General features: G+C 39.6%; 36 protein-coding genes and 1 pseudogene (1 of these 37 running past the window's edge). 33 read left to right on the forward strand and 4 right to left on the reverse strand.

The features are described from left to right. Positions 1–200: 200 nt before the first annotated feature. Entirely contained in the window at positions 201–11,840 is an 11,640-nt protein-coding gene (locus AC3II9_RS13140; RefSeq protein ID WP_489156098.1) for an S-layer homology domain-containing protein, read from the reverse strand. A 181-nt stretch (positions 11,841–12,021) separates the two neighbouring features. Here AC3II9_RS13140 and AC3II9_RS13145 point away from each other — a divergent pair, with 181 nt between their 5' ends. The 10 genes from AC3II9_RS13145 to prfB all read left to right on the forward strand — a co-directional run bounded on the left by AC3II9_RS13145 (position 12,022) and on the right by prfB (position 23,033). Next, positions 12,022–12,426, forward strand: coding sequence for a flagellar protein FlaG (locus AC3II9_RS13145; RefSeq protein ID WP_489156100.1), 405 nt, complete (start codon positions 12,022–12,024; stop codon positions 12,424–12,426). Positions 12,427–12,451: 25 nt separating this feature from the next. Continuing rightward, a complete protein-coding gene (locus AC3II9_RS13150; RefSeq protein ID WP_489156102.1) occupies positions 12,452–14,065 on the forward strand; it encodes a flagellar hook-associated protein 2 in 1,614 nt (537 codons plus the stop codon). Between the two features lie 18 nt (positions 14,066–14,083). Then, positions 14,084–14,443, forward strand: coding sequence for a flagellar protein FliT (gene fliT, locus AC3II9_RS13155; RefSeq protein WP_489156103.1), 360 nt, complete (start codon positions 14,084–14,086; stop codon positions 14,441–14,443). Between the two features lie 28 nt (positions 14,444–14,471). Continuing rightward, positions 14,472–14,876 carry a flagellar export chaperone FliS gene (fliS, locus tag AC3II9_RS13160; protein ID WP_489156105.1) on the forward strand — a complete coding sequence of 135 codons (405 nt, stop codon included), beginning with the start codon at positions 14,472–14,474 and terminating at the stop codon, positions 14,874–14,876. Positions 14,877–15,008: 132 nt separating this feature from the next. Then, complete coding sequence (locus AC3II9_RS13165) at positions 15,009–16,649, forward strand: phospho-sugar mutase (RefSeq protein WP_489156107.1); 1,641 nt, start codon at positions 15,009–15,011, stop codon at positions 16,647–16,649. 656 nt (positions 16,650–17,305) lie between these two features. Then, positions 17,306–17,881: a competence protein ComK gene (locus AC3II9_RS13170; RefSeq protein ID WP_489156108.1), complete on the forward strand. Its 576-nt coding sequence runs from the start codon at positions 17,306–17,308 to the stop codon at positions 17,879–17,881. A 232-nt stretch (positions 17,882–18,113) separates the two neighbouring features. Beyond that, positions 18,114–18,503, forward strand: coding sequence for a PilZ domain-containing protein (locus AC3II9_RS13175; RefSeq protein WP_489156110.1), 390 nt, complete (start codon positions 18,114–18,116; stop codon positions 18,501–18,503). A gap of 85 nt (positions 18,504–18,588) precedes the next feature. Continuing rightward, on the forward strand, positions 18,589–19,140 hold the full coding sequence (gene hpf, locus AC3II9_RS13180) for a ribosome hibernation-promoting factor, HPF/YfiA family (RefSeq protein ID WP_489156112.1): 552 nt from the start codon (positions 18,589–18,591) through the stop codon (positions 19,138–19,140). Positions 19,141–19,259: 119 nt separating this feature from the next. Then, a complete protein-coding gene (secA, locus tag AC3II9_RS13185; RefSeq protein WP_489156114.1) occupies positions 19,260–21,770 on the forward strand; it encodes a preprotein translocase subunit SecA in 2,511 nt (836 codons plus the stop codon). 158 nt (positions 21,771–21,928) lie between these two features. Then, positions 21,929–23,033 (forward strand): peptide chain release factor 2 gene (gene prfB, locus AC3II9_RS13190; protein ID WP_489156239.1). Its coding sequence is split into 2 segments (ribosomal slippage): positions 21,929–22,000 and positions 22,002–23,033, totalling 1,104 coding nucleotides; the frame shifts between segments, so codons are not numbered across the junction. A 237-nt stretch (positions 23,034–23,270) separates the two neighbouring features. Here prfB and AC3II9_RS13195 read toward each other — a convergent pair. Continuing rightward, positions 23,271–23,774, reverse strand: a complete 504-nt coding sequence (locus AC3II9_RS13195; protein WP_489156116.1) for a competence protein ComK — start codon at positions 23,772–23,774, stop codon at positions 23,271–23,273. A 167-nt stretch (positions 23,775–23,941) separates the two neighbouring features. Between AC3II9_RS13195 and AC3II9_RS13200 the strand changes: the two genes are divergently transcribed. From AC3II9_RS13200 to AC3II9_RS13245, 10 genes are all read left to right on the forward strand, one after another. Beyond that, entirely contained in the window at positions 23,942–24,187 is a 246-nt protein-coding gene (locus AC3II9_RS13200) for an IDEAL domain-containing protein (RefSeq protein WP_391375627.1), read from the forward strand. 162 nt (positions 24,188–24,349) lie between these two features. Next, positions 24,350–26,332: an excinuclease ABC subunit UvrB gene (gene uvrB, locus AC3II9_RS13205; protein WP_489156118.1), complete on the forward strand. Its 1,983-nt coding sequence runs from the start codon at positions 24,350–24,352 to the stop codon at positions 26,330–26,332. Between the two features lie 6 nt (positions 26,333–26,338). Then, positions 26,339–29,206, forward strand: coding sequence for an excinuclease ABC subunit UvrA (gene uvrA, locus AC3II9_RS13210; RefSeq protein ID WP_489156119.1), 2,868 nt, complete (start codon positions 26,339–26,341; stop codon positions 29,204–29,206). A gap of 128 nt (positions 29,207–29,334) precedes the next feature. Continuing rightward, positions 29,335–30,534: a DUF4097 family beta strand repeat-containing protein gene (locus AC3II9_RS13215; RefSeq protein WP_489156121.1), complete on the forward strand. Its 1,200-nt coding sequence runs from the start codon at positions 29,335–29,337 to the stop codon at positions 30,532–30,534. A gap of 281 nt (positions 30,535–30,815) precedes the next feature. Next, complete coding sequence (gene ftsE / locus AC3II9_RS13220; protein ID WP_489156123.1) at positions 30,816–31,502, forward strand: cell division ATP-binding protein FtsE; 687 nt, start codon at positions 30,816–30,818, stop codon at positions 31,500–31,502. Further along, positions 31,492–32,388: a permease-like cell division protein FtsX gene (ftsX, locus tag AC3II9_RS13225; RefSeq protein ID WP_489156125.1), complete on the forward strand. Its 897-nt coding sequence runs from the start codon at positions 31,492–31,494 to the stop codon at positions 32,386–32,388. Before ftsE ends, ftsX begins: the two co-directional genes overlap by 11 nt. Before the next feature lie 25 nt (positions 32,389–32,413). Next, positions 32,414–33,679: a murein hydrolase activator EnvC family protein gene (locus AC3II9_RS13230; protein ID WP_489156127.1), complete on the forward strand. Its 1,266-nt coding sequence runs from the start codon at positions 32,414–32,416 to the stop codon at positions 33,677–33,679. A 180-nt stretch (positions 33,680–33,859) separates the two neighbouring features. Next, on the forward strand, positions 33,860–34,426 hold the full coding sequence (locus tag AC3II9_RS13235; RefSeq protein WP_489156129.1) for a TlpA family protein disulfide reductase: 567 nt from the start codon (positions 33,860–33,862) through the stop codon (positions 34,424–34,426). Positions 34,427–34,488: 62 nt separating this feature from the next. Further along, entirely contained in the window at positions 34,489–35,925 is a 1,437-nt protein-coding gene (locus AC3II9_RS13240) for a S41 family peptidase (protein WP_489156130.1), read from the forward strand. A gap of 34 nt (positions 35,926–35,959) precedes the next feature. Continuing rightward, positions 35,960–37,162, forward strand: a complete 1,203-nt coding sequence (locus tag AC3II9_RS13245; RefSeq protein WP_489156132.1) for a PDZ domain-containing protein — start codon at positions 35,960–35,962, stop codon at positions 37,160–37,162. Positions 37,163–37,327: 165 nt separating this feature from the next. Here the strand turns inward: AC3II9_RS13245 and AC3II9_RS13250 are convergent, their stop codons facing one another. Together AC3II9_RS13250 and AC3II9_RS13255 are read right to left on the reverse strand one after the other, a co-directional pair. Then, positions 37,328–37,993 carry an AzlC family ABC transporter permease gene (locus AC3II9_RS13250; RefSeq protein ID WP_489156241.1) on the reverse strand — a complete coding sequence of 222 codons (666 nt, stop codon included), beginning with the start codon at positions 37,991–37,993 and terminating at the stop codon, positions 37,328–37,330. A gap of 57 nt (positions 37,994–38,050) precedes the next feature. Continuing rightward, positions 38,051–38,362 carry an AzlD domain-containing protein gene (locus AC3II9_RS13255; protein WP_489156134.1) on the reverse strand — a complete coding sequence of 104 codons (312 nt, stop codon included), beginning with the start codon at positions 38,360–38,362 and terminating at the stop codon, positions 38,051–38,053. A 314-nt stretch (positions 38,363–38,676) separates the two neighbouring features. Between AC3II9_RS13255 and AC3II9_RS13260 the strand changes: the two genes are divergently transcribed. From AC3II9_RS13260 to AC3II9_RS13320, 13 genes and pseudogenes are all read left to right on the forward strand, one after another. Continuing rightward, positions 38,677–39,306, forward strand: coding sequence for a TVP38/TMEM64 family protein (locus AC3II9_RS13260; protein WP_489156135.1), 630 nt, complete (start codon positions 38,677–38,679; stop codon positions 39,304–39,306). 211 nt (positions 39,307–39,517) lie between these two features. Beyond that, positions 39,518–43,063: a helicase-exonuclease AddAB subunit AddB gene (gene addB, locus AC3II9_RS13265; RefSeq protein ID WP_489156137.1), complete on the forward strand. Its 3,546-nt coding sequence runs from the start codon at positions 39,518–39,520 to the stop codon at positions 43,061–43,063. Continuing rightward, the gene (locus tag AC3II9_RS13270) at positions 43,041–44,315 is read left to right on the forward strand and encodes a UvrD-helicase domain-containing protein (RefSeq protein WP_489156139.1); all 1,275 of its coding nucleotides are present in this window, start codon (positions 43,041–43,043) and stop codon (positions 44,313–44,315) included. The genes addB and AC3II9_RS13270 overlap by 23 nt, the downstream gene beginning before the upstream one ends. Before the next feature lie 883 nt (positions 44,316–45,198). Continuing rightward, positions 45,199–47,655 (forward strand): annotated as a pseudogene (addA, locus tag AC3II9_RS13275) (helicase-exonuclease AddAB subunit AddA); the annotation flags it as partial. A 444-nt stretch (positions 47,656–48,099) separates the two neighbouring features. Continuing rightward, positions 48,100–49,272 carry a DUF418 domain-containing protein gene (locus tag AC3II9_RS13280; protein WP_489156141.1) on the forward strand — a complete coding sequence of 391 codons (1,173 nt, stop codon included), beginning with the start codon at positions 48,100–48,102 and terminating at the stop codon, positions 49,270–49,272. Between the two features lie 57 nt (positions 49,273–49,329). Then, positions 49,330–50,232 carry a fumarylacetoacetate hydrolase family protein gene (locus AC3II9_RS13285; protein ID WP_489156143.1) on the forward strand — a complete coding sequence of 301 codons (903 nt, stop codon included), beginning with the start codon at positions 49,330–49,332 and terminating at the stop codon, positions 50,230–50,232. Between the two features lie 337 nt (positions 50,233–50,569). Beyond that, positions 50,570–50,953 carry a YisL family protein gene (locus tag AC3II9_RS13290; RefSeq protein WP_489156144.1) on the forward strand — a complete coding sequence of 128 codons (384 nt, stop codon included), beginning with the start codon at positions 50,570–50,572 and terminating at the stop codon, positions 50,951–50,953. 148 nt (positions 50,954–51,101) lie between these two features. Further along, positions 51,102–52,541, forward strand: coding sequence for an alpha-amylase family glycosyl hydrolase (locus AC3II9_RS13295; RefSeq protein WP_489156146.1), 1,440 nt, complete (start codon positions 51,102–51,104; stop codon positions 52,539–52,541). An 894-nt stretch (positions 52,542–53,435) separates the two neighbouring features. Further along, positions 53,436–54,449 (forward strand): ABC transporter ATP-binding protein, encoded by a 1,014-nt coding sequence (locus tag AC3II9_RS13300; RefSeq protein WP_489156148.1) that lies wholly within the window; start codon positions 53,436–53,438, stop codon positions 54,447–54,449. Further along, positions 54,446–55,402, forward strand: a complete 957-nt coding sequence (locus tag AC3II9_RS13305; protein ID WP_489156150.1) for an ATP-binding cassette domain-containing protein — start codon at positions 54,446–54,448, stop codon at positions 55,400–55,402. The genes AC3II9_RS13300 and AC3II9_RS13305 overlap by 4 nt, the downstream gene beginning before the upstream one ends. A 1-nt stretch (position 55,403) precedes the next feature. Beyond that, entirely contained in the window at positions 55,404–56,366 is a 963-nt protein-coding gene (gene opp4B / locus AC3II9_RS13310; protein WP_489156152.1) for an oligopeptide ABC transporter permease, read from the forward strand. A 9-nt stretch (positions 56,367–56,375) separates the two neighbouring features. Continuing rightward, on the forward strand, positions 56,376–57,296 hold the full coding sequence (locus AC3II9_RS13315) for an ABC transporter permease (RefSeq protein WP_489156154.1): 921 nt from the start codon (positions 56,376–56,378) through the stop codon (positions 57,294–57,296). Positions 57,297–57,500: 204 nt separating this feature from the next. Then, positions 57,501–57,671 carry the 5' end (the start) of an oligopeptide ABC transporter substrate-binding protein gene (locus AC3II9_RS13320; RefSeq protein ID WP_489156156.1) on the forward strand. The gene runs 1,623 nt beyond the window's last position, so the window shows 171 of its 1,794 coding nt (coding positions 1–171); the start codon lies at positions 57,501–57,503; its stop codon lies off the right edge, out of view.

Raw genomic sequence — 57,671 nt, forward strand, 5'->3', positions numbered from 1 at the left:
TTCCTTCACTTCTACTATAAAAAAATAGTAGCACAAACCATGGCCGTGGTTTGTACTACTAATGTTAGTATGTTTGCGCCGAGGATGGTGGAAATTTTATTTCTACCACCGCAGAAGCACCGCCTGCAGCGGATATTTAACACAGGAACGAAGCACTGTCCGTAAAAGTAACACTTTTCGGACAGCTGCTTGCTATTGTTTTAGTTGGTTTTATGGATAAACACAAATGTATTGGTACTTGGATCAAATGTAAATCCAGTAGAATCAATGATAACTTTAGCATCTTTAGGAATTGAATCATATTCTGGTAAAGATACTGAGAATGAAACAGTTGTAGCAGTTTCGAACGTCGATGGTGTGATAATGATTGTGTTTGCATTAGGTATACTGAACCCTGTTGTACCACCACCAGATTCGAAATAAGGTCCAAATGCTCCATTACCATTTTCATCTACATTTAAGTCAAATGTTAAATGTAATTCTTCTGTATCCCCATTAGGTATACTTTGTAGCGTATAGTAAAGTACATCTTTTCCAATGTTCTCAGTTACTGCATAATTACTATCAACCGTATATTGAATTGATTTCGATAATCCTGTAGTCGTCGATGTGTACGTAATCGTCGTTTCACCTGCACGTAAGAAGTATACTTTGCCGTCTTTAATACGTGCAATCGATGGGTCAGAGATTGACGTTGTGTAAGGAGTGCTTGCGTTCCAACCAAGTGCTGTTATAATATCGCTTTCCATCGGTGCTAGTGTGTAGCTGATGACATGGGTGTCAGCGTCCTGCTCAATCACACCTTTGTACAATGTAATACGACCATCACCATCAAGCGTTGAGACAACAATTGATTGACCTACACTTGCCGCTTTGCCTCCAAATACCGTTGTACCATCTACTTTCACGCCTTCAGGGGCTTTTAAAATAGCTGCACTTGCTACTGTCGCAGGTAGTGCAAATGACGGTACATCGTTGACTGTTGCTGTATAGTGCTTTGTTGCGCTATCCACTGCGACAATAACTTCTTTGTAGCCGTTGTCTGTTGCATAAACGGCTGTGCCAGATTTAGCTGCTACATAGGTAGAAGCATCTGCTTTAATATTTTGCTCCCCGTCCACTAAACGAGCGTTTACGAGGTTGACTGCTACAGTAGTTGGTGCAGCGTTGAACTCGAAAATACCTGAACCGTTTGCTGTGACTTCACTGTTGTAAAGAACACCGTTGTTCTCGTACGAAATAGTACCTGCTGCTGTTGCATAAAGGACCGAAATTGAACCATCGTTGATTGCTTTAATTGGTCCATGCTGCTCTTTTGAAATCGCATCTAGTTTTAATGTATTGTGCACTTTATAGCCTGTTGTATAGTCACTAGAGCCATTGGCTGTTGCTTGAACGGTAATTGCTTTATACGTGCTACCTTCACCTTTTACGATTACATGGGATACAGTTGTATCTTTTAAAGTAATTTCTAACACTTCTACGCCATTTTTCGTTTTAACAGAGGCTGTAGCTGTTCCATCAATAGTTAAAATAGTTGGATTGATGGCTAGTTCACTTAATGGAATATTTACATGCAATGCTTCAACCTTGGATCCTGTAGCTGTTGAGCCATTTAATGTAACACCTGCTGCATCGATTGCTAGGCTGTAAATCGCTTGTGTATTACCAGCACCAGTAACTGTGAAGAAGCTCTTCGAATTAACTGTTGTACCTGGATAAATATGAACGCTACTGCCGACGATTTTTACGATGCCGTTTGTTGGCTGTGTCACACTAGTAGGTGCAAAGCCAAGAGCTGTTGTTTCAATTGTGTGCTTAATGAGCTCATAGGCGATTGAATACGTGCCGTCTGTTTCGGTTACAGATACTTTGACTAACACTGTATTAGCACCGTCTTGTACTTGCATAATTTCTGTGCCGGCTTTTGTTGCCGTTACGTTTAATGTTGTACCCGCGCTACCATCAATTTTTAATAATGTCGATGCAGGTGTGCCGTCGATCTTTGTGATCGCTTCGCCTAGCTCAATCGTTGTGACAGCAAGCATTTCAAGCTTGATTTCACCTTGTGCATCAACCGTTACACGGTATGTGTTGCCAGCATGTGTAAATGTTTCTGTGCCTACTGCTTGGGCGATGAGCTTGCCAGTTGCTGTACCCCGCACGACTGTGTTATCGACTGCTGATGCGTCGCCTGCAATCGTTGTTTCGATTGGCGCGTAAGTAACTGTTAGTTTGTTGTTTGTACGAGTCGCAATCACTTTGTATAGCGTGTTTAACGAGCCTGTCGTACCTGTTACTAAGCTGATTCCTTCAGCTAAACCGTATACTGCTTGACCTTCTATACGAACTTTAGGGTCTGCTGATGCCAATGAATCTTCGCTTGTTATTTCTGTTTTTGCAATAGTTTTAGCTAATGTTAATACATTGTTTGTTGCTGTTACACCAATGTGTACAAGCGTTTGACCAGCTACATTTAGCTCCACTTCACCTGTGCCTTTTGCATAGACATATAAATCCGTGCCGATGACTTGTGTTTCAACAATATTTGTACCTGTGATTGCACGTAAGTCAACATTTGTTGCAGGTGAAAGTGTTAAGCCTAACTCTGCTGCACTAATTTTAATTTGAGATAGTGCATCTTTTACTTCGATTTTATATGTGCCATCTGTATTGGCGATGACCTCTATATCACGTACTTTTCCGTCGACCTCTACTTGTGCTTTGCCGACTGCTTTGGCGTAAATTTTAGTGCCGCTAATTGTGACAAAGTTTGTAGCATTGCCGATAGCTGTAACAGCCTGACCAAAGTCATGTTCAATACGTGTTAGCTTGAATTTGAATTCATTTGAAGCCACATCGCGTGTTACTTCTGCTGTGACGAATGTGCCATCGACTTGAATTGTTGATGTTTTAGCACCTAAGGCATACAGCTTATTACCGCGCACTTGAATCCATTCATTGCCTGTAAATGTACCCGTGATGGCTGGTGTAGCAGTTGCTGGGTTGTAAGCAACAACATTAGCTGTTACTGTACCATTCATATGTGCATGCACGACAGCTTTATTGGCACCGTTTGTTACTAAAATATCTGTGCTACCTGTAGATTTACCAATCATATACAGCGCGTTATTGGCTACGTAACCCTCTACAATATTTGAGTTTGTAACGTTTAACGTTGTAGCGGCATCTAATGTTACGTCTAAATTCGCCGCTGTTTTTGCCATTGCAAAGGTTGCTGGTGTCATTGAATATAGGTTCGTTTCGGCATTTTTCGTAATACGGTATTGATGTGCCTCTGTGCCAGCGTCGTATAAAACGGTTCCTTCTGCTACGGCGTACAATGTAGAAGCTTCGTTACGTACCGCGTTTGCATTGCCTGTAATGAACGTTGATAAGCCTGTTGCATCTACTTTTACAATTTCTGCAATGGCAGTAGGGCGACCTGCTGTATTTGGTGCAACACGTACATTGACAAGTGCTTTTGTTACGCCGCTTTGCACGACTTTAAAGCTTGTTGTGCCATTTGTAATCGCTGCTAAGCTAATACCTGTTGCTGTCACAGTAGGGTTGACATAGGCACCATTGTGATCTGTGACCGTAATATCTGAACCATCAACAGTTGTAATACCTAAGTTTTCAAATGTCACAGCATCTGCTTGGCCAGCTACTTCATGTGTAATCATTCCATTTTCTGCATGTGTCACGAAAATCGTCATTTGCTTGCCACTGTCATCCACAGCCTTAATGGTTGTTGTGCCTGGAGTTGTACCTGCATAAACAATTAATTTATTGTCAGCCGTCATTTCAGCTTTTGCCACAGTTTCATTTTCAGATGTTAATGTAATCGGTGTACCTGTCGCATGCGTTAAACCAAATTGTGTGTAATTTACATTGTTCATATGACGCTCTTGTACTGTCATTGTATAAACATCATCATTTAAGTCTGTTGATGCTGCGATACGGTAATTTGCTGTGTAGTACACTTTTGGCGTTGTTTGAACTGCTAGTGCACGTACTGTTGATGTAGCTGCACCGTCTGAAGAGAAGGCTGTGTCACCAGTTAGTTCTAATTTTTCTTTTAATTGCTTCTGCAATACAGTCTGTGTTGCATGCAAATACTTTGTTGTGTCGTTGCGTGAAATCTTCACATTGACAAGACCATTTGTACCTTTTAAAGCTACATTACCTGTTTCAAGTAGGTGAAGATTTGTACCATAAATTTGTGCCTTTGTTGAAGCCGGATTGGCTAATTCTAGGTCTGCTACGTCTGTTGTTAAAGCTTCCACAGCTGTTTTTACAGGGCTTGTAATTTCACCGTTTGCTACTTGGATATGGTGTATTGTTTTTTGACCAGCACTAGTAATGAGAAGGTCTGTCGAACCATTTCCAGCTGTTGTGTAAATGATGAGTACATCATCCGATTTGTCTGCTGCTGTGCCTTTGTCGTCTGTCACTACTGCTACCGCGTTTGTGTTTGTGATATCTGCGACTGTGTATGTGCCGTCCGCAATCGGAATTTCTATAAAGTTGACAGTGGAGCCGACTGTTAATGTGTACGAGTTGCCATCTTGTGCAACGATTACATTGACGATTTGGTTATTTAGTTTTACTTGGGTTGTACCAATACCGACAGCATAAACGAAATCTCCACTAATCCTTACGACATCTTTGTTTGTCATGTTGCCTGGTAGAGCTGTCACAGCTGTTGCGCCGACTGCTAATTCATTAGCTTGTTTACGAATTGGTGTCGTAGTAGCGGTTAAAATACCACCTGTTTTAGCTACTGTAATAGTAGCAAGTGCTTTATTGCCATTGCCGTCAGCCACTGTTGCGAATGTTGTGCCTTGCTTGAATAAATATAGATCGTCTTCATTATCGTGCATTTCAGCAATTGTTAAATCTTGAATTGTGATGTTTGTAATAGCTGTTAAACCAAAATCTGTTGCTGTAAATGGTGCGGCTTTTTTCGCAATTGTCGCTGTAAATTCAGGTGTACCCGTTGTTTGTGAAGTGAAATGGATCAATGTTGATTGGTTTTTGCCATCTCTCACTTTTACATCTGTAGAGCCGTTTCCTTTTTGATAAGCAACAAATTGTGAGCCAACCATGCCTGCGTATAACACATCTGCATTGTACGAAGCGTCGACTGTTAAGGCACTTTCAAGCCCTAAATCTACGGCACTATATACTTGGCTTGCTAATGTCGTCGGTGTGTTCATTGTATAGTCTGTACCTAGTTTTGTAATGACTAATTGTTTAACGGTTGTAACACCAGCATCTGTTTCTAAATATTCGAACGTTCCTTCTTTTAGTGGATAAATAGTATGACCATCAATACGTGCAATTGCGCTATCCGCTGCATGAATCTGTGTCAATGTAGCAGTTGCTGATGCTTCATGTTTTAGTACTGTAACGTCCATAACACCAGCAGTAATTGTTACTTCTGCTAATACGGATTTTGTGCCATCTGACACTAAAGCAGAAGTTACCCCGTCTTGTGCCTGACCGTAGAATGTTACTTTATTACCTGTAGCGACAGCTGTAGCGATGTTTGTATCAATACCTGTTACTGTTAGATTGCCTGTTAACTGAAGCTCGGTATCTGTTTTAGTTAGACCATTTGCGATTGGATCATCTACTAACGTATAGACACCATCTGTCATTGTAACGGTGTACTTGACAAGCTTGTCATCTGCTAGGCGGACGATTGTTTCGCCTTCAGCAATCGCATAAGCTTGTTGGTTACCGTTGATATCTGTGTGTAAGCGAATAGATTGTCCTGAAAGTATCGTCCCGGTAGTAGCTGCGTTCGTACTTTGATCTACTACGGCTGTATGCAGTAGCTCCGGAATAATTTCACGATGACCAGCTACGTTTGTTGTAACAGGTAGGTTAATAATCGCTTTTTTACCACTGCTATCTGATACCGTATAAGCTGTTTTGCCAGATTGCACAACAAAGAAATCTAATACTGTTCCAGTTTCAAATGAACGGACAATATCTGTATTTGACCAAATTTTATTTTGGATGTTTGTTAAGCCAGCTGCTGCTACATCTACCGTAGCTGTTGCTTTTTCAATTTCAGCAGTTAACATATTGCCTACTTTTTCAATATAAACGAATGTTTGACCATTTGGACCTGTTACTGTAATACGACCTGTAGCGTCTTTTGTTTGGGTTGTTAATGTAATTTTAGCTGAATCTTTTTCAACAGTTGCAATAGTTTCATCCGATGAAGAAGCTTCTGTAATCGCTGTTAATCCTAATTCGGTTGCTGTAAAGACATGTTTTGATACAAGTGTGCCAGCTGTAAATGAGTATTGACCTGTCACGTCATCTTTCATAACAGTCACACGATAGAATAATTTTGGCTGGTCTTTAATTGCGAGATCGACTGTCCCTTCTTTTAAGGCGTAAAGTGTATTGCCTTCGATGCGGACAATGGCGCCACCAGAAGCATCAGCAGCAAATGTATCCGTTGCTGTTAAACCAATTGTTGTAAAGTCCATTTCTTTCTTTGCTACGTTGGCATCAATTGTAAATTTGTTGTTAGCATCGCGAGAAACCGTCACATTAACTAAAGCCGCTTTATTATCTGCTCCAGTTACTTTAAATGTTGTATGTCCGATTTCTGTACCAAAGAATTTGATTGTTGTTTCATCAGCTTTCATACCACGTGCAACAGCAAGCTTATCTTCAATAGATATAATACTGTTTACACCAAGGTCTGTAGCGGTTACTGTATCTGTCACAACATGATATTTTGGTGTATTTAATGTTCCGTTCGTTACATCCACATATACAATCGCTTTTTTACCATCTGTATCTGTTACGACTAATTCTGTAGAACCTGTCATATTCGCTACTGGTGTAATGGAAATACGCGCATTTTCTATGTTTACAGCAGTTGCGGCGGAGCCGGTAGATACAATTGAAGCAATATTTTGTAGACCTAGTACGGCTGGCTCAATGATGGCGATATCTGTTACTGGTGTTACAGCCATTGTGTATTGATTGCTAGCACGTGTGATCGAAACGTTATATTGATTGCCATCCGTTAATGACAATCGCTGTGTACCAGTACCTGTTGCATAAATTGTGTTGCCGTCGATCCGAACTACGGATTCATTAACAGTACCGTCAGGGTTTTTAGGCGCAATAATACCTGTACCTGCATTGAGTGTTAATGTTTCTTTGACAATGTTAGTCTTTGCTGGGTCAAATACAATGGCACCAGCATCTGTTTTTGTTGCTGCATTAATAAGCGTTATTTTATTGTCCAGTGATTTGACAATGAAGCTTGCTTTGTCATTAGCTTGAGAAGCAAATATTTTCACATCATCTGTATTAAATAAATCCGCATGCATGCTTGAAGATGTCGGATTGACAGTAATTTCAGCGAATGAGTTGAGATGTAAATCGGCTAACGAGAATGTTGCTTCTGCGATCACTGCTTCTAAAGTAGTGCCTGTCTTTTTAATAGCAACGGCCGTTTTCTTTCCACCCATCGAAATCGTATATTGCTCTATCGCATTGTTCGAGCCGATTGGGTAGAAGTATAGACTGTTATCTGTTGTAACAAAGCCTGTCGCTGTTTTAGTTGTACGCTCTAAAGTGCCGTTTAAGTTTAGCGCGGCCTTTGTTACTTCTAATGGTGTAATCGTTTGTAATACATAGTCGTTATTCGCATCTGTAATCGCTGATTCGATTGTACCAACTGTCGCTGTATTGCCACTTGGTGTGTAGATCACAGTTGTTGTACCAACTGATGCTGGGATTAGATGTGTACCGTCTACATCTGTTACAAGACGTGCATCACCTGTTAAAATTTCAGCGTTTGCATTAACTGTATCTTTAATCAACTCAGTTGTGATTGAGCCGCTTGCAACAGTTACTTTTAATAAAGAAACAGCCCCTGTTGCATCTTGGAATTTTACAATATCAGTACCGTTTTTAATACTTTCGATTAATAAATTAGAGCCTTCAATTGTAACATTTGCATGCGTACCGTCACCACTCACTTTTGTAATACCCGCTCCTAATTTTAAAACATGAGTAGGCACTATTTCTTCGAATGGTGTACTTGTAATTAAGTTGTTGATAGCGGTTGTTACTTCATCTAATGTTGTAAAATCATTGGCAATCAAAGTATCCATAATTGAATGCAAGAAAATACTGTCATATGGTTGATCTTCAATTGCATGAACCATTGTTAAATACTCATACAGTAACTCTGGGTTATTTTGATTTTTTGCTAATTGCGCTAATTGTTTTAATACAATCGCACGTGCGTCTTTATTGGCAGTTGAAATACCATCACGGATATATTCTCCTGTAATAACAACTAAGTTAGCTAATGAAGAAACATTTGCTACTGTGACATAAAATTGATTTGGTGCATTTGTTTGCGCTGTAAATGTAAATGTATCTGTACCAAATGTGTCTAAGTCAATGAATTTTTCTGCCACAGCATAGCCAGCATCGGTTATACCGTAGCTATAAACGATTACATGGTCGATTGCTTCTTTTAGTTCCGTTAAGTTTGTCGCTGTTGTATTGAAAATTAAACGTTTTGCACTTGTATTTAATGTGTTGATATTGACAACCGCACGTGTTGCAGGATCCGTATTAATCGTTCCTAGATGTGCCCCAGTTGAATCGAAAATAGCGATTTTTGCTGTTGTGGCATTCACAAGGAAGCTTCGTGTATAGGCTTTTGCTGTACCTGGCTTTGTCGATGGTACGGTTTGTGTTGCTTTGTATTGTGCATAATAAGCACCTTGTGGTAATCCTGTTAGTGTATACATACCTAAGGTTGCTGTAGGTACTAGCTCGTATGGTGATGCCACTGCTGGTGTATCGATAGCACCGGCATTGTTCGTTATTGTATAGGTAACGTTTTCACCAAGCTTTACCTTTAAGCCACCCGTTGTTGCAATATTTAAGTTTGCAATGTTTGCGTAACCTAAAATTTCCATAGGTTGCTCTACTGTTAAGTTGAGTTCTTTAATTGCAACGGTTTTGTCGGCTGTTCCTAAAAATAGTTGTGTGACATTACCAGCTACACGTACATTTGCGATTTCGTTGGCAACGATTGTCGTGTTGCTTGCGTTGACAGATACGTTAGAAATGGTGTTGTTGTTACGTGTATCAATCACTACGTCTTTTCGGTTAATTGTTAAATCTGTCGCTGTTGAATCTGTTAATGTAATCGCAATGGTTGATGTTGCCGCAAAAGGTGTTAGGCTTGCGATTGCTCTAAATAAACGGTTACCAGCTAAAGATTGATCACTAATAACAAGTTCATTGGTTGTGACGCCCGATAAGTCAATATTTGCTGACGTATGAATTGTTACTTTTTGTGTCGCCTTTAAGCTTTCAATGACTGAAACATTGGAAACGACAGCATTTGTGATTGTGGAACTTGCATCGAATGTAACAGTATCGGTATTGGAAATAGTGATGTTTTCAACTTGGATACCGTTAATGGCAGAAACACCACTTAATGTAGCCGTTTGAATCATGTTAGATCCTGCAAATGAAAGAGTTGTCACATTGCTGACTGAAATGGTTTGGATTGATGAATGTTCATCAAATGCCACTTGGTTTGTATCAGAAATTGTAACATTGTTCGCTTTAATACCTTCAATAGAAGAAATACCTGTTAATGTCGCAGTATTTAAGTTTGTCTCACCTACGAATGTTAACGACTCAACGTTAGAAATAATGACGTTGTTAGTATTCGTTAAGTTTGCAATTGTTTCGATATTACCGCTCAGAGTGACTGTTGCTGTTGAAGGAATATTAGCTAAGTCAACAGTTATTGCTGGCGCATCAGTTGCTGCTTGTATAGTAACAGCACTAATACTGAATGTAGAGTCTTCGTTCTTTACAAATTTAACAGCTACATTTTCCTTGATAGGTTGCAAATCTTCCAAAGCTTGAATATCTTGTTCATTTATCTCGTAAGTATTGCCTTCTACGATAATCTTTTTATCTTCTGAGATTGAAGAAAGTGATGTTTCAAATTCAGTTTGTCCAGGTGTTTCATTTTCCCCCGGAGTTTCATTTCCTCCTGGAGTTTCATTTTCTCCCGGTGTTTCATTTTCTCCCGGAGTTTCATTTTCTCCCGGAGTTTCATTTTCTCCCGGAGTTTCATTTTCTCCCGGAGTTTCATTTTCTCCTGGAGTTTCATTTTCCCCCGGTGTTTCATTTTCCCCCGGTGTTTCATTTTCTCCCGGAGTTTCATTTTCTCCCGGAGTTTCATTTTCTCCCGGAGTTTCATTTTCTCCTGGTGTTTCATTTTCTCCCGGAGTTTCATTTTCTCCCGGAGTTTCATTTTCTCCTGGTGTTTCATTTTCCCCCGGAGTTTCATTTCCTCCTGGAGTTTCATTTTCTCCCGGAGTTTCATTTCCTCCTGGAGTTTCAGTTTGTGAATTATTGTTGCTATTAGAACCAGAATTGTTGGATGAATTACCTAAAGAAATACCTGGGATTTGAGCAAATACTTCTGAAGTATAAATTTTCCCGTTAATTTCAAATCTATTAGCTGTAAGAGTAGGGGCCACTGTACCCGTAGGACTTGAACTCAAATCATTAATAATGATTGCATTAAGTAAACCGCTACCCAGAATTGAAAACCCAGATTTAACTGCTACATCATTATATGAACCGTTTAAATAAATAAGTTTAGCTGTTAGGTTAACCAAGTCTACGGTAGATGAATAGTTATTTAATGTTAAACCTTCTAAATCTACTTGAAGATGGTCTACGTCTGAGTTTGTTAAATTGACGGTCTTCTTTGTAGGACCGATTTCCGATAGAGAGGCCACTCTTGTCTGTTCATTTGGAAGATGTAAATTAGCTGTTTTAACGTTTGTAACGGTTAGTATCTCACTTAAGTTATTAAATATAATGTTCTTGGCCGTAATATTGTTGAACGTCTCAATTTTAGAAGACACAATAATATCCCCAGCAATTGAGCTGTTTTGTCCATCAAATGAAGTTGCTTTTTCAGATAAAGTCAACTTATCGATAGCAACGAGTGTTCCATTTTGCAATTTTGCAGTCATTGAACCGTTCACTAAAGCGGATTTATTTTTATTTAAACCTAGGAAAGCAAAGGAATCGTCAATTTTAATTTTTTGACCATTAATTGTAATAGTATTTTTTGTGATTGCGTTAATCGTGCCAGAAATATCAACGTAAGCATCTACAGCTTTTTCAGCACGAATAACAAATGAAGCGAGTTGCCCTCGTGTAACAAAATCAGATATACCAAAATGGTTGGCTGTTTTTCCAGTTGTGATACCGTAGGCTGCTAAAGCGCTAATATAAGAAGCATACTGATGATTTGTACTTACATCTTTAAAGGAATGTTTTTGATCTGTTGATAAATCAAAAGCACGAGCAATGATTTTAGCCATTTGCCCACGTGTAATGTTTCCTTGAGGGTTAAACTTCCCGTTTGAGCCATGTATAATATCTGCCTGTGCTAGAGCTGCTATGTAAGGATAGTAAGAGCTAGAAGGACTTACATCAGAAAAACCTGGATTCTGTACATTTTCTAAATCAAGCTTTAAAATATTTGCGATGATTTTAGCAGCCTGAGCGCGTGTTACAAAGTTTTGTGATTTAAAAGTGCCATCAGGATAGCCACTAATAGCACCACGATTTAGAAGCTCCATAATATTTTCATAATGTACATGATCTTTAGATATGTCTGTAAAGCTACTTGCACCTGCTAAGGGTGCAAACATTGAAAGTGAACTAGCAACTAAAGCTGTACTCATCGAAACTTTAGTTAACTTATCACCTAATTTTTTTGTTTTTGACATTGTCAATCCTCCAACAGAAATATAGTCATAATTTCTATATCGGTATAAAATAGGGAAAATGTAATAGTATAAAAAGGAAAAAACAACTCATTTTTCTTGAATTTCTAAAATAACTAGTCAAAGTTAAAAATTAAATACCGATACTATCTATACAAAGCAACTATTTATCGGGGGGATTGACATGCGAATTAGCGCACAAAGTAATATAGACATAGCTTTACAGCAAAATAAAGTTAACAGTGCGTCAGTACCTAAATCCATTGATTTAGTTAATGAGAATATACAAACACAAGTGGAAAAAAGTGGTGAATTAGTAGAGGCTAATCATACAGTCTCGTCAAATCAAAAAGAACGAGAGTTTTCGAAAGAACAATTACAGCAAGCTGTAGACACAATAAACGAGTTTGTAGATATCACAAAAAAAGCATCGAAGTTTGTGTTACATGATGGGTTAAATAAATATTACGTACGTTTAGTAGATGCAGAAACAGAAGAGGTCATTAAAGAAATTCCACCAGAGCGATTATTAGATGCATTTTATGAAATGCAAAAGCTAGCTGGTATGATTATTGATGAGAAAATATAAGTATGGATATTAGGAGGAAGAGAACATGAGTGGAATGCGAATTGGGGGCTTAGCCTCAGGGATGGATATTGAGTCGATTGTTGCGAAATTAATGTCGGCAGAAAAAGCACCATTAACAAAATTGCAACAAAAGAAACAAACATATGAGTGGCAAAAAGATGCATATCGTGCTATTAACACAAACTTAAAAAAATTCGACAATTATTTAACGGACAATATGACAAGACAGTCAAGTTTAATTAAAAAGACTGTTACTTCTAGTAACCCTGCTGTTTCTGCGACGGCCAATGCAGATGCTTCAGGTACACTTTCAATTAGTAAAGTAAGTCTACTTGCAACTTCATCTACAATTAAAAGTTCAGGTACCATTCCGGCAGGAACAGCTTCAAGCACAAAGTTAGTTGATGCTGGTATTGGTTTCACTGGAACGGAACCAATGGAAGTAAAGATGAAGGTTATGAAAGACAACGGAAAAATGGAAGATGTCACAATGACATTCACTGCTGACGATACGATTTCGACCATGGTATCAAAAATGAATGCTTCTTCAACGGGTTTAAATGCTTATTATGATGAAAAATCGGGTAATTTATCTATTTCGACCCGTGCAACAGGTTTAGGTGTTGTATATGAAAAAACAGATAGTGTTACAGGCATTACGTCCTCTTCTTTAGTAAGTGGTGACGATACAGTAGCTGTTAATACTAGTATGTATGTAGACAAAGGGAATGATTTCTTTGGCATGTTAGGCTTTAGCGATCGTGCTAACCTAACAGATAATGATGATACGAATCCATATAAGAATACTGTAGTATCTGCAGGTCAAAATGCATTAATTACTTACAATGGCCTTGAGCTAGAACGTACATCAAATACATTTACGATTAACGGGTATCAAATTACGTTAAATAATACCTATAATGAAGAGCAACCGATTACATTAAAATCTTCAACAGATGTGGATCACTTTATTAAACAAGTTGAGGACTTTGTTAATAAATATAATGAATTTATTACCACAACGAATGGTGCGATTAAAGAAGAAAAGTATCGTAATTATGCACCGTTAACAGATGAGCAAAAAAAAGAAATGTCTGAAGATGAAATTAAAAAATGGGAAAAAGCGGCTAAGAGTGGCGTTATTCGCGGAGATGCTACAGTACGTAGCGGTTTACAAAATCTTCGTAGTATTATTTATTCTAATGCAGGGCAATCGGGTAAAAAATACGATACATTAAGTGAAATAGGTATTACGACGTCTAAAACATATACAGATGGTGGTACATTAGTATTAGACAAAGATAAATTACGTAAAGCGTTGGAGGAAGATGAAACAGCTGTATTTAAAACGTTCTCTAACTCTAAAGAAGGGGAAGAACAGGGGGTTGTTCAAAAGCTACGTGCTTCTATTGACACATTTACAAAAAATATTGAAACAACAGCAGGGAAAGAAAGCTCGGTAAATGACAACTTTACAATCGGTCGAAACATTGAGAGTATTAATAAGCGCATTGATACTTGGGAAATGAAATTAAAAGCGATTGAAAAACGTTATTGGAGTCAGTTTACAGCAATGGAAAGTGCAATAAATAAAGCAAATTCACAGTCTAGTTTATTCCTCTCTGGACAAACGCAATAGTGAAGGTAATTTAAAGTGATGGATAAAATAAAAGAGCTATTACAAATTTCTGCTGAAATATACTCGCAGTTGTCAGATATTCCCAAAGGTGAAGAAAGAGATGCTTTTATTGAAAAGTTAAATACTTGTTTGGATAAACGTATGGAAATAATCAAAGATTTAAAGGATGATGGGTTTATTTTTGATCGTAGCAATAGATCTCATAGTATGTTGGCAGAGTTAGACAGTGGTATTAAAGAGAGATTACAAGTAGTACTTAATGCTATTAAGGTCGACTTAAAAGATTTACAAAATGCAAAAAAGTCAGAAAAGCAGTATCTAAATCCCTACTCGAATGTTAGAGTAATGGATGGTAGATATTATGATAAAAAGAAATAAATTGAGCTTCGAGAAGGAGTGTATTTTTTTGGCAGCACAAACAAACGCGTATAATGCATACAAACAAAATAGTGTGACGACGGCTTCACCAGGTGAGCTTACATTAATGTTGTATAATGGATGTTTAAAGTTTTTAGGAAAAGCGAAAGTGGCGATTGAAGAAAAAAATATTCAAGAGAAGAATATTAATTTACAAAAAGCACAAGCAATTATTGCAGAATTAATGTCTACGCTCAATATGGATATCGACATCTCGAAGCAAATGCTACCATTGTATGAATATATGAACCGTCGCCTTGTTGAAGCGAATCTCCAAAGTGATCTTGCGATTATTGAAGAGGTAGAAGGGTTAGTAACCGAATTCCGCGATACATGGAAAGAAGTTATTAAAATTACACGCCAGCAGCAATATACGAATGTAGAGCAAGTATAAAAGTAAAGGACCCGCTTATGTCAAAGTTGGGTCCTTTTTGCTGTCATAAAGAGTATATTGGAAGTATCAGAGCATATATATAGTAGGTAATATTTATCACCTTTCAACTTGAAACGATTGTGAGGTTTTATAATGAAAACTTTATATCATCAGTGGCTGCGTTCTTCTTTTTACAAGGAGGAGCTACGAGCCATTACGGACGAAACGGAAATTGCTGATCGCTTCTATCAAACCGTTCCATTTGGTACAGGCGGGATGCGTGGGAAGCTGGGGGCGGGGACGAATCGGATGAACATCCACACGATTCGTCTTGTCGCTGAAGGGGTAGCGCGTGAAATCGAGCAGCAAGGACAAGAGGCGAAACGACGTGGTGTTGTCATCGCTTATGATACGCGCCATTTCTCGCAGGATTTTGCCTATGAGACAGCGGGCGTTTTAGCCGCGCATCACATTAAAAGCTATGTATTTACTGAAAGTCGTCCTACACCTGAGTTAAGCTTTGCGGTACGACAATTACAGGCTTATGCAGGCGTGGTCATTACAGCGAGTCATAATCCGAAGCAGTATAACGGCTTTAAAGTGTACGGCGAGGACGGGGCACAGCTCACACCGCAATTTGCGGATAAAATTGTATCCCATATGAATGCGGTGGAAGATATTTTTGAGATTCAGGCGCTTCCTCGTGAACAATTGTTAGCTTCTGGCTTCTGTATGGAAATGTTAGACCAGCTCGATGATGCGTATAATGCAGCATTACAATCCTTTGCCACAGCAGGGAAGAAGGATTTACGGCTTGTATATACACCTTTACACGGGGCAGGTCTTGTACCGACAACACGCGCATTACAAGAAGCTGGTTTTATGAATCTACATATTGTGGAGGAGCAAGCGATTCCGTCTGGTGAGTTTCCAACTGTTGCCTATCCAAATCCAGAGGAGGCAGAGGCGTTTAAATTAGCGATGGAGCTTGGCCATCAAGTGGAAGCAGACTTACTGCTTGCGACAGATCCAGATGCAGATCGTCTTGGCGTTGCTGTGTGGGACGGTGAGTATAAGCTCTTAACAGGCAATCAACTTGGGGCATTGTTATTAAACTACATTTTACAAACGAAACATATTCCACACAATGCCGCAATGGTTAAAACAATCGTCACATCGGAGTTTGGTACAGCGATTGCCAGTAAGTATGGTGTCACAACAATTAATACATTAACAGGCTTTAAGTTCATAGCAGAGAAGATTGCGGAGTGGGAGCAAACAGGCGAGTATACTTTTATGTTCGGCTATGAGGAGAGCTATGGATACTTAGCTGGTGATTTTGTTCGAGATAAAGATGCTGTGCAAATGGCGCTTTTAACAGCAGAAATGGCCGCGTATTATAAAGCGCAAGGGCAAACATTAATGGATGCGCTCTATCATTTGTATGAAGAGTTAGGCTGGTACAAGGAAGCGCTTATGTCATTGACGTTTGAAGGAATCGAAGGGCAACAAAAAATGGCGTCGATTATAGAGACATTCGGCCAACATCCACCAACCTCATTTGCAGGTATAGCCGTTGAGAAAATGGAAGACTACCGACTGGGCAACGTAAACGGGCTACCGAAAGCGGATGTCGTGAAGTTTATATTAGCTGATGAATCATGGATTTGTGTGCGCCCGTCTGGTACAGAGCCGAAGTGTAAGTTTTATATTGGGGTCAAAGCCCAAAGTGAAACAGCTAGTATGAAGCGAATGGAACAACTGAAAGCATCATTGAAACTATATTTACAATGATTGCTACATTATGGGCCACATTTGGAGTAACTGAATGTGGCTTTTGTTTTTTCTTAGTAGAAGCTATTACGTGGATACATTTCGACATTTCAAAAATATTTTTCTTAAAATTCAGAAAATTACTCCAATTTTCCTAAATTTAGTTTAATATGTTTATAGCATGGTAAATAAAAGGGGGAAAATTGTCATGAAAAACTAAAATTTTATGTAAATATCTCCACAGCACATGTATTAAAATTGATCCTCTAGATGCACACTACACAAATTACATTTTGATATGGAATGCATTCGAGTAACAACTCACACAATGGTAACGATCGTTTACTTGTTTTGTTTGAAGAAATTACTGGGAGAATAAAAGAGTCACCATATTTTAATTGTAATATACACCTACTCTCCTTTGGCAGTATTGTATGATTCCCACTTAAAACATTGAAATGGAATAGATTGCTGTTTTGACCACCTATTTTATATTAAAGGAGGTGAGAAAAATGTGAGCGATTCCCGTAAAGACGCAGCAAAACCCTTAAGCGGCTAGGTCCGGCAAGACTGCGCTCAAGGGTTTCAGAAGACAGGAGTATACCTGCCTTAAGCTAAGTATACTCCTTTTTTTCTAAAATTAAAGTAACTAATTTTAAAAAAGGGGGATTTTTACAATGAAACAATTTGAAAAATTTAATCTGACAATGAAGTCATCTGCTATTTGGTCACATTCAACAGACAATGGAGAAATTCATTCGGCCATTTTGCATGATTATCAAATTTATCATTATCCTAAACCACCGCTTGCTATTTTTAATGACAATTTATTTCGAATTGGCTCTAGTTTACGCGGTGCTAAAGATGCAGCAGAGGCAATTTTAGGATCGACTAGTATGTTTCCGTTCATGATTGATCTTGAACATAAAAACGTTGGGTTTCCTTCAAAATCGCCAGCTCATATAGGTTGTGTTTGGTTTGCATTACACGCTATAAAGATACCGCTTGATATTAGCCAGGAAGAGACAAAGGTGATTTTACATGGCGGACTTTCTATGAATATCCCTGTTTCTTTGCGGTCATTTAAAAGTCGATGGCACACAGCGCATATTTTGCGCTCCAAATCTTTAGATAATCAATATTCACAACCATTTATTTATGGAAAGCCGCGTAAAGAGATTACTGTTGTTTGTGATGGTTATCGAGTAACATATACGGTTAAGGAAAAGAAAGAAGGCTATGAGGAGCTGTAAGTAGTATTGATGAGGTTTAAGCAAACTTTAAGACTTATGTTCTACACTAAAGAGCATAAGTCTTTTTATTTTATAAAATAACGATAAATTGTCATATAAAAGGTGAATTTTAGTATTTTCCTACTTAAATTATGCATTTAAAATGTGGTAAAAATAGTGAATAAGGTGATAGACTACATCTTACTAAGTATAAGATAATAAGCAGTAGGAGTAAGCAATTGGGGGTAGTGTCATGCTATTTAAAAGAAAAGAAGGGTTTCGTTACGCATTTGGTGAGCCGCTTGAAGCGAAGATTGTGATTCTTATGAATGGAAAGCCGTTACATGGTGATGGAACATCTGTTACAGGACAGGTTTTAGATATTAGTCCACACGGTATGAAGTTGGGATTGGAAGTTAATTTAAGTGAGTATAAAAATGATATGTTGCAGTTAGAAATTTCATTTGTCCTTGATACGACACAAATTAAAGCAATTGGTGAAGTGATGTGGTCTAAAAATTTCGGAAGCGGGTATCATTATGGTATTGTCTTTTATGATCAATCTGCTATTGAAAATGTAATTATTGGTGAGCTGAAAATACGGAGACGCAAGGAAGTTTTAAAACCGAAAATTAATGGGTAAATTAAAAAAATATTTTTCGAATAAGCAGGATTTTTTTTATGCTTGTCGAAATAAGTATTATAGCCGTAATGAAGGAGGAGTTTACATGCTAAAGTTTAACATTCGTGGCGAAAACATTGAGGTAACTCCAGCGATTCGCGAATATGTAGAGACGAAAGTGGACAAAGTTGAACGCTATTTTAATGAGGACGTCAATGCAACCGCAAACGTGAACCTCAAAGTGTACAATGACAAACAAACGAAAGTAGAAGTAACGATTCCGATGAAAAATGTGACCCTTCGTGCTGAAGAACGTCATAACGATATGTACGCAGCTGTCGACTTAATTGTGGATAAGTTAGAGCGTCAAATCCGTAAGCATAAAACAAAAGTAAACCGTAAATTCCGTGAGCGTGAGGGTGCTGGTTTACACTTTGCGAATATTGTGCAACCTGGTTCAGAAGTGGAGCAGGAAGAAGAATACGCAATTGTTCGTACAAAGCAATTTGACCTAAAACCAATGGATCAAGAAGAAGCGATTCTTCAAATGAACATGCTTGGTCATGATTTCTACATCTACACAGATGCAGAATCAGACAGCACGAACATTGTGTACAAACGAAAAGATGGAAAATACGGCTTAATTGAAACAACATAACGAAATACTAAGCCCTCGTGTCATGCGAGGGCTTTTTACTTATTTACGGCTGTCAGTTTGCACCACCTCACACCTAAATGCTAAAATGAAATGTGATACTAAACGGGAAGTGACAATTCATGCTAAACATCTTAAATAAAATGTTTGATTTCAATAAAAAAGAAGTAAAACGCTTAGAAAAGATTGCGGATCAGGTAGAGGCGTTAGCGGGTCAAATGGCTAGTCTTTCAGATGAGCAACTACAAGCGAAAACACCAGATTTTAAACAACGTTATGAAAATGGGGAATCGTTAGATGCGCTGTTACCAGAAGCATTTGCGGTAGCGCGTGAAGCAGCGAAGCGTGTACTAGGCATGTTCCCATACCGTGTACAAGTCATGGGGGCTGCGTCGTTACATGATGGCAATATTTCGGAAATGAAAACCGGGGAAGGTAAAACGTTAACGGCCACAATGGCGGTTTACTTAAACGCTTTAACTAGTAAAGGTGTACATGTTGTGACCGTCAATGAATACTTAGCAACACGTGACGCAACAGAGATGGGCGAGCTATACAACTGGCTTGGTTTAACAGTTGGTTTGAACTTAAATAGTTTAGATAAAAATGCTAAACGCGAGGCCTATGCAGCGGATATTACGTATTCAACGAACAACGAGCTCGGGTTTGATTATTTGCGTGATAATATGGTGTTATACAAGGAAGATAAAGTACAGCGCCCGCTTCACTATGCCGTGATTGATGAGGTCGACTCGATTTTAATCGATGAGGCACGTACGCCGTTAATCATTTCTGGACAGGCTGGCAAAATGGCGCAGCTGTATGTACAATCCAATGCGTTTGTGCGTATGTTAAAAGCCGAAGAGGACTACAATTACGACGAATCTTCCAAAGGTGTAACATTAACGGAAGCCGGAATTGAGAAGGCAGAGCGCGCATTTGGCATCGATAATTTATTTGATTTATCACATGTACGCTTGAATCATGCGATTAACCAGTCATTAAAAGCGCATGTATCGATGCATCGTGATGTCGATTATGTTGTGCAAGACGGTGAAGTGATTATTGTTGATGGCTTTACGGGGCGTTTAATGAAGGGGCGTCGCTATTCAGACGGTTTACACCAAGCGATCGAGGCAAAAGAAGCGTTAGATATTCAAAATGAATCGATGACAATGGCGACGATTACGTTCCAAAACTACTTCCGTATGTACGAAAAGCTTTCTGGCATGACAGGTACAGCGAAGACAGAGGAAGAGGAATTCCGCAATATTTATAACATGCAAGTCATCGTGATTCCAACGAATAAGCCGATTGCGCGTGATGATAAGCCAGATTTAATTTATGCATCGATGCAAGGGAAGTTCGAAGCAGTCGCGAAAGATATTGCAGAACGCCATCAAGCAGGGCAGCCGATCTTGGTCGGTACAGTGGCCATTGAAACGTCTGAAATTATTTCGAAATTACTCACGAAATATAAAATTCCACACAATGTATTAAATGCGAAAAACCATGAGCGTGAAGCGGAAATTATCGCTAATGCGGGGAATAAAGGCGCCGTAACAATCGCGACGAATATGGCCGGTCGTGGTACGGATATTAAACCAGGTGAAGGCGTGCTAGAGGTTGGTGGTTTAGCTGTTATTGGTACAGAACGCCATGAATCTCGCCGTATTGACAATCAGTTGCGCGGTCGTTCAGGTCGTCAAGGGAACGTCGGTGTGACACAGTTCTACTTGTCTTTAGAAGATGATTTAATGCGCCGTTTCGGTTCTGATAATATGAAAAATATGATGACAAAGCTCGGCATGGATGATTCACAGCCAATCCAATCAAGAATGGTGTCAAAAGCGGTTGAATCTGCTCAAAAACGTGTAGAGGGTAATAACTTTGATGCGCGTAAACGTTTATTACAATATGATGATGTATTGCGTCAGCAACGTGAAGTAATTTATAAAGAACGTGAAGAAGTGTTGGAAACAGATAACATGCGCGGCCTTGTGGAGAATATGATTCATGAGTCCATTGAAAATGCGGTGGCGATTCATACACAAGGTGAACAACAAGAGTGGAACTTACAGGCGCTTGTTGATTACATTTCGGGGAACTTACTGGATGAAGGGGAGTTAACCGTTACTGATTTTGAAGGCTTAACAGCTGAGCAAATTGGCAATGTAATTAAAGAAGTTGTCACAGTTCGTTATAATGAGAAGGAAGAGTTATTAACGCCTGAACGGATGCGTGAGTTCGAAAAAGTCATTTTACTTCGTGCCATTGATACGAAATGGATTGACCATATCGATGCGATGGATCAACTGCGTCAAGGGATTCATTTACGTGCATACGGTCAAAATGATCCGCTTCGTGAATACCAGCAAGAAGGTTTTGCGATGTTCGAGGACATGGTCGCTTCCATTCGCGAAGACGTGACGAAGTATGCGATGAAAGCGGAAATTCGCAACAACTTACAACGTGAAGAAGTAGCGAAGGGGCAAGCGGTGAATCCGAAAGAAGAGGGCGCTACAAAGCCGAAAAAAATGCCGGTTCGTAAAGCCGCAGAAATCGGCCGTAACGACTTATGTCCATGTGGTAGTGGCAAAAAGTATAAAAACTGCCACGGGGTAGCGGAATAAAAAATGCTGTTGCTGCTTGGGAGGGTTCTATTCGCGTAGTTAGGCTTGTTTAGCGTAAGTTTATGCCCGAGCATGCATGATAAGCTATAATACCATCTCGACCAAAAAGCGGTCGAGATGTGTTTTTCTAATTTGTACTTGGAGGATTTTGAATGATGATTGAATTAGCAGAAGCAAGAAATATCCTTGAAAATACAGCTACTAAGTTAGCGGACTTCAGGGGGTCTCTTTGACTTAGAAAACAAAGAGGCACGTATTCAAGAACTGGATGAAATGATGTTAATGCCTGATTTCTGGAATGACCAGCAAGCAGCGCAAACGGTCATCAATGAAGCGAATGGCATTAAAGCAATTGTCAATGAATATAACGATTTATTATCAACGCAAGAAAATCTTGAAATGACGTTGGAACTTTTAAAAGAAGAGCCAGATGACGATTTACAAGCAGAACTAGGGTCAGAATTAGAACAATTTGAGGCGAAGATGGCAGATTTCGAACTACAAATGCTATTATCGGAGCCTTACGATAAAAATAATGCGATTTTAGAGCTTCACCCGGGGGCTGGTGGTACAGAGTCTCAAGATTGGGGTTCGATGCTACTGCGTATGTATACACGTTGGGCAGACAAGCGTGGCTTCAAAGTAGAAACGCTGGATTATTTACCTGGTGATGAAGCGGGGATTAAATCGGTTACGTTGAAAATAGCAGGTCACAATGCATACGGCTATTTAAAAGCAGAAAAAGGTGTACACCGTCTTGTGCGTATTTCGCCGTTTGATTCATCGGGGCGCCGCCATACATCGTTCGTATCATGTGATGTGATGCCAGAGTTTAACGATGAAATCGAGATCGAAGTTCGTACAGAAGATTTAAAAATTGATACGTATCGTGCGACAGGTGCTGGTGGGCAGCATATTAATACAACGGATTCAGCTGTTCGTATTACGCATGTACCAACAGGCGTTGTTGTACAGTGTCAATCCGAGCGTTCGCAAATTAAAAATCGTGAGCATGCAATGAAAATGTTAAAAGCGAAACTATATCAATTAGAAATTGAAAAGCAAGAGCAGCAATTAGCTGAAATTCGCGGTGAGCAAAAGGAGATCGGTTGGGGCTCGCAAATCCGTTCATATGTTTTCCATCCATACTCCATGGTAAAAGACCATCGTACAAATGAAGAAACAGGGAATACTGGCGCTGTAATGGATGGCGATTTAGATGCGTTCATTAACGCGTATCTTCGTTCGAGAATCGCTAAATAATCAATTTAGAATCGTCTAGTCACTTAAGGCTAGGCGTTTTTATTTTCCACTAGAACATGCTTGGCTTAGATTTGAAATAATAGGTAAATAGCTAAAAAATGCAAAGGCGTATGTACAGGTAAATGCTATGTAGAGACTATGATGATGTAAAGGGAATATCATGTTTATTATGTAAGTGCTATAGTATGTGCGGATATTCAAGTATACGCCCTCGCAGTGAAAAGCAAATGTGTCACGTTAAAAAGGTGGGTTAAAACGATGCCAATCTTTATAAACAGCTTTAAATAACATCGCTGCCGTGACATATTGATTGTTGAAAGAGGAAATTAAGACTGGCAAATTGATATCCATCTTATCTTTAAAGGTAACTGTGACGTGTGTTTTATGATTCATAATATTTGTGACCGCATTATAGGCAATCCAAATATTATGCTCAGATCTAGGTGAATAGAGAGGAAACATGATGTAAGGTTGGTAGCCACTATCTACACCAATGACAATAGGGAGTTTATGTTTATTGTCTGCAAGGAGTTGTTTAGCTCTTTCGGTAGCTGTGCGATAGCTGCTTCCCATACTTTTGCAAGCATTGTCTACGAGTTTAAGAGATTTTTTTGGTACATGAAAAATGCCTCTTTTTTCATAAACAAGTGTATGATTTTTTTGGCCGTGGCGAATAGATTGTAGTAGATACGTATCACGATTGATTGTGTAATCTGGTGTGAAGTCGTGTGGTCTAGTCAATTATACCCCTCCTTTGTTAGCATGGTTATTTACAATAATACTGGTTCGTAAATAAAAAGCAACATAAAATTAGAAAATTCTGAAATTTAAATTTAATTATTCAGAAAATATTGCAAATTGGCCCCTGTTTTTTGTATAATAGCAAAAAGGGTATCGGGGTGATATCGATGGATAAATATTATTCGTATACAGATTTTTTACGAGCGGTCGGGCAATACCCAAAAGAAATGGAAAGTGAAAAGCTGTTGAACGACATTTATTTGGATTTATTTTTAGGCAGGTTACAGCGACTACAACGCATTGACCAGCTAAAACAACTCATCGATATATCATTAGATGAACGTAATGAACAAGCATTCCAGCAATATTGTGAAGAGTTACAATGTTTACAGGAAGAAATTAAAAAAGAATAGATAAAAATCGCTGCGGATATTTCGTAGCGATTTTTTTGTGCGCATTTAATGTAAATTTCTTTTCTAGCAATATTTAATAGAATATACGTTCGTTTATTTGTCGATTATTGTAATGGGGTATGTTAAAATATGTTTACGGATATAGAGAAAGGACGATAGACAATGAGTGAAACATTTGATATACAGTCCAGCTACCGACCGAGTGGCGATCAGCCTACAGCGATTGCGGAACTTGTGCAGGGAGTAAAAGACGGGAAGCGCCATCAAACATTACTCGGTGCAACCGGAACAGGAAAAACATTTACGATTTCGAACGTAATTAAAGAAGTGAATAAGCCAACGCTTGTGATGGCGCATAATAAAACACTTGCAGGTCAATTATATAGCGAGTTTAAAGAATTTTTCCCGAATAATGCGGTTGAATATTTTGTGAGCTATTACGATTACTATCAACCAGAAGCGTATGTGCCACAAACAGATACGTATATCGAGAAAGATTCAAGTGTGAATGACGAAATTGATAAACTGCGACATTCTGCCACATCGGCATTATTTGAGCGACGAGATGTCATTATTATCGCATCGGTATCTTGTATTTATGGTTTAGGGTCACCGGAAGAATACCGTGAGATGGTCGTATCGATTCGGGCGGGGATGGAGATTGAGCGTAATCAGCTGTTACGAAGGCTTGTCGATGTACAATATGAGCGCAATGATGTCAATTTTACACGTGGAACATTTCGGGTGCGCGGGGATGTCGTCGAAATTTTCCCTGCCTCTCGTGATGAGCATTGTATTCGCGTGGAATTTTTCGGGGATGAAGTAGACCGTATTCGCGAGGTCGATGCACTGACAGGTGAAGTGCTCGGTGAGCGTGAGCATGTAGCGATTTTCCCTGCTTCTCACTTCGTTACACGTGAAGAAAAGATGAAAAAAGCGATTGATAATATTGAAGTAGAGCTAGAGGGACAGCTTGAAAAATTCCGTGCAGAAGACAAGTTACTAGAAGCACAACGTCTGGAGCAACGGACTAATTACGATTTAGAAATGATGCGTGAAATGGGCTTCTGTTCAGGCATTGAAAACTATTCACGTCATTTAACGTTACGTGAATCAGGTGCAACACCGTATACATTACTCGATTACTTCCCAGAAGACTTCTTACTCGTTATCGATGAAAGTCACGTCACATTGCCACAGGTGCGCGGGATGTATAACGGAGACCAAGCGCGAAAGCAAGTGTTAGTCGATCACGGCTTCCGTTTGCCGTCTGCACTCGATAACCGTCCACTGAAGTTCGAGGAGTTTCTGTCTAAAGTGTCGCAGGCGATTTATGTATCGGCTACACCTGGACCATATGAGCTAGAGCATACGCCTGAGATGGTGGAGCAAATTATTCGTCCGACTGGTTTACTTGATCCAACGATTGACGTTCGCCCAATCGAGGGGCAAATTGATGATCTAATTGATGAAATTCATGAACGGATTCGCAAAAATGAGCGCGTGTTAGTGACGACATTAACGAAAAAAATGTCCGAAGATTTAACGGATTATTTAAAAGAAATGGGCTTAAAAGTCGAATATTTACACTCGGAAATTAAGACGCTAGAACGGATTGAAATTATTCGTGAATTGCGTAAAGGCACGTACGATGTGCTTATTGGTATTAACTTACTACGAGAGGGACTGGATATTCCCGAAGTATCGTTAGTCGCGATTTTAGATGCAGATAAGGAAGGGTTCTTGCGTTCGGAGCGTTCGTTAATTCAAACCATTGGTCGTGCCGCACGTAATGCGAATGGGCATGTCCTCATGTATGCAGATAATATGACGGATTCTATGAAAAAAGCGATTGATGAAACGAAGCGTCGTCGCTCGATGCAAGAAGCGTACAATCAAGAACACGGCATCGTGCCACAAACGATCATCAAGAAAATTCCTGATATTATTCGTGCGACACAAGCGGCGGAAGAGGAAGAAACATATGTCACAAAAGTGACGAAAGGGAAGAAGTTGACGAAAGCAGAGTTAGACAAGCTCATTGCAACACTTGAAATCGAAATGAAAGATGCGGCAAAAGCACTTGATTTCGAGCGCGCGGCAGAGCTACGTGATACGATTTTTGAACTGAAAGCAGAAAGGTGACAAAACGTGAAAAATACCGAAATTGTTGTACAAGGTGCACGGGCACATAATTTAAAAAATATTAATGTAACGATTCCACGCGATCAACTTGTTGTATTAACAGGGTTGTCGGGGTCAGGTAAATCGTCGCTCGCTTTCGATACGATTTATGCAGAAGGGCAGCGTCGATACGTAGAAAGTTTATCGGCCTATGCACGCCAGTTCCTTGGGCAAATGGATAAACCAGATGTGGATACAATTGAAGGATTATCACCTGCGATCTCCATTGATCAAAAAACAACGAGCCGTAATCCTCGTTCGACAGTAGGTACCGTAACGGAAATTTATGACTATTTACGTCTGTTATTTGCACGTGTGGGTAAGCCCGTTTGTCCCAATCATGGCATTGAAATTACGTCGCAAACGATTGAACAAATGGTGGACCGTTTACTTGAATATCCAGAACGGACGAAAATGCAGCTCTTAGCACCGATTGTAGAAGGAAAAAAAGGGACGCATGTGAAGCTATTAGAAGATTTGAAAAAGCAAGGGTATGTACGTGTTCGCGTAAATGGTGAGTTACGAGATTTAGATGACAATATTGAACTCGATAAAAATAAAAAGCATACGATTGAAGTAGTCGTGGACCGGATTGTGATAAAAGAGGGGATTGCTACGCGGTTAAGTGATTCACTAGAAGCAGCTCTTCGTTTAGCAGAAGGGCGTGTATTAGTGGATGTGATGGAGCAGGAGGAGCTGTTATTTAGCGAGCATCATGCCTGTCCGCATTGTGGCTTCTCGATTGGTGAATTAGAGCCGCGCATGTTCTCGTTTAACAGTCCGTTTGGGGCATGTACATCATGTGACGGGCTAGGCATGAAAATGGAGGTTGATCCGGATTTAGTCATTCCGGATTGGGACCGAACACTACTTGAGCATGCCATTGCTCCGTGGGAACCGACGAGTTCGCAGTATTATCCGCAGTTACTGAAGGCAGTATGTGCACATTATCAAATCCCTATGGATGTGCCTGTAAAAGAGTTGCCTAAAGAGCAATTAAACAAAATTTTAAACGGCTCTGGCAAAGACAAAATCGAATTTACGTATACGAATGATTATGGGCGTACCCATTCACAAATGGTTGAATTTGAAGGGGTATTAAAAAATATTGAACGCCGCTTTAAAGAGACAACATCTGATTATGTACGGGAGCAAATGGAAAAGTATATGGCAGAGCAGGCTTGCCCGAGCTGTAAAGGCTATCGTTTAAAGCCGGAGTCCCTTGCTGTCAAAGTGGGTGACAAGCACATTGCGGAAGTAACGCAATATGCGATTCAAGAAGCACAATACTTTTTCGAGTCGCTAGTATTATCAGAAAAAGATCGGCAAATTGCGCGTTTAATTTTACGTGAAATTAATGAACGGTTAGGCTTCCTTATGAATGTCGGGCTTGATTATTTAACGTTAAGTCGCGCAGCAGGAACGCTTTCTGGTGGAGAAGCGCAGCGTATTCGCCTGGCCACACAAATTGGCTCTCGTTTAACAGGTGTGCTCTATATTTTGGATGAGCCATCCATTGGTCTCCATCAGCGTGATAATGATCGTCTCATTTCAACGCTTCAAAATATGCGTGATTTGGGCAATACATTGATTGTTGTCGAGCATGATGAAGATACGATGATGGCAGCTGATTATTTAATTGATGTAGGTCCTGGTGCAGGTGTACATGGTGGTACCATTGTGGCACAAGGCACACCGCAAGAGGTCATGAATAATGATGCATCAATAACTGGGCAATATTTAAGCGGCAAGAAGTTTATTCCACTACCGATTGAACGCCGCCCATTAGACGACCGTAAGCTCACGATTAAAGGGGCATCTGAAAACAATTTGAAAAAAGTACATGTGGATGTGCCACTTGGATTGTTTGTTGCGGTAACAGGTGTATCGGGTTCTGGGAAGTCCACATTGATTAATGAAATTTTATATAAGTCACTGGCACAAAAATTAAATCGTGCAAAAGTAAAACCGGGTGCACATAAAGAAGTGACAGGGATCGAACAGCTTGAAAAAGTCATCGATATTGACCAATCACCAATCGGTCGTACACCACGTTCCAACCCAGCAACGTATACAGGTGTGTTTGATGATATTCGGGATGTCTTTGCAGCGACAAATGAAGCGAAGGTGCGCGGCTATAAAAAAGGGCGTTTTTCCTTTAATGTCAAAGGGGGGCGCTGTGAAGCTTGTCGTGGTGACGGGATTATTAAAATTGAAATGCACTTTTTACCGGATGTGTATGTACCATGTGAAGTATGCCACGGGAAACGCTATAATCGCGAAACACTCGAAGTACGATACAAAGAAAAAAATATTGCAGATGTACTCGATATGACGATCGAAGATGCCGTTGTCTTCTTTGAAAATATCCCGAAAATCCATCGGAAATTGCAAACAATTGTAGATGTCGGGCTTGGTTATATGAAGCTTGGTCAGCCGGCAACGACTTTATCGGGCGGTGAGGCGCAGCGTGTGAAGTTAGCGTCAGAATTGCACCGTCGTTCAACAGGGAAGTCATTTTATATTTTAGATGAGCCAACAACGGGTCTCCATGCCGAGGATATTGCACGCCTCTTAAAAGTATTGCAGCGCCTTGTGGATAATGGGGAGACGGTGCTTGTCATTGAGCATAATTTAGATGTTATTAAAACAGCAGATTATATCATCGACCTTGGTCCTGAAGGTGGCGATAAAGGCGGAACGATTGTGGCTACCGGTACACCAGAAGAAATTTGTGAAGTCGAAGCAAGCTATACAGGCCGCTATTTAAAGCCAATCTTACAGCGTGATCGCCAGCGAATGGCGGCTATTATTGAGCAAGCGAAAGTAAAATAAGTAGCGCTAAGTAAAGTGAATGAGCAATGCACTGCTATTTTAGCTAACAATTAATCAGAGTCCGAATGAAACTTTTTATCCTCCCGCATCGTATAATGATGTAAATGACGAAAGGGAGGATTTTTTTGATGGATGAACGTAAACGGATTTTAAAATTAGTGGAAGACGGAACGATTTCAGCAGATGAGGCTATTCAATTGCTTGAGGCATTATCAAAACAAAAAGACTCCACGCGATCTTCATCACCTTCTACATATGTAGAGCCGATGCAAGAAAAAAATGAATGGCAACAGTCAACATTTGAACAAGAGAAGAAACGTAAAACGACAGGCTTTGAAGACTTATTTAGTAAATTGGGCAACAAAGATTTAAATAAAAAGATGGACGAGCTCATGCATGAGTTACGCCACGATTTATCGGAATTTAGTGGTCGTATGATGACGCTCATGAATACGACGTTGTCAAAAGTAAAGGACTTGGACGTTGAATTCCCGTTCGGTGAAAAGGTAGAGTTTGATAAAACGTACGCCTTTAATGCAGAGGAAGTAAGAGGCTTCGAAATTGATATTCCGAACGGTCGCGTAACGGTGGAAAAAGGGACAGCACCGACGATTCAAATTGAAGCACATGTCAAAACATCGAAGAATGGGACAGAGCAAGAAGTAATGGACCGTTTTACAGAGCGCTTTGTAGAATTAAAAGACGGCAAAATTGAAGTGACAACACAGGCGAAAATGGCACATGTGGCACTGCGTGTAGTACTCCCTGAGAAGCATTATGATGTATTGATTATTCGTTTACTAAACGGTGGGATTACATTAAACGATATTGATACCAAGATTGTGAAAGTAAAAACGTACAATGGGAATGTTATCGTAGAGCATGCAATATTTGAGCATGCAGATTTACAATCAGCGAATGGGGCGATAGAAGCGCGTCACATTTCAGGGCAAGACTTAGAAGCGGAAACAGCAAATGGTCGTGTGTACATTGATGGCGATGTGAAAGAAGTAGAGGCGGAATCTGTTAATGGTCATGTAGTAGTGACAACAACTTCTACCAATGCACATAAAGTGAAAGCACGAACAGTGGCTGGCTCTGTGGAAATATATGTACCAAAAAATGTGTCACTCGATGGGCAAGTTACTTCGAATTTCGGCCGAACAGACGTAGGATTAGCCGATGTGACAACGCGTGTCGAAGAAGACCAATTTTTACTCAAAACATTACATTTCGATAAAATCATTACGGATGCACCATTACTCAAATTAGTCGGTGAATCACGTACAGGTTCCATTATCGTTCGTTACACAACACAGGGTGAATAATTTTTAGGGCAAGTCGCTGAGGCGGCTTGCTTTTTCTTTGTGTCGTTTTGAACGAGCAAAGATATATAGATATTTTGCGAATTCACGAAGTTTTCAAAAATATTACAAGAAATTTACATTAGTAGAAGGGGTTATGCTATTTTTATCGAATGTAAGAGGATAGAGTGTCGTATTTTATCGTATTAGAATGAAATAAAACTGTAATAAAATAAGCTATTCAAAATGCTATAATGATAGAGAAAACAAATTTCGATTTAGTAATTATTAGGTGGTTTCGTTAAATGATCCAAATGAAGAATGTTGTAAAAAAGTACCCGAATGGTGTCGTTGCAACAAACGGCATTTCTATAAATATTAGCCAAGGTGAATTTGTGTATGTAGTTGGTCCGAGTGGTGCCGGGAAATCAACTTTTATTAAGTTAATGTATCGAGAAGAGAAGCCGACAGCCGGTGAAGTAAGTGTAGCGGGGATTAATTTAACGACACTAAAAAATGCACGTGTTCCACATTTACGTCGCCAATTAGGTGTTGTGTTTCAAGACTTTAAGCTTTTACCACGTCTCAGTGTGTATGAAAATGTCGCATTTGCAATGGAAGTCATTGAAGAGCACCCAAAGATTATTCGACAGCGCGTCATGGAAGTGCTAGAGCTAGTTGGCTTAAAGCATAAGGTGCGCATGTTACCGAACGAGCTATCGGGCGGGGAACAGCAGCGTGTATCGATTGCGCGTTCGATTGTGAATAAACCGAAAGTGTTAATCGCAGACGAACCGACTGGAAATCTAGATCCTGAAACATCGTGGGAAATTATGGATATATTTGAAGAAATCAATCGCCAAGGCACGACGATTGTCATGGCTACGCATAACCGTGAAATCGTGAACACAATGCGTAAACGGGTCATTGCCATTGAAGGCGGAATGATTGTCCGTGATGAGTACGGAGGTGACTACGGCTATGAAGGGTAGAACGTTACGTCGTCATTTTCGTGAAAGCTTTAAGTCATTAGGTCGTAATAGTTGGATGACCATTGCGTCAGTTAGTGCAGTCACGGTCACTTTACTGCTCGTGGGTGTGTTTGCCATTATTATGATGAATTTAAACAAGGTTGCAACGGATTTAGAAAATGATGTGGAAATTCGTGTGTTAATCGACATTATGAATGATGAAGAACAAAAGAAGACAGCTGAGGCAGAGCTGATGGCGCAAATTAAAAACTTGCCAGATGTAGCCGAGGTCGTCTATTCACCAAAGGAACAAGAGTTGTCAGACTTAATTAAAGATTTTGGTGACGAATTAAGCTTATTTGAACAAAACAACCCATTGCACAATGTATTGTATGTAAAGGCGGTTGACCCGCAGCAAACAGCGAATGTCGCTGCGCAAATTGAAAAGTTGGATCATACATATGAGGTATTGTACGGTGAAGGAAAAGTAGAGAAGTTATTTGGCTTTTTAAATATTAGCCGAAATATCGGATTAGTATTAATTTTAGGTTTATTGTTTACGGCAATGTTCTTAATCTCTAATACGATTCGCATTACAATCATTGCGCGTAAAGACGAAATTGAGATTATGAAATTAGTAGGAGCTACTAATTCATTTGTACGCATTCCATTTGTGTTTGAAGGCATGTGGATTGGTCTACTCGGTTCCATTATCCCAATGGTTGTCGTTTCACTCCTATATTACAACTTATACCATACGCTTGCCCCACGTATTCAAGGAAATCTATTAGAACTCCTTGAAGTGACACCACTTCTATATCAAGTAAATGCATTGCTGATGGGCATTGGTTTACTCATTGGGATTTGGGGAAGCTTTATGTCTGTTCGTAAATTCTTAAAAATTTAGGCCTATGAGAAAGGGGTATTCCCAATTGAAGAACGGAAGTAAAAAGCCTTGGAAATGGCTAGCTGTTTTCATGGCGCTACTATTAATGGTACAAGTCCCTGCTGCATATGCGACATCGCTTTCTGATTTAAAGCAGGAACAGAAAAAACTACAACAAGAAAAAAATGAATTAAATGATTCGATTAAAGAAAAAAGTACAGAAATTAAAACAAATCAAACAAAGCAAGAACAATTATTAGAACAAATTCAAACATTAAATGCAGAAATTAATAAAACAAATAAATCCATTGAACAAGTTGTTGTGGATATTAATGTAGCGAATCAAGAAATTGCTGCATTAGAGAAGGCTATCGCAGAATTACAACGAAAAATTGATGAGCGTAATGCATTATTAGAAGAGCGTGCGCGTGCCATTCAAGCAGGTGGTACAGTGAGCTATTTAGATGTACTACTTGGTTCGAATAGTTTCGTAGATTTTATTGACCGTTTCTCAGCGGTGAGTACGCTAATCGATGCTGATCGTCAAATTATGCGCGATCAAAAAAATGACCAAGAAGCGTTAGAAGAGCAAAAAGTGGCGCTCGAAAATAAGAAAAAGCAACTTGAAGAAAATCAAGCAAAATTAGAATCATTAAAAGCTTCGTTAAGTTCACAAAAAGCAGAGAAAAATAAATTGGTCGATGCGCTTGAAGCAGAACAAGCCAAATTGAAAAATGAAAAGGCATTATTAGAAGAAGAGTATTCTGAGGCATTAGAATTAAGCAAAGATGTTGAAGCGCAAATTCGAAAAGAACAAGCCCGCTTAGCGGAAATTGCGCGCCAACAAGAGGCGAATAAAAACAATGGTGGCGGTGTGTCAGGCAATACACCAGCTGTATCAGCAGGTACTTGGACAACACCAACGACTGGTCGTTTAACATCGCCGTTTGGCTGGCGTAATATCGGCTATGGTAACGAGTTCCATTATGGAGTAGATATTGCGAATTCAACGGGTACACCAATTGTTGCAGCTGCTGATGGTGTTGTGTCGTACGCATCGAAACTATCTACTTACGGCAATGTCATTATGATTACACACTCGATTGATGGCCAAATTTGGACAACTGTGTATGCTCATTTAAATAGCTTTAATGTAAGTGTTGGCGACTCTGTTTCAAAAGGACAAGTCATCGCTGGCATGGGTAGTACGGGACGTTCGACAGGTCCACATCTACACTTTGAAATGCATACAGGTACATGGGCTGGAGCACGTAAAAACGCTGTTAACCCATTACGCTATATTTCACTGTAATATGTAAGGGACTGTCTGAAAAGGCATTTTGAGACGGAACCTTTCTTAATGAATCATGATTAAGGAGTGAAGGGGGTGTTCTGAAAGTTTCTACTTTCTGAACACCTTCTTTTTTTGCTATGCTAGAAAAGAATTTCCAAGGAAATTATCTATTGATATTCGATATAGTGGAGGCAAACGATGAAGAAAAATATAGCGTTAGCTGTCGTGTTAGTCCTAATAGTCATTGCAATTAGTACGTTTATAAAGCAACAAACAGATAAAAATCACAAGATTGCACAAGTAGGCAATGAGGTCGATTTAACACAAGAGGAAGGTTTGCAAAAAGGGCAAATTGCACCGAATTTTACGCTTCAAACATTAACTGGGGAGTCCGTGACACTGAGTGATTTAAAAGGAAAAAAAGTGATTTTAAACTTTTGGGCATCTTGGTGTCCGCCGTGTCGTGCAGAAATGCCGCATTTACAAGAATACTATGAAAAGTATGCAGATGCAGATAATGTGACCATTATTGCAGCGAATACGACATACAATGATCAAGGCGCAGACAATGTTCAAAAATTTATCAATAGCTATGACATCACATTTCCTGTTTTATTAATGCCAGAAGATAACATTATTAAATTATATGAAGTGCTCACAATCCCCTCGACGCTCATGATTGATACAGAAGGACGTATTCAATATTATATTCAAGGGCCACTGGATGAAAAGGCGATTCGGGAGTATATTGCAAAATTAGATTAAGCTGACGAATTTCGGCTTTTTGTGTATGTTCTTATCAATCTCTTCATATTTTAAGAGTAGAGGTGAGAAGGATACGAAAAAGTCGACTTTTTTTCTTTTTAGCATTTATTGTGCTGGCTGTTGTCATTTATACATTCGTTCGACAGCAGGTTGTAACAGTCGAAGGTGCTAGTGAGCTAGACGTTGTGGAGGAATTGTACACGCTTATTGAAGAGCAGTCCGTGTATGATTTAGACAGCGGAACGATTGTAGAAGGCGCATTACGTGGTATGGCTTCTGCAATTAAAGACCCGTACAGTTCGTATTATTCGAAAGAGGAGGCAGCGATTCATAAAGCGTCACTTGCTGGTGAAAAAGTTGGAATAGGCGTTGAAATTGCTGAGAAAAACGGAAAGTTTATCGTAATATCACCCGTCAAGTCTTCTCCAGCTGAGAAAGCAGGCATACGACCATATGATGAAATTGTACAAATTAACGATGTGCGGCTAGATGGTAAAACGATTGGGGAAGTAATCAAGCTGATGCAAGGAAAAGCAGGAGAAGAAGTGACACTTGTCTTATATCGTCCGAGTATTGAGCGTCATATTAAAGTGGCTGTTGAACGAGCAAAAATGGAAAATGACACAGTCGATGCAAAAGTGGTGACAGTAGAGAATGTGCCCATCGGCTATGTAACGATTAACTTATTTGCAGAGAACACGCTTGAACAATGGTTGCAAGAGGTGTCAAAGCTAATTGAACAAGATGTCCAAGCACTTATTGTAGATGTGCGTGATAATCCAGGTGGCTATTTACATAGTGTGGCGGGCATTATTAGCACAATTGGAGAAGAAGGAAAAGTATTTGCTTATATGCAAGATGGAAAAGGGAAGCTAGAGCCTTTAAAAACAGTCAAGCTGGATGAGATTGAAGGCTTAAAGAAGGAAATTCGTAAATTACCGATTGTTATTTTGCAAAATGAAGGTTCTGCATCTGCGAGTGAAGTATTTAGTGCAGCAATGCAAAGTTGGGGGAAAGGGACGCTTGTCGGTACGAAAAGCTTCGGGAAAGGCACAGTCCAAGAGACATGGGATTTAGCAAATGGTGGTTCCGTCAAGCTTTCTACAAATAAATGGCTAACACCGAAGGAAACATGGATTAATGGAAAAGGAATAAAGCCTGATGTCGAGGTAGATCAGCATCCTTTATATATGATTGAATTTATACCAGTGCGTGGTAGCTTTGAAGTAGGCGATTTTGCGGAAGAAGTAGCGTACGCGCAAAAAGTATTGCATGCATTTGGCTTCCAAATCGTGCGGCAAGATGGGTATTTTGATGAAACTACTCGGGAAGCAGTTGTAGCATTCCGTGAAAAATATGATTTACATGATGGCGATAAATTAGATGAATTATTTTTCGAAAAAATGCAAGAGCAAGTAGCCCTCTATAAGAGCAAAGCAGAAAACGATTTACAACTACAGATGGCGGTTAGCTATGTCATGCATAAGCTAGGTCATTAAATTTCTATACGCAATAAACGATGCATTTGATACAATGACAGTAATGATAGAAATGGTAGGTGGAGTTATGCACATAGACATTTTAGTAGAAATACTTCGAGCCATCGGACGATTTTTCATCAACCCAATCGTTTATATGACAATTTTCTTAACGATTTTTTTAGGCTATCGGCGTGTAAAAAAAGAGCGGAAATCATTTAATATACGTATTTTAAGCGGTTGGTCAGAATTGAAAAATAGCATACTTGCTAGTTTACTTGTATCGTTTATTGTCTCGATAGTGATCATGGCAGTTGGCTTAACGATGACACCGCAATTTTTACTGATTTTAATGGCTGTTACGATGATTGGATTAGTACTCTATACCTTTCACTTATTATCACCGATTGTATTATTTGCTCTCAGTGCAGTAGCGTTAGTAATACTTGGGGTAATAGGTAAGGCATATACAATTGTAGGAGTAGAAATTTCTGGCGTCATTTGGCAAGATGCGACGATTGTACCGATTTGTATTGTAGCTGGATTATTAGTCATTGTAGAAGGGGTCTTAATCCGAAGATACGGTGCGAATTTAGCATCCCCTATACTAGAAAAAACGAAACGTGGTTTACAGGCGGTTTCCTATTTCTCAAAACAAGTATGGGTTCTGCCGCTCTTTGTGTTAATTCCTGGGGAAGTTATACCTTCATACATCCCATATTGGCCACAGTTTACAATTGGTGAGCAAGCATTTAGCTTCGTATTATTTCCATTTGTGATCGGGTTCCAGCAACTGACGCGTAAAACATTGCCTGTTTATTTTTATCCGAAGCTAGCGAAATCAATCATTTGGTTAGGCAGCATAGTTGTAATCGGTGGCATCGGTGCTTATTTTGTATCAGAAGTGGCATTTGTTGTCCTCATGCTAGGTGCGCTAATGCGTTTGTTCATTGCGCTACGCTACAAATTACAAGATCGTGACGATGTATATGCGGTAGCACCTAGTCCAATAGGGGCAACCATTGCGGCGGTTTTACCGAACTCACCTGCTGAGAAAATGGGGTTATTGACTGGCGAAGTGATCAAAAAAGTAAACGGTCGCGAAGTACAAACAGAACGTGAATTGTATGAGGCGCTTCAAGTAAATGCCGCACATTGTAAACTGGAAGTGCTCGATCATAAAAAAGAGCTTCGCTTAACACAACACGTCGTCCATAGTGATGACCACTATCGAATCGGGTTACTGTTAGCGAGGTAAGCAGAAAGCATCTCTTTGAGGAGGGGTGCTTTTTTCTGTTTGAATAGTTGGAAGCGGTCAAAATGGACGTGTATGCGAGCAAAACAGCCGTGTATACGGGCAAAACACAATTGTATCCGGTCAAAATGATGATTTCCATAAAAAACGACGCGAGAATACGCGCCGTTAAATAAATTGTTTTTTCTTAGTCCAACGGTTATAAATGATTTCTACTAGTACCGCAGAAGCAAGTGCTGAGACAATGATGGCCCAACCTGTTGAAAGCCATTCTGTCCAATAAAACATGCAATTTAAACTAGCTGCGATCAGAGCAAGCATCAAGACTTTTCGATTACCACGCATAGATGGCACAAGAAGCCCGATAAACATTGCGTATAGGGCGACTGACATCGCGGCTTGTAAAAACATCGGTAAGTTTGCCCCGATTAAATGCCCAACAGCAGTAAAGACAACCCAGCTACTATAAGCAGCTAAATTGACACCAAAGCCAAATGCCATAGGAAGGCGTTCTTCTTTTCGCGTAGCGAGAACAGAAAAAGTTTCATCTGTTACCCAAAAAGCAAAAAGTCCCTTTGTCCATTTTGGGGCGTGGACCATTTTTTCATTGAGCGCGGCAGACATTAAAAAGTGGCGAATATTGACGATCAACGTATTGAGTACGATAACAAGTGGGTCTACCCCTTTAGAAATCAATGTTAAGCTAATATACTGAGAAGCACCTGCATACACAAAAATGCTCATGGCAGTTGCTTCTAAAATAGAAAGTCCGGTCGTTTTTGCGAGTAAGCCAAATGTTAAGGCAACAGGAAAATACCCGATAGCAATAGGCATACCCGCTTTTAGACCGGAGAAAAAATGAAGGTCTTTCAATGAATCCAACTCCTTAGATTACGCTAGTACTAAACTGTAAATGGCTAATGCTACGATCGCACCAAGTACGACGAAAATCACATTGGCACCTGCATAAGCAATGCCAAATGCGACAACAGCTCCTAATATCCCGAAGAAATAATCGCCTTCTTGGATATAAAAAATAGCTGGAAATATGAGTGCGCCTAAAATGGCAAAAGGAATATTTCGTAAAATGCCAGATAAAAAGGGCGGCAATTCGATCCCCTGTAAAAAGGTTAACGGAATGGCCCTTGGTATATATGTAACAAGTGTCATACCTAAAATCATCCACCAATATGAAATCCCCATGTATTACTCCCCCTTTGGTTGCTTTTTCTTGTTGAAAAGGTTAAAAATGAATACAAAAAAGAAACGTGCGAAAACGAAGTGCTGTTATTATGAATAAAATATAGCGCCTCTGTGCAATGATATTAACAGTGAAACCAAATGTTATGAAAAGGCGTTCTTGTTAATGAATTACACAAGGTTATTTTGCTGTGCGTTTACTGACAAACGATAGCAAAAAAAGATATTTCAACTATTAACAATGCTTTTGCACGTATTATAATAATATTTAGAAATTTAAGATAGTACAAGAGGGAATTAGATTTGGGGTGGTGTACATGTTCGATTGGCTGACAATTGAAAACATAGAAGAAGTAGAAAAGTATTATCGAACATTGGGGCCGCTTGTCGGAGTGTTGTTACCATTTATTGAATCATTTTTGCCGTTTTTACCGCTCGTTGTTATTGTTGTAGCAAATGCCAATGCATTCGGTTTATTTTTGGGATTTATTTTATCGTGGCTTGGGACAGTGCTAGGGTCATATGTCGTATTTTTAATTGTTCGGAAATTCGGTAGACATCCAAAGCTGCATTTCTTTACGCAAAGTAAACGTGTAAAGAAATTGATTACATGGGTCGATATGAACGGGTTGAGCCCGCTTTTTGTCCTGTTATGCTTCCCATTTACTCCATCTGTTTTAGTGAATATCGTAGCGGGGCTTTCCAATATTCGAAAGCATTTTTATTTAGTAGCGGTTATACTAGGGAAAATGGTAATGATTTTTGTTATGAGCTTTGTGGGACATGATCTTACCGCGTTAATCCGCAGTCCAATCAAACTAGTGCTAGCAGTTGTGGTCATTTTCCTTTTATGGCTGTTTGGCAAAGCAGTGGAAGTTCGTTTAAATAAAAGAGTAGAAAGAGATTTACGAAATGCAGAGAGGAAAGAGCACGGCGGTGAAGTGTAACCGCCGTGTTTATTTTTTGGGGGAAATGGCAAGTAAAAAGGGATATTAGGCAAGTAAATTTAAAAACATCGCAGGACTGTTCGATTGTGTGCTAGGTTTTTGTATGGAAGATAAGAAAGTATAAGTTTTTCTAGTATGAACTTTTTTAATCCACACACGAACATGTATTCTGAGGTACAATAGAAGCAACTATATTTAAGGGGGGATTGCCTTGTCATTACGCATCATTTCGGGGCGTGCAGGTGTAGGAAAAACGACTGCTATCCATCAAGAAATTATTGATGATTTAAAACAGCATCCGTTAGGGCATCCGATTTTCATCATCGTACCAGATCAGATGTCTTTTACAACGGAGCATGATTTAACAAATAAATATGATGTGCGTGGGATTATGCGTGCACAAGTATTAACATTTAAGCGCTTGGCTTGGTTTATTTTGCAAGAGACAGGCGGGATTGCGAAGGAACGAATCGATAGCTTCGGTTATCGCATGTTATTACGCCGCATTTTAGAGGAGCATAAAGAAGAGTTTCAGTTATTCCGGCAAGCAGCAGGGAAGCGAGGTTTTACTCAGGAAGTTGAAATGCTACTGCGAGAGTTTAGCCAATACGATATTACGAGTGAATCTATCGTGCTGCTCATTGCAGAATTAGAGCAAGTTAAAGCCTCGCATACATTGATTGCGAAACTGAAAGACTTCCACATTATTTTACGCGAATTAGAAGAACGCATTGGCGATAGTTATGTAGATGGGGAAGGGTTTTATCCTATTTTAGTGGAGCAGCTTCAACATTCATCGAAAATAAAAGAAGCGCATATTTACATTGACGGTTTTGTTATGTTTACAAAGCGTGAATTGGCGATTGTTCAACAGCTGCTTGCTTTAGCAAAGCGTGTCACCATTGTACTGCCATTTGATGATATAGCTGCGGCGACACAACCGGAAGCGTTATTTCACCGTGCTGCGTTTTCGTATGACAAATTGATTCAAGAAGCAATGCAACTAGGGGTTGAGGTAGAACCACGTGTGCATTTAGAACATACATTTCGTTTTACAAATGACGATTTACGGCATATTGAAAAACAGTTTCATGCACCTGTTCCTGTACAAAAACAGGCAATTGGCTACGTACAAATTATGGAAGGGGCCAATCGCCGCGCTGAGGTGCAAGGGATTGCGCGGGAAATACTTCGACTCGTGCATGAGGAAGGGATTCGTTATCGTGATATAGGGATTATGTATCGGCAAGCAGATGTGTATAATCCGATTATTCAGACGACATTTGCGCAGTACGACATTCCATTTTTCTCGAATGAAAAGCGACCGATGCTCCATCATCCGTTAATTGAGCTTACTCGTTCTGCGCTTGAAGTGATTCAATCGAATTGGCAATATGAACCGATTTTCCGCGGGGTAAAGACCGATTTATTTTTTCCGTTAAATAGCCATATGGATACGATGCGAGAGCAGGTAGATCAACTAGAGAATTTTGTCATTGCAAAAGGGATTCAACACAATCGTTGGAAAGAAGATAAGTTCTGGGTGTACAAGCGTTTCCGAACATTAGAAAAATTAGGGACGGTACAAACGTCAGCAGAGGCAGAGATGGAGCAGTTACTTCATCATGCCCGTGATATGATTCGCACCCCACTGCTTGTATTAGAGAAAAAAATAAAAGCGGCCGAAAATGGCTTAGAGCTGGCAAAAGCCATTTATGAATTTATCGATGATTTACAAGTATATGAAAAGCTCCAAGCATTAAAAGAGCAGGAATTAGAAGAGGCTGTATTTGAGTTCGCCAGTGAACATGACCAAGTATGGAATGGTTGGGTCAATGTATTAGATCAATTTGCGCTCATGTTTGGTGATCAACAGATTGCGCTAGAAGATACGATGCAAGTGTTAGAAGAAGGGTTCGATGCGTTAGAGTTTTCAAATATTCCGCCGAGTCTCGATGAAGTAACGGTGGCCACTGTGGAGTTCTCCCGTTTTGATAATATGAACGTCGTATTTGTCATCGGTGTGAATGATGGTGTATATCCAATGCGTATTGATAAAGAAGGGTTGATTAGTGATGCTGAGCGTGAATACTTTGATGCCATTGACTATGAGCTAGCACCGAACTCTCGCAGTAAATTGCTGCAGGAGGCATTTTTAATCTATCGTGCCATGTCTTCACCGACGGATCGACTTTATCTCACGTTCCCAAGTGCAGATGAGGAAAGTAAGGGGTTGTTGCCATCGCTGTATATTAACCGGTTACACAAACTGTTTGAGGTGGATGGTCAGCGGACATTGCCACATACGCGCATTTATATCGATCCCATTGAAGAGTTAGAGAAAGAACAGGTTTTGCATTATTTACGCCATCCAAGTCCTGCGGTTGCTTACTTAACAATGCAATTAAAACATGCGGAAGTGAACGGGGAATTGGCAGAAGAGTGGGTTGCATTGCAGGCATTTTATGAGCGTCATCCGACATGGCAGGAAGTACTGCACGATGTCACGAAGCCGCTGTATAAGAAAAATGTGGCGGAAACATTAGTAGATGAAAATACAGCGGCTCTGTACGGGGAGGAATTATCAGCGAGTGTTTCACGTATTGAGCAATTTTTCCGTTGTCCATTTGCTCATTTTACATCGTACGGTCTTCGCTTAGAGGAACGAAATGAATATAAGCTGGAAACATTTGCGATGGGGGATTTATTCCATGAAGCGCTTCGAACGATTTTAACGAGTCAGGACGAACCGCCAAAAACATATAGCGAATGTTTACAACAAGCGCGTATGACGGTGGAGCCTTTAGTAGGGGTGTTTTCCTATAGTATTTTAGAAAGTAGTTCGCGTTATATATACATTAAAGAAAAGTTAATTCGTGTTGTCGCTCGTACATTATTTGCATTAACAGAGCATGCAAAGGTGTCCAAGTTTAAGCCAATTGTACATGAAAAGCCGTTTGGGAAGCGGGATGATAAAGCGGTACAAGAGGAAGAACAAGCATTGCCCGCACTTGAAATTGAACTAGACAACCGGCGCAAAATGATTTTACGTGGCCAAATCGACCGGATCGATGCTTATGAAGAAAAAGACGCGGTGTATTTACGGGTTGTCGATTATAAATCATCAAGCCGCGATATTGATTTAAATGAGGTATATCACGGGCTTTCTTTACAATTATTAACGTATTTAGATGTCGCAATAAAAAATGCATCGTTGTTATTACCAAAAGCAGAGAAAGAGATTATTGTCGCCCCGGCCGGTATGTTATATGTTCATGTGCATGATCCGCTGATTCGTTTAGAGGAAGTGGTGGATGAGCAAATTCGTGAATTAAGCCGTCTGGAAAAGTATCGGATGAACGGACTTGTCACGAGTGATATTGATATTTTAGAGGCGATGGATAGCGACTTACCGGAAATAAAAAAATCAAATGTTATCCCGGTTTCATTAACATCAAAAGGACTAGGGGCGCACTCAAAAGTCGTCGATGACACAGCGATGCCAGCGTTGCAGCAGTTTGTCATTGAAAAACATAAGGAAGCAGGCAATGAAATCTTTGCTGGGAAGACAACGATTTCACCATTCCGCTTAAAGAAAAAAACGGCCTGTGACTATTGTAGTTATAAAGCAGTTTGCCAGTTTGACCCAAGCGATGGTACGCAGGCTTATGAAGATTTGAGCGCGCAAAAGCCAAACCAGATTATTGAAAAAATAAAGAAGGAGTGTGGATTACATGATTCCAACGAAGCCGAGTGAAGCGATGTGGACGGATGAGCAGTGGAAAGCGATATACGCTGAAGGACAAGATATATTAGTCGCAGCAGCTGCCGGTTCAGGGAAAACAGCGGTGTTAATCGAGCGTCTTATTCAAAAAGTACTTGCCCCAGCAGATAAACGGATTGATGTAGACCAATTGCTCGTTGTTACATTTACAAACGCTTCCGCAGCTGAAATGCGAAATCGAATGGCAGAAGCGCTCGAAAAGGCGATTGCTAACGATCCGCATAATCAGTTTTTACGCCGTCAATTAAGCTTGATTGGAAAAGCCCAAATTTCAACACTGCACTCATTCTGTTTAGCGATTTGTCGCCAGTATGCGTATATGATTGACCTTGATCCGGGGTTTCGTATTGCCAGTCAGGATGAGGTAGCGTTACTTCGTGATGATGTCTTAGCGCAAGTGTTAGAACGTGCTTACGGAGAAAAAGAAGAGACGTTAACACAAGAAGAAGTATATCGGTTAGTGGATAGCTTTACGTCTGACCGAAGCGATCAGCAAATTGAAAAACTCATTGAGCAATTATATGAAATGTCACGTGTACAGCCTGACCCGTATGCATGGCTTCGTACATTGCCAGATGCGTATCATTTAGCGGAAGATGTAACGGTAGATGATTTACCGTTTGTACAAGAACTAAAAAAATCAATCGAACATACACTTATTGCTGCACATAAAAGTTTGCAAGAGATGCAAAAGTTTGCGACTCCCGCATTTGGCTTAACAGCGTATGCAACAGTGGCAACGGAAGAAGAAGCGTTTGTACGCGTAGCGCTAGAGAAAATGCAACACGGAACATGGCAAGACCTTTACGACCATATGCAAAAAGCCAATTGGGTGCGTATGCCGACGGTGAAAAAAGCGGATAATGCCGACGAATATGCAAAAAAGGTGGCGAAAGATAATCGTGACCGTGCCAAAGACTTAGTTAAAACGATAAAGGATACATTCTTTGTTCGCAGTCCCGAACATTTAGTCAAAGAAATTCGTGACATGAAACCGATTATCGAAACGCTCGTGGCCTTAACGATTGCGTATAGTGAAGCGTTTAAACAGGCGAAGCTTGAGCGAGGGTTAGTCGATTTCTCCGATTTAGAGCATTATGCGCTCGAAATTTTAACGGAAAAACAGGAAGATGGACTGACGGCTTCTGCAGTAGCACTTGATTTCCAAGCCCGTTTTAAAGAGGTGCTTGTCGATGAGTACCAGGACGGTGCGACACGTTGCTAATTGAAAAGATTAGCCACTAACAAATGTTAGGAGAACTAAGAATCAGAAGAGTCGAATGATGGGGTAACGCCCTGAAAGGCTCGCCTAATCCTCCGAATAGCGTCATTTTGTGCAATCAAAGTGGGGTTATAAGCTCGGTGAAGACAGTTGAACATCACCCTAATCGAAAGAAGGAAAGCGGAATAGAGGTATTCTGTGTGATGGATAGACTGGGGATCTAGAAGAGAGTCCATGGTTAGAATTTAGATGAACACTCATCTAATGACGAAATTTCGAATGTACGGCTCTAGAGGTACAGCTGTTCGAAAGGGCAGTCCAACATTGGTTGGGTTAGTGAGGTGGAGTAAAATTCGTCTTTATGAAACACCTTATGATGTTATAGGCATCATCTAGCTAACGGGGCTAAAGAAATGACCTAAAGATTCTGTATGTACAGATATGATTCTTGGAACGTGGGAAGCTGGTTACGTGGAGAGATTGCACTCGATGAAACGGTATGAGGGAAAGCGTATTTGTATAACCTCATTTTAAACACAGTGAAAGTGATGGCACAGTACCAGTGAAGCCGTGATAATAAGCGGTGAAGGGATAGCCATTAGTCAGTTGATGGAACACTAAACCAACATTTTATATGTTCAGGTTCGAGTATGACTAAGAGAAATGGAATCACGGAAATCTCACTACAAAATGGTGAGGTGAGGAAGTTGACTGAAACAACTTTGAGTCTTCACGTTAGTAAATGAGCTAAGAGTCAAAGTTGGAAATGAAATGTTAGTTTAAGAGCCAGTAACTGATGGAACGCCGTATGAGGGGAAACTCTCACGTACGGTGTGAATGGGGGGAAAAGCAGGAGATGATTTCAAATGCTTACCTATCCATATTCAACATGCTACAGGAAACGATTTTACAGCTGGTCAAATCGGGCGGGGAATCGGATGGGAACCTATTTATGGTGGGCGATGTAAAACAAAGTATTTACGCCTTCCGCCTCGCAGAACCGCGCCTATTTTTGCGCAAATATAAGGAGTTCATGCCAAACCCGAATGAGACAGGAATGAAGATTGACTTAAATGCCAACTTCCGAAGCCGTCAAGAAGTATTAAATAGTACGAACTATGTATTTTCGCAAGTGATGGATGAGAAAGTCGGCGAAATTAATTACGATGATAAGGCGGCGTTAAAATTCAGCGCAAGCTATACGCCTGAAAATGTGCCAGTAGAACTGGTCATTTTAGATGAATCGAATGCAAATGATACCTCTTATCAAGAGGATGCAACAGAAGAAGAGCAAGAAATAGAAGAGATCGGTCGTGCACAGCAAGAAGCGCGTTATATTATTAAGCGTATTCAGCATATGATCGATTCAGAGTATCCAGTGTATAATCCGAAAACGAAAGAGTCGCGCCCGATTCGTTATAGCGATATTGTCATTTTGATGCGCTCGATGAAATGGTCGGCGGATTTAGCAGAGGAATTTAAAGCAGCAGGGATCCCGTTATATGCAGAATCGGCAAAAGGTTATTTTGATGCACTTGAAGTAATGATTATGCTGAATTTATTAAAGGTCATCGATAATCCGTATCAAGATATTCCGTTAGCATCGGTGCTCCGTGCGCCGTTTATTGGGCTAAATGAAAATGAATTAGCAGAAATTCGTTTAGCTAAACGCAACGTACCGTATTATGAAGCGTTAAAAACCTATTTAGCTAATGGAGCACAGTCGATGCGTGTGGAGACCCGAAAGAAGCTCGAGCAATTTATGCATCAGCTAAGCGATTGGCGTAGTGCGGCTCGTCGCGGTTCACTAGCCAATTTAATTTGGGATATTTATTTGAAGACACATTATTATGAAATGGTCGGTGCGATGGCAAATGGGAAGCAACGTCAAGCGAATTTACGCGCGTTACATGACCGTGCCCTCGCCTATGAAAAGACATCGTTCCGCGGGCTGTTTCGTTTCCTTCGTTTTATTGACCGCATGAAATCGCGTGGAGATGATTTGGGTATTGCCAAATCGATTGGTGAAGCGGATGACGTGGTCCGTTTAGTGACGATTCACTCATCGAAAGGGCTGGAGTTCCCAGTTGTTTTTGTCGCAGGGATGTCAAGTAAGTTCAATATGCAAGATTTTAATGGCTCGTATTTGTTCGACCAAGACTTTGGAATGGCCGTAAAAGCGATTGACCCTGAGCACCGCATTGTCTATACATCGCTTCCTTATTTAGCGATGAAAGAGAAGAAAATTGCGAAAATGAAGGCAGAGGAAATGCGTATTCTATATGTGGCGATGACTCGTGCCAAAGAAAAGCTTGTCATGGTCGGCTCCGTGAAAGATTGGGAGAAGACGAAAGAAAAGTGGGAAGCATTGCAGGAATTGCCGAGCGATGCCATTTTACCAGACTATCTTCGTGCAGGGGCAAGCAATTATTTAGACTGGGTAGGTCCTGCGGTAGCGCGTCACAACGACTTCTTAACGTTATCGATTACGGAAGATGTACCACAAGCAGAGATGCTCACAGATGCTTTATGGCAAGTGACGGTACTTTCAAATGCCAAGTTCCGTGCGAAAAAAGAAGGGGAAGAAGTAGTAGTACAAGAAACCGAAAAGCGAGAGCCAGATGAAATGCTTGTGGAGGTATTAACGAAACGCTTTACAGCTGAATATCCATATCAACAGGCAACGATGAAGAAGTCTAAAACATCTGTATCCGAAATAAAACGTTATGAGGCACTGCAGCAGCAAGAAGACGATCAACCAACGCCCCACTTGTTGAAACGTTCGATAGCAATGCTCGCAAGACGCCCTCTATTTATGCAGGAAAAGAAAATGTCCAGTGCAGAAATCGGCACAGTAGTCCATGCCGTCATGCAGCATGTACCACAACAAGGGTTTGCGAGTGTACAAGAAGCAAACGCATTTTTACAACAATTAGTGGACCGAGCGATACTACGTGAACAGGAAGCGGCTGTGATGGAGATGGAAGATGTGATGGAATTCTTTGCTTCGTCGATTGGCGAACGCTTTAAACAAGCGACAGCGATGCTACGTGAAGTACCGTTTACATTAAGCCGTGTTGATCAGGATGGTGATGCGCAAATTGTTCAAGGGGTGATTGACTGCCTGTTCCGTGATACAGAAGGGCGCTGGGTACTACTGGATTATAAGACAGATAAAATTCGTCCGCCTTTTGATGTGGAGCCGAAATTAACAGAAGAGATGAGTAATCGCTATCGTTTACAATTATCGATTTATGCAGAAGCGATTGACGTCATTAAGCATATCCAAGTAGATGAGAAAGTGTTGTATTTATATGATATTGGGGAATGTATAAGTATGTAAGTTTTACAGCGTGCTACGATCGTGGCACGCTTTTTCATGGATAACGGGGTTCGCATAAGCAAGATATATATTAACTTAAAACTATGGATATTGAACAGTTAAAAAGCCACGGTATCCGGTCAAAACAACCGGGCATGAGTAACACAACCTTATTTAATCAAAATCCTACAGTGAAAAGCATTTATTTTTAGTCGAAATGTAAGCAAATGAGACGATGAGCTTACAATATGGAGGCTGATTTTTAAAGTCAATCGTTATGGCTGGAACATTAAAATGCACATAGAGTAATGCACACTATTTGGTGCAAGTGTTGTTTTTCTAATAAGAAATTATGTGCCAATTAAACCATTACTTCTATTTTTAACATTTATGTGAAGTGAACCAAGTCTCTACGTTTTACGTTTAATCTATTGTAAGATAAAGGATAGTAAAGGAGGTTTTCGATTGAATTTTCAACCAACACAACTAAATGAACGTGTCACCACTATTGATATGATCCGAGGGTTTAGTTTGTTAGGGATACTACTCGTGAATATTTTTGGATTTTATTTACCTCAACCTTACATTATGTTAAACGAGTGGTTTACCGAAGCGATTGATATCATGTGGCATCAGGCGTTAGATATTTATGTGCAAAGTAGCTTTTATCCATTATTTTCAATGTTGTTTGGATATGGGTTAGCGATGCAGTATATGAAGGCACAGCGCGTGGGTACGAACTTTTATAAATTTGCCCCGAAGCGTCTACTCATTTTATTTGTTGTAGGGATGCTACATGCGCTACTGCTATGGTGGGGCGATATTATTGCAATGTATGCTTTTTGTGGATTTTTTGTCATTGCACTTATGCGCAAAAACAGCAGGGTGTTATTAACAATTGCAATCATTTTACAGATGCTCATGCACGGCCTTTATATATTGCTGTTTAGCATGCAAGGCATATTAAATGACGAGATGACTGAGACAGCAGTAGATATCCAAAGGGTACAAAATGCCATTACCGCTTATGCGACAGGTGGATACATAGATGCGTTTATGCAACGGTTACAGGATTTATCTATGCAGATGAGCTTTTTTGCGTGGTTTAGTTCGTTATTTATGATTTTACCGTTTATGCTCATGGGGGCCGCTGCAGCGAAATGGCGATTAATCGAACGCGCAAAAGAATTAAAAGGATTATGGATTACGCTGGCGATTGTGGCAACAGCAGTTGGGTTATTTATTAAAAGTGCACCAACGACATTTTCATATACGTATTTACTGTATTATGTAAAAGTTTATGTAGGTGGACCGATTCTTTCGGTAGGGTATATCGCTATTTTCGTCGTGCTATGTTCCGTTCCAGCTATTGTCAAGGTATTATCACCACTTGCTAAAATCGGGCGCATGTCGATGACGATGTATATTTTACAATCTGTCATTTGTACGACGATCTTTTATAATTACGGCTTTGGCCTTTACGGGAAAATTGATGTGCCAACAGCTGTGTACATTGCATTAGGTATTTTTGTTGTACAAGTCATTTTAGCGGAACTATGGCTATCGAAATTTAAGCAAGGCCCACTTGAAGCAGTGGTGAAGAAATTAACTTATAGAAAAATGTATTCAGAAAAGTGAGGAAATTTCTGAAGGTTTGATGTATGATGTAGAAAAAAGAAGGAGCGCTTTAACACTATGAAACTATTATCGTTTAAGCTAGACGGAAAAGTAAAATTCGGACCAAAAGTAAAAAAAGAAGAAGCCGTATGGGACGTTTTAAAAATTCAGGAGGAGTTAAATGTTCTCCCATCATTCCCGTCTACGATTATTGACGGTATTTCACTAGGTTTCGACTTTGTAGAAAAGATGCGTAAATTAGTCGAAGCAGCTAAACAAAGCGATAAAGTCGAAGCATTTAAGTATACATTTACAGAAATTGAGTGGCTTGCCCCAATTCCGCGTACACCGAAAAATATTTTGTGTGTCGGAAAAAATTACAATGAGCACGCAGTGGAGATGGGCGCAGACAAAGCACCTGAAAATATTATGATTTTCACGAAATCACCAACAGCGATTGCAGCAGATGGCATGACGTTACCAATTCATGCAGATAAAACAGATTCACTTGATTATGAAGGGGAATTAGCAATCGTCATCGGGAAGCGTGGTCAAAATATCCCGAAAGCGATGGCGTTTGATTACGTTTTCGGTTACACAATTGGTAATGACCTTTCAGCACGGGATTTGCAATACCGTCACGGTCAGTTCTTCTTAGGAAAAAGTTTAGATGGTACATGCCCACTTGGACCATATCTTGTATCAAAAGATGAGATTCCAAATCCACAAAATCTTTCAATCGTAACGAAGGTGAATGGGGCATTACGTCAAAATGGTTCAACGAAGGATATGATGTTCTCCGTAGTGGATATTATTTCGATTGTCTCGCAATATGTCACGCTTGAGCCAGGAGATGTGATTTTAACAGGTACTCCAGTAGGCGTAGGAAAAGGTATGAATCCACCGCAATATTTAAAAGCTGGCGATGAAGTGAAAGTATCCATTGAAGGAATCGGTACGTTAGTAAATCGTTTTGAATAGTTTAGGAGAGAGTCGCTCAAGGGGCGGCTCTTTTTGATGGGGAATTTGCGTGGCAAGAGATTTTGCTTGGATCGGTTTTCTTTTTGCCCGTTTGTGATGTTGTTTTGCTCGTATACATAAATCTTTTGCTCGGATAGATTATTCTTTTGCCCGTATACGATGTCAATTTGCCCGTATATAATAACGTTTTGCTCATATAGGGACTTCTCTAACTATAGACCTTTTTTTGACACAAATTTCAGCTTACTATATACGTGTCAAAATCGTATTCATTGAATCACATAATCTCACATGGTAGGATATAGCATGTAAAGAAAAAGTATGAGGTGGGGACAATATGAGCTTTTTAACAAGTAGTACGCATCTACACATTACAACTTGGGTAGTGGCATTAATTCTATTCTTTATCGCTGCTGTTTCAGCGAAGAAGTTAACGGGCGTACAAATGGTATTACGCGTTATGTATATTTTAATCATCATTACGGGTGGTGCTCTATTTATGGAGTACCGTGATATGATTGCTAGTATGAATAATGGTAGCGGTATGACATATGATATGAAAGTGTTATTCGGTATTCTTGTCATTGGCTTTATGGAAATGATTTTAGCGCGCAAAAACAAAGGGAAGTCAGTTAATATGTTCTGGGTCCTATTTGCAATCGTCTTCTTCGTCACATTATATTTAGGTTTAAGTGGCGGAATTGGCTTGAAGTTATTCTAAGCGAAATAGCTCTGGGGATTTTTTCTCCAGAGCTTTTTAGTTGTCACTGATTTGACGAATATTCACATCTTTATTTAGCAAAACTTTATCCATAGGGGCTGAAAGTTTGGTAAAATGACGATGGATTGGTTTGAGGGAGAGGATTAATTTGAAATTTAAAAAATGGATTAGTACAGCTGCCGCGAGTATGCTGTTAGCAACTAGCTTATTTGTAACCCCTATGCAAGCCGAGGAAACTCGTACTATTGCAGACGAAAGTATATATGATGTGTTAGTAGACCGTTATTTCAACGGTTCAGGTAAAAATGATGAACAAGTAAATACACAAGATCCGACGCAATTTGCGGGTGGAGATTTTATTGGATTAGTCAGCCGAGGCGATCAAATTGTCAAACAGGGCTATACGATTGTATCGATTGGGTCTATTTTTGCGACAGAAAAATACGATGGTTCTATGCCAACTAGTTATACAGCGTTAGAACCTCATTTTGGGACAGCGGAAGAGTTAACAACCGCGATAGATTATTTTCATGATAAAAACATCAAAGTAATGGTAGATTTCCCATTATCGAATGTGAGTGCCAATCATGAGTGGGTGAAGAATGCCGGATGGGTTGTTTCAACAGCTAATGGGCAGGCGCAATTCGATTTAGCAAATCCAGATGTACAAGCGGCTTTAAAGGCAGCGCTTGTTGAATTTGTGTCGGCTTATGATTTTGGTGGTGTACGCCTCACAAATATAGACGGTGCGAGTGAAGCGTTTTTAAATGAGTTAATTGCAGCAGTGAAAGCAGTAGATGACACAATCTATGTGATTGCAAATGGTGAAAGTACTGCGAATTTTGATGCTGATTTCCATGAAGATACACATAGTTTATTCAAAGAATCATATAAAGATGTGGATTTAACAGCTGAACATGTCACAAAATATGCAACAAGTGGCGATAAACCATCACAGCTATTTATCGATTCGATTTGGACAAATCGCTTTACATATGATGTGATGGAAGGTGGTAATAAGTATCCACCAAACCGCTTACCATTAGCATTGACTGCTACTTTATTAATGCCAGGTGTAGCTGTTACACAGTACGGAACTGAAATCGGTATGAACGGTGAGGTAGGTCCAGAATCACATCAATATTATAATTTTAAAACAGATGAAGAATTAGTGGACATGATTGCTAATGTTCAATCATTGCGTAATCAATCATGGACTTTACGTAATGGTGAATTTAACGTATTAAAAAATGAAGATGGATTTTTAGCATTTGAGCGTAAATCAGATGAGGAACATTGGATTATTGTCATTAATAATACGAGTGTAACGAATCGTGTAAACTTATCAGCTGATGTAATTGGTGAAGATAAAGAACTGCGTGGCATGTTTGAAAGTGATATTATCCGTGTGAATAAGAATGGTGATTATCCGATTATTTTAGACCGTGAAATGTTTGAAATGTATCAGGTTATTGACAAAACAGGCATTAATATATCCTATATGATCGCATTGGCTGGCGTGTGGATTTTATTTACAGCCTTTATCATTATTATTGTAAAACGTGGACGTAAGCGCCAAGAATCATAAAAAGAAAAACGATTTCGGACCATTGTGCCGAAATCGTTTTTTTTGTTTTCTTGTATTCCTAAGAATATTGCAAATTTACGAATCTATTAAAAAAGATAGAAAATCACACCAGCATGAACATTACAATTGAAGTTAAAAGGATTTATGGTATAGGAGTTGTCTAACAAGTAGACGTCATAACGTTAAATTCAGAAAACCTTGTTAATACATTTATTATTAAGGACATACATAGTATTAACTAAAATTGATATGTCTAGAAGTTAAATAGTCATTCATTTAAGAGAGTGAAGGTGAAAAAATATACAAAATCATTTAATTTTATACATCTGAATATATAGTTTGAACTTTTTTTAGAATATCAATTTCCTGTATAGATAAAATTGTTTACTAAAAGAATGTTTCTTCACCAAAATATGTACTTGACCGCACATTCCGTTACGGGCGGACGCTTTCCGCGGGCGAGGTCGAGCCTCCTCGTCGCTCATTCTTCGCTCCTGCGGGGTCTCAACTTTCTCGCTTTTCCCGCTGGAGTCGCCGCCCTTCACTCCATGTGCTTTTAGAGTTTTCCCCTTTTTAATCAAGAACATATTTTGATATTGAGCCAAAAGAATAGCTACATTTTTCTTGGATATGCTATTAATTTAGAGTGTTAAAGCATTTTTTTTTAAAATAACCATTTGAAAAGATTGAAAGTTCAAATCTGTATATTATTTCAGGATAATTATGATTGTGTATATTGAAGAAGGCTATTTTAAAAATGTATAATTCAAAACCATATAAATAATATTTAAGGTTACGAAATATTCGAGAAGTGAAGTGAAATTCGAATGGGTTTTACAAATATAATTTTCTGAATTTACAGATCTATAAATGTTTTTTGAAAGGAGTAACAACTTGAAAACGTCAGAGGAACTTTTAAAGATTAACGATTTACATACAGCCTTCCGAATTGGTGATACGTATTTTAATGCGGTGGATGGCGTTTCCTTTACATTGCGTAAAAATGAAATTTTAGCCATTGTAGGAGAGTCAGGTTGCGGAAAAAGTACGTTGGCAACATCAATTATTGGCTTGCATGATCATAATAAAACACGTGTTCAAGGTGAAATACTGTTCAAAAATAAAAATTTAGCGCGTATGACAGAAGAAGAGTTCAATGAAGTGCGTGGTCTAGAGATTGGTATGATATTTCAAGATCCACTTTCTGCTTTAAACCCATTAATGCGTATCGGAGAGCAAATTGAAGAAGGCTTAATTTATCATACGAATTTAACGAAGGAGCAACGTCGCGCACGTGTACGTGAGCTTTTAGGTCAAGTAGGTATCCCCAATCCTCCACGTGTTGCTAGACAGTTCCCACACCAATTATCGGGCGGAATGCGTCAACGTGTCATTATTGCCATTGCCATTAGTTGTAAGCCACAAATTATTATTGCAGACGAACCGACAACAGCACTTGATGTAACGATTCAAGCCCAAATTTTAGATTTACTCATTGAGCTACAACAGGAAACAGAAGCAGGGATTATTTTAATTACACATGACTTAGGTGTTGTCGCTGAAGTAGCGGATCGTGTAGCTGTGATGTATGCAGGACAGATTATTGAATTAGCACCAGTCGAAGAGCTATTTACCAATCCGAAACACCCATATACGCGCTCGCTATTTAACTCGATTCCACAAATGAATAGTCAAGATGAAAAATTGAATGTCATTGAAGGGATTGTGCCTTCGTTAATGAAACTACCACGTACAGGCTGCCGATTTGCGCCACGTATTTCGTGGATTCCACAGTCAGCACACGAGGATCACCCACAGTTACATGAGATTTCAGCAGGTCATTTCGTTAGATGTTCATGTTATAAATACTTTTACTTTAAAGGCGAAGAAGGAGGACGAACATCATGAGTTTTATGCAAATTAATGATTTACAAGTCCATTACCCCATTCGCGGCGGATTTTTTAATCGAGTAGTGGATCATGTTTATGCTGTGGATGGCGTGACGATGGAATTTGAACGAGGCAAAGCATATGGTTTAGTGGGAGAATCTGGTTGTGGCAAATCGACAACGGGGAAATCGATTATTGGTTTAGAAAAGATTACATCAGGGGCTATTATGTATGAAGGTGAAAACGTTACCAATCGTCGCCGTGATCGAAATTCAGCTTATAACCGTGATATTCAAATGATTTTCCAAGATTCCACGTCAGCAATGAACCCACGTAAACGTGTGCAAGACATTTTAGCCGAGCCCATTCGTAATTTTTTAAGTTTAACACCACAGGAAGAGTCAAAAAAAATTAGTGAGTTATTGGCCATTGTCGGGATGCCAGAAGATGCAAAATTAAAATACCCCCATGAGTTTTCAGGGGGTCAAAAGCAACGTCTGGGGATTGCTCGTGCGATGGCGACAAATCCTAAATTAATCATTGCAGATGAACCCGTATCAGCGCTTGACTTATCTGTACAAGCACAAGTGCTAAACTTTATGAAGGATATTCAACATGAATATGGCTTAAGTTATTTATTCATTTCACATGACCTTGGGGTCGTAAAGCACATGTGTGATTATATCAACATTATGTATAAAGGTCGCTTTGTGGAAACAGGTACGAAGCATGAAATTTATAATAATCCACAACATATTTATACGAAGCGATTATTATCTGCCATTCCGGATATTACACCGACTGGGCGTGAAGAACGTAAACGTGAGCGTATTGAAGTGGAGCGCCATTACCAGAAGGAACATGCGAAGTATTTTGATGACAATGGTCGGGTATTTGATTTAGTACCTATTTCAGCTACACATTTTGTAGCGGCTACATCTTCAACTGCACAAGTGAAGGAGGGAATCTAATATGTGGAAAACGATAGTGCGACGTTTTTTAATTATGATTCCGCAATTGTTTGTTTTAAGTTTAATTATTTTTGTTATGGCGCAGTTTATGCCAGGTGATCCATTCACTGGAGCAATTACTCCGGAAACGGACCCTGCTCGTATTGAAGAATTACGTGAACAAGCCGGTTTAAATGACCCGTGGTATCAGCAATACGCCCGTTGGATTGGCAATGCATTCCAAGGTGACTTCGGGGATAGTTATACGTATAAAATTGAAGTGTCCACTTTAATTGGTGAACGTGCAATTAACACGTTTTGGTTGTCGTTACTAAGTGCTATTTTTCTATATGCCATTGCTGTACCGCTAGGGGTATTAGCTGGTCGTTATAATGATTCGTTATTTGATCGTAGTGTTATTTTATATAGCTTTATTAGTTTTGCAATTCCAACGTTCGTATTAGCATTAATTTTCTTATATATTTTCGGCTACCAATTAGGCTGGTTTCCGACAAGTGGCTCAGTTGATGTAACGAAGGAGCCAGGAACATTTGGTTATACGATGAGTAAAATTTATCATATGTTACTACCTGCTATTACGTATGCGGTTTTAGGGACAACGGCTATTATTCAATATTTACGGACAGAAGTTGTTGATGCGAAAACAATGGATTATGTACGTACAGCGCGTAGTAAAGGAATTCCAATGCGTAAAGTATATACACGTCACATTTTCCGTAACTCGTTATTACCAGTTGCAGCATTCTTTGGTTTTACAATTACAGGTTTATTAGGTGGATCGATTTTCATCGAAACTATCTTTGCCTTCCCGGGGATGGGACAACTGTTTATTTCATCAATTGCATCTCGTGACTATAGTGTCATTACGGCACTTGTTATGTTATATGGCTTCTTAGCGTTATTAGGTAGTCTATTATCCGATATTATTATGAGTATTGTTGACCCAAGAATTAGGATTGAATAGACCATACTAATGTTAAGGAGAGGTGAACAACAAGTGGCTAAACAAAATAATACTCAAACAGTTAGCGCTCCTCCTACAGGTACACAAGTCGTATGGAGAGAGTTTAAAAAAGATAAAATAGCGTTATTTTCGCTGATTAGTTTAATGATTGCAATCGTAGGTATTTTCATTTGGGCGACATTTTTTATCGACCAAGATTCGGTCATGCGTATTTCTTTACGCGATAAATTCGCAGAGCCAGGAGCTAAGTACTTATTAGGTGCTGATGCTGGTGGTCGTGATATTTTAGGTCAACTTATTGTTGGTGCACGTAACTCCATCATGATTGCCATTGCCATTACGATGATTACAGGTGTTTTTGGTATTTTAGTAGGTTTAGCATGCGGTTACTTTGGTGGCTGGATTGATAATATGTTCATGCGTATTATTGACTTCTTTATTACGGTTCCATCAACGATGATTATTATCGTATTTATTACTATCGTACCAAAATTAACAGTTACATCTTTTATCCTCATTATGAGTATATTTATGTGGACGGGAACAGCCCGTCTGGTGCGTTCCAAAGCACTTTCTGAAAGCAGGCGTGACTATATTAATGCATCGAAAACGCTTGGTACCAATGACTTCGTAATTATTTTGAAAGAAATGATGCCCAACTTAAGTTCGATTTTAATCGTTGAGCTAACATTAAACTTTGCTGGAAATGTTGGAATTGAAACTGGTTTATCGTATCTTGGATTCGGTTTACCACCATCTACACCATCTCTAGGAACACTTGTAAGTTATGCCAATAACCCGCTTGTTTTATCACAATATTGGTGGGTATGGCTACCGGCTGCGCTAACCATTTTATTATTAATGTTAGGCATTAACTATGTAGGTCAAGCATTACGTCGTGCAGCCGATGCAAAACAACGATTAGGTTAATCATACAAACATAAGGACATGCATTTTAGTCCTTATGCTTACGGTTAATTAACTGAAAAGTAGTTATTTTTAATAAGTACAATAAATAAACTGGTTTATATTTACATACTGTCATAATTACCACATAAAGGTAAGTGTGCTGGGTATAAAAAAGCTGGGTATATGAATATTTTTTCCAGCGTAATAAAAAGGGAGGAAAACAATATGAAGAAAAATTGGTCACTTCTAGCGATGTTACTGGCAGTCCTTTTCATATTAGGTGCATGTAGTAGTAACAAAGATGAAGGTACAAATGATCGTGAGAATACTGCTAAAGAGTTATCGTTCCCGTCATCAATTGAAAACGAAGGTGAAGCAATCAAAGGTGGAACATTA

This window comes from Lysinibacillus sp. RU7, from assembly GCF_057837305.1.

What these genes read in the sequence shown, in the direction of transcription:
- AC3II9_RS13140 (WP_489156098.1), bottom strand. Translation starts at nt 11,840, where the DNA reads ATGTCAAAAACAAAAAAATTAGGTGATAAGTTAACTAAAGTTTCGATG.
- AC3II9_RS13145 (WP_489156100.1), top strand. Translation starts at nt 12,022, where the DNA reads ATGCGAATTAGCGCACAAAGTAATATAGACATAGCTTTACAGCAAAAT.
- AC3II9_RS13150 (WP_489156102.1), top strand. Translation starts at nt 12,452, where the DNA reads ATGAGTGGAATGCGAATTGGGGGCTTAGCCTCAGGGATGGATATTGAG.
- fliT (WP_489156103.1), top strand. Translation starts at nt 14,084, where the DNA reads ATGGATAAAATAAAAGAGCTATTACAAATTTCTGCTGAAATATACTCG.
- AC3II9_RS13165 (WP_489156107.1), top strand. Translation starts at nt 15,009, where the DNA reads ATGAAAACTTTATATCATCAGTGGCTGCGTTCTTCTTTTTACAAGGAG.
- AC3II9_RS13170 (WP_489156108.1), top strand. Translation starts at nt 17,306, where the DNA reads ATGAAACAATTTGAAAAATTTAATCTGACAATGAAGTCATCTGCTATT.
- AC3II9_RS13175 (WP_489156110.1), top strand. Translation starts at nt 18,114, where the DNA reads ATGCTATTTAAAAGAAAAGAAGGGTTTCGTTACGCATTTGGTGAGCCG.
- hpf (WP_489156112.1), top strand. Translation starts at nt 18,589, where the DNA reads ATGCTAAAGTTTAACATTCGTGGCGAAAACATTGAGGTAACTCCAGCG.
- secA (WP_489156114.1), top strand. Translation starts at nt 19,260, where the DNA reads ATGCTAAACATCTTAAATAAAATGTTTGATTTCAATAAAAAAGAAGTA.
- AC3II9_RS13200 (WP_391375627.1), top strand. Translation starts at nt 23,942, where the DNA reads ATGGATAAATATTATTCGTATACAGATTTTTTACGAGCGGTCGGGCAA.
- uvrB (WP_489156118.1), top strand. Translation starts at nt 24,350, where the DNA reads ATGAGTGAAACATTTGATATACAGTCCAGCTACCGACCGAGTGGCGAT.
- AC3II9_RS13215 (WP_489156121.1), top strand. Translation starts at nt 29,335, where the DNA reads ATGGATGAACGTAAACGGATTTTAAAATTAGTGGAAGACGGAACGATT.
- ftsE (WP_489156123.1), top strand. Translation starts at nt 30,816, where the DNA reads ATGATCCAAATGAAGAATGTTGTAAAAAAGTACCCGAATGGTGTCGTT.
- ftsX (WP_489156125.1), top strand. Translation starts at nt 31,492, where the DNA reads ATGAAGGGTAGAACGTTACGTCGTCATTTTCGTGAAAGCTTTAAGTCA.
- AC3II9_RS13235 (WP_489156129.1), top strand. Translation starts at nt 33,860, where the DNA reads ATGAAGAAAAATATAGCGTTAGCTGTCGTGTTAGTCCTAATAGTCATT.
- AC3II9_RS13245 (WP_489156132.1), top strand. Translation starts at nt 35,960, where the DNA reads ATGACAGTAATGATAGAAATGGTAGGTGGAGTTATGCACATAGACATT.
- AC3II9_RS13250 (WP_489156241.1), bottom strand. Translation starts at nt 37,993, where the DNA reads ATGCCTATTGCTATCGGGTATTTTCCTGTTGCCTTAACATTTGGCTTA.
- AC3II9_RS13255 (WP_489156134.1), bottom strand. Translation starts at nt 38,362, where the DNA reads ATGGGGATTTCATATTGGTGGATGATTTTAGGTATGACACTTGTTACA.
- AC3II9_RS13260 (WP_489156135.1), top strand. Translation starts at nt 38,677, where the DNA reads ATGTTCGATTGGCTGACAATTGAAAACATAGAAGAAGTAGAAAAGTAT.
- AC3II9_RS13270 (WP_489156139.1), top strand. Translation starts at nt 43,041, where the DNA reads ATGATTCCAACGAAGCCGAGTGAAGCGATGTGGACGGATGAGCAGTGG.
- AC3II9_RS13285 (WP_489156143.1), top strand. Translation starts at nt 49,330, where the DNA reads ATGAAACTATTATCGTTTAAGCTAGACGGAAAAGTAAAATTCGGACCA.
- AC3II9_RS13290 (WP_489156144.1), top strand. Translation starts at nt 50,570, where the DNA reads ATGAGCTTTTTAACAAGTAGTACGCATCTACACATTACAACTTGGGTA.
- AC3II9_RS13305 (WP_489156150.1), top strand. Translation starts at nt 54,446, where the DNA reads ATGAGTTTTATGCAAATTAATGATTTACAAGTCCATTACCCCATTCGC.
- opp4B (WP_489156152.1), top strand. Translation starts at nt 55,404, where the DNA reads ATGTGGAAAACGATAGTGCGACGTTTTTTAATTATGATTCCGCAATTG.
- AC3II9_RS13315 (WP_489156154.1), top strand. Translation starts at nt 56,376, where the DNA reads ATGTTAAGGAGAGGTGAACAACAAGTGGCTAAACAAAATAATACTCAA.